Here is a 57,671-nt window from a genome sequence, read left to right as displayed (position 1 = left end):
TCGAGTGGAGCGGGCAGGTCGGCGATTCGTCCGGCCCGAAGCTCCTCGCGGAGACGAACCTGAAGGTCGGTGACGACGGCACGGTCGCCCTCGACTTCGGCGACGGTGCCCTGCCGAAGCTGAAGGAGTCCTCGGCCTACGAGGTCGTCCTCAGCCCTGCCGGGGAAGCGAAGGGCACGCAGGCCCCGCCCGTGCGCTGGCAGTCGTCGTACGAGGCGGAGGACGCCGCGCACACCGGCTCCGGCTGGTCGAAGAACGGCCCGGAGGGCTCACCGCGTGACGTGTCGAAGTTCTACACCTCGGGCGGCTACGACGTCGGCGGCCTGCGCACCGGCTCGGACGTCACGCTCGACTTCACCGTGGACGTGCCCGAGGACGGCACCTACGACCTGAGCGTCTTCGCCAACTCCCTCAACACCTTCGACAAGGTCGAGGAGCAGGGCCCCACCAACGTCTTCCTGCGCGTGGACGGCAAGGCCTCCGGCGAGCAGGAACTGCACCTGCCGCTCGGCTACAAGTGGGTCGTCTGGGACCACACCGACACCCAGGTGAAGCTCACCAAGGGCAAGCACACCCTGACGCTCGCCGCGAAGAGCGCCGACGGCAAGCGCGCCACCCAGGGCGACGCCATCGTCGACCGCCTCACCCTCTCCCTCCCCCGCGCCTCGGCGGACACACAGGTGTACGAGGGTGAACTGGCCTGGCCGGCCGGCGGGGCACGCCCCGTGTACGACCTTCCGGAACCGGCGGCCACCGGCTCGGGCGCGGTCCGCGTCGCGAAGGGCCAGAGCGCCACGTTCTGGGTCTACTCGCCGGCCGACCGCGAGGCCACCCTCAAGGTCGACACCCTCGGCGGCTCGGGGGCCCGGCTCTCCGTCAACGGCCACGACGTCCTGCGCCTGGCGAAGGGCCGGAGCAGTGCGGCGGTCTCCCTCTCCGGGGGCGTCAACAAGGTGACCGTGACCGGCGGCTCGTCCGCGACCCTCGTCGACCGCCTCACGGTCACTCCGACCGAGGGCACGCTGCCCGTGCGCACCTATGAGGCGGGGGACGCCCGGCTCGCGGGTTCGGCCACGCTCACCCCGCTCACCCTCGCCACCGGCGGCACGGCGATCACGGGCATCGGCGGAGCCCCCGGCAACGGCAACACCGCGACGTTCACCGTCTCCGCCGACCGGGCCGGCCTGTACGCGCTGCGCATCCGCTACTCCAACCCGGAGCAGTCCGAGGCCACTCACTACAACCCCGACCCGCTCGCCCGCCATGCCGACATCAGCGTCAACGGCGGCGCGGCGCGGCGCGTCGGCTTCCCGCACAGCTTCCACCGGAACAACTTCTGGGAGCTGACCGTCCCGGTCCGGCTGAAGAAGGGAACCAACACGATCGGCTTCCGCTCCGAGGAACTGCCGAACTTCGACGGCACCACCTACGCCTCGGACACCTTCCCCGGCGTGCTGCTCCGCTCCCGTTACGCGCCGCTGATCGACCGGATCTCCGTCGCCCCGTACGCGCGGGAGGTCGGCTGAGGTGAATCGGCCCGGTCCGTCACGTCGACGGGCCGGGCCGCCCTCCCTCTCCCGGACCGGCGGCGGTGCGTCTTCCGCACCCCGCCGTCACCAGACCTTCACGTCTGCCCGCCGCCGACGCGGCCTCCCTGGGAACCCGGGTGTCATCGACCGGGAGGGACTGGGCTGTGATCGCTGTCGCCGTACTGCTGCTGCCGGCTCTGGGTGTGCTGCTGTTTGTGATGGACCGCGTCGAGGACCGGTTGTCCGCCCGACCGTCGGCGGCCCGCCACGCCCGTAAACGTCACCTGCGCCTGGTCCACGACGCCGGCTCGCCCCGCTCCGGGCGCACTGCGGCCCGGCGTTCCCGGCGGCACGGCAAGGCGGCCTGACGCCGGACGGGCCGGATACCCGGGCCGTGACCCGAATTGCAGCCGCCGCGCTCGAATATCCGGGGCGAACGACCCGTTCACGGCGCCGAGTTCGGTCGCGTAGGGCAGCGATTTGGTACGGAAATGACGAGTAGAAGGTGGAGTGTAGAAGGCGAAGGCGAGGCTATTACCCACCTCAAGTCGTCACAAACTCCTTGAGCGTGACATGCAGGGCTGTTAGCGTCTGATCGACCTTCGGTAAGGCGTGAACGTCCAATTCCGGATGCTGCGGAATTCCGATCCACTGCGCAGGGCCGGTGATCCCGAGGCAAGCGGGGGATATCTTGGATACGCGACAATTACAGGCATTTCTCGGTGCAGTTGACACCGGGAGCCTCACGAGAGCGGCATCCGTCTTACATGTGTCGCAGCCGACCGTGACCAATCGGATCAAGGCACTCGAACGGACCCTGGGATCGACGCTGCTCGAACGGCTGCCGGGTGGTGTGCGACCGACCAGAGTGGGGCGCACACTCGTCTCGTACGCCCGTGAGGTCGTGCGCCTGAGCAGCGAGATCGAGCGTCTCGTCGACGCGCCGGGAGAACCGAACGGACGCGTCACCGTGGGGGCCCCGGAAAGTCTGATCAATCAGCGCCTGCTGCCATTGATCGAATACATACATCTGCGCTATCCGCACATCGATTTCTCGCTCCGGATCTCCACGCCTCAGGACGCTGCGGCGCATCTGTGCGAGGGATTGCTGGACTGCGCGTTCACGATAGGGGACGGCGCGTCCCACTGCGATCTCGAATACCGCGATCTCTGTCCCGAGCCTCTGGTGCTGGTGGCTGCGCCGCTGCGCGGCGCGCCCGGGAGGGACGCCGAGGAGGAGCAACTCGACTTCGGCTCGGTGCTCGTGTGCGCCGACGTCGACGGACGCTATTGCGAGGACCTCCTGCACAGGGCCGGGTTACCGAACCCGTCGCGCCGCATACTCAGCCTCAACTCGGTGGGCGCGGTCAAGCACATGGCGGAGAACGGTATCGGCGCCGCCTTGCTTCCCGAGATCGCCGTCGCGGAGGACATCGCGAACGGCCGCCTGCGCAAGGTGAACTGGCAGCCGGTCACCCGGACGTACACGCGGGCGCTGTGGCGGCGCAGCAACGTCTCCCGCCCGGCCCTGCAAGCGGTACTGCAAGCCGCGGCCAAAGTGGTGAGCGAAAGCTGATGCCGGCGCCGGGTGCCCCGGCCCGGGCGTCCCCGGGACGCGGCGGGTCCGCAGCCCTTACGCGTCCCGGGGACGCCGTCGCGGCTCGGTCAGACCGGATCGTGGTCCAGGGCCGCCAGCAGTTTCCTCCGGTCGACCTTGCCGTGGTGGTTGACCGGCAGGGCGTCGGTGAACCGCATCAGACTCGGAGCCATGTAGGCGGGCATCGACCGGAGGCAGAAGTTCAGGATGGCGCTCTCGTCCACCGGCGGTGCGCCGTCGGCCAGCACCACGAACGCGGCCAGCTCCGGTTCCTGCTGTGACGACTCCACGACCACGGCCGCGGCTTCCGCCACTCCGGGATGCTCCAGAAGGCGTCGTTGCACCTCCGCCAGTTCCACCCTGTTGCCCCGGATCTGCACCTGGGAGTCCACCCGCCCGCAGAACCGCAGACCGCCGTCCTCACCCCGGAAGGCGAGGTCTCCTGTGCGCAGCACCTTCTGGCCGGACCGGGGATCGAGCGGGTCGGGTACCAGCACCGCGGCCGTCGCTTCGGGATCGCCCCAGTAGCCGGACATCAGGGCGGGGCTGCGCAGGTACATCTCGCCTACGGCTCCCGCGTCCGTCACCGGCCGGCCGTCGGGGCCGACGAGCAGGATGTCGGTTCCCCGGTGGCCGCGTCCGATCGACAGGTGTGTGACGTCCTCGGGCAGGGGATCGGGCACGTCCGCGAAACTCGCGGCCATGGACTCCGTCGCCCCGTAGCAGTTGACGAGCCGGGCCTGCGGGCGCAGTCGCCTCAGGTGGCGCAGTTCGTGCAGGGGGAAGTCCTCTCCGCAGAACAGCACGCCCCGCAGGTCCGTCAGCGCGGCGAGGTGGTCGGGGAGATGGCGCAGCGCCTGCCGCCAGATGGACGGGACCCCGTTGACGTGAGTGGCACGGGTGGTGCGCAGCACCTTGAGGAACCGGGTGGGCCAGCGCAGCAAGGTGCGCGGGACCGGTACCACGGCGGCGCCGCTGCCCAGGGCCAGGCCGATGTCGAGCAACGAGAAGTCGAACTGGAGGGGGGACGTCGAGGCGACCCGGTCACCCGCCTGCACCAGGTGCTCGCCGAGCATGCCGCGGTAGAACGAGACGACGGCCCGGTGGCTCATCACCACACCCTTGGGGCGGCCCGTCGTTCCCGAGGTGAAGATGATGTAGGCCGTGTCGGTCGGCGTCACCTCGCTGCGGTGCCGGGTGCGCGGCTCCGGGGGCAGCCCGACCTCGATGCCCTCCGGCCCGAACCGGCCCCGGCCGACGGTGTTCTCGGGGTCGTGCCCGGCGGTGAGGCACAGGGCCGGTTCGGCCAGGCGCGCGATCGTCGCCCGTCGCTCGGCCGGCGTCTCCGGGCTGACCGGCACGAACGGCAGTCCCCGTGAGGAACAGGCCAGCACGAGCGCGACGGCCTGTGCGGACGTGTCGGAGACGATCATCACGCGGTCGCCGATGCCGAGACCGTACCGGTCCAGGTCCGCGGCGTAGCGTTCCGCGGCGGCGCGCAGTTCGCGGTAGGTCGTGATACGCGCGGCGCCCTCGACGTACTCCACGACCGCCGGGTCGTCGGGGTACACGGCGCCCGCCGCGAGCAGGAACTCGTCGAGGCGCTCGTCGGGCCGGTGGGGGACAGTCATCGCGGGCATGGGGCACTCCAGATCAGCACGGATCGTCGGCGGTGGTGACAGGGGGGAGGACGGGAACGACGGTGTGCGGCCGGCCGCCGACGAGCACCAGGGGCGCGGTGGCCGCCTGCCGCAGACGGCGTACGGTCCCGACCACCAGCACGTGGTCGACGGCGGTCAGGGGACGCTCCACGTCGCAGGTCATCGTCACGGCCGCGCCGTCGAGAACGGGCACGCCGTGCAGCAGTGTGTGGGCGGTGTCCCTGAACCGGTCGGCCGGGGCGCCGGTGGCGAAGCGGTGGACCAGATGCCCCTGGCCGTCCGCGAGTACGTTGACGGCGAAGCGGCCCGCCGCGAGGAGGTCCTGGAGGGTGCGTCCGCCAGCGCGGAAGGCCAGCAGGACACTGGGCGGGTCGACGGAGAGCGACATGAGGGAGGTCGTGGTGCACCCCACGGGTCCGTCGGGGCCGAGCGCGGTGGTGACGGCGGCGCATTTGGCGAGGCCCGTCATGGTCGCGCGGAACAGGCTTTCGTCTACGGCCGGCTCAAGGCCGAGCATGGCGTACCTCAGTCCTGGTCGTGATGTCGATGAGCGAGTCGAACGCCTGGGAGACCACACCGGTGCGGCGGCGGCCGCGCCGGGCGGAGTCCGCCGCGAAACGCAGTGCCTTCGGGAGCCTGGACCAGGCGTCCGCCGAGGCGGAAGCGGGGTGGGCGGCCCGGCGGTGGCTGTGGTGGCGGGCCGCCGCCCACAGATCGTCGGTGTGCTGCTCCAGGACGTCCCCGTCCGTGACGAAACGATCCCGCAGATACGTCAGCACCTCGACCGGGTCGCGCAGCCAGGTCCCGGGCCAGGCGGGCGGGGAGGGCTCCCCGGTCCACAGCCAGCGGTAGCCGTCGAGGGCGCCGGGATCGGTGGCGGTGCCCAGGGCGTGCACGTCCCTGTTGAACACCGGTGGTTCGAGCCGCTGCACGGGGGTCATCGCCCGGTGCAGCCCGTCGTCGTCGAGCCAGCCGTCGTAGGGCCGTTGCTCCCCGCCGGGCGTCAGCGCGTGGAAGGGGTCGACGACCCGCCACCCCCGCTCCCGGTGGGCCCGCAGCAGCAGCCAGTGGGGGACGGCACGCACGCCGTGGTGGGGGGACCACGGCAGGTGGAACGCGTTGCCGACCACGATCACCGAGCCCTCCCGGCCGAGCTGGTCGGCGAGTGCGTCGCGGGCTTCCCCCCAGCGGTCGCAGTGGCGGTAGACCAGTGCGCCGTCGTCGATGCGGTCGTGGTGGGAGAACGCCAAGGCCTGGTCCGGGCTGTCGGTGCGGACCCACAGGTGCACCGCGTTCGCGAGCCGCTCGGCCGCCCTGCCTCCCAGATGTTCCACGAGCGCGGTCGTGTAACAGGACAGCTCGGGTGCCATCAGTCCCCCTCCCAGGCGCATGCCACGGGTACGTCGGCGAGGCCGCGCACCTTGTGCCAGCGCAGCCCTCGCCAGCTGCCGTCCTCACGGTGCGGGGGCACGTCGATGCTCCACGGGCGTCCGCCGATACCGGAGCCGGTGGTCTTCACACAGGCCTCCTGGACCGTCCAGATCTCCGTGAAGAGGGTGCTCCGCACGGACGGTGGCAGGCGGTCGAGCCGGTCCGCGTACCGGTGGGCGCACCGCCGCAGCAGCGCGGGGTCGACTCGGTTCGGGGGAATCTGGATGTCGACTCCCACCAGACGTCCGCTCGCCACGCTCACCGCGGTACGGGTCTCGTCGTGGGAGATGCTGATGCCCAGGCCGGGGAACCGGTCGAGGGCCGGTTTGCCGTTGTCGCCGGCCGTCACGGCGGCGTCGGCGGCCTGCGGGGCGACCTGGGCGAGCAGGCTCCTCAACAGTGCCCGCCCCGCGAGTAGTTGGCGTGCCCGCCAGACCGGTGCGCCACGGGCGGCGGACCGGTCCGCGGGCGTGAGGGGCCCGGTGCAGGAGCTGCTCGCCGCCACCCACACTCCGGGGGTGATCTCGCGGGTCTTCATGGCCGGTCTCCCGCCAGGGCCTCGGGGGCCGCGTCGGCCATGATGGACAGCACCACCTCGGTCGTGCCGCCGCCGATGCCGAACAGGGCGGCCTGGGCGCGCAGGGCCTGCGGGCCGCCGGTCCGGAAGCCGTGTGCTCCCTGGAGGTGCGCGCAGACGTCCAGGACCTCCTCGACCGTGGCCGCCGCACTGGCCTTGAGCGTGGCGGCGGCCGCGGAGTCCCGCCGGGCGGCGACGGCGTGGGTGAGACTCCCGGTCAGCGCCCGGTGCTGGCGGGCCCTCAGCAGTGCGGATGCGTAGCGCTGGCGGATGCCCTCCCGTTGCCACAGGGTTCCGCCGCCCTCGCGGCGCTCGCGGAGGTACTGTGCGGTGTCCCGCAGCGTCCTCTCGCACAGGGCCACGGCCCACAGCGCGCCGGCCAGTCGCTCGGTGGCGATGTGAGCCGCGAAGGCGCTCATGCCCCGGCCCCTGCCGCCCACGACATGGTCGTGTCCGAGGCGCACCCGGTCGAAGCTCAGGTGGCCGGTGCCCGAGCCGTCGAACAGATGCGTGTCGGCGGGTTCCGCGCTGACGCCGGGGGCGTCGGCCGGTACCAGCACCCAGGTGAAGTTGGTGAAGTGGGGGCCGGGGCGGTGCCGGGCGAGGACGAGGGCGGCGTCGCAGGTGGTGGCGTTGGTGATCCACCGTTTGGTCCCGCTCAGGTACAGCCCGTCGTCGTCGACGGTGAGTTCCGTGCCCAGGGAGGCCAGGTCGCAGCCCGCGGTCTCGTCGGTGGCGGCGAGTGCCACCACGCACTGGCCGCGCAGCGCCTTCGCCAGGGCGGGGGCGGCGCGTCCGGTGCCGGAACCCAGCAGCGGCAGGCAGGTGGCCAGCGGTACGGTCACGGCGAGCGTCGAACCGAGGGAGCAGTTCCGGTCGAGTTCGGTGAGCAGGGTGCCGAGAGCCACGGGATCGATGCCGTGCCGGGGGTCCCGGTCGCGGTAGACGGGCGCCAGGAGGTCCTCGGAGCCGAGCGCGCGCCAGAGTCCGGCGCCGTCGAGGCCGGCGGGCAGGGCGTCCAGGAGCCGGCCGGCCCCGGCGCCCGGCGGCTGCCGCAGGGTGAGTGTGCTCATGCCGCCGTCCTGTCGGCCCCCTGGGCGGCGGAAGCCCGTCGCACCGCGTTCCACAGACTGCCCGCGGTGGCGAAGGTGGCGTCGTTGAGGTCCTCGTCGGGCAGCGAGACGCCGAGTTCGTCCTCGATGCCGAACAGCAGGTCGATGGCCTTCATCGAGTTCAGGCCGAGGTCGTGCAGACGGCTGTCCTCGGTGAGCGGCTTGCCGTTGAGGTAGGGCAGGAAGGGCACGAGCAGGTCGGTGAAGGTCTTGTTCACGGGAGTCTCCGTCAGGTCGGGTCGGGCGGTTCGGTCTGTTCGTCCCGGACCGCGAAGACCTCGCGGTCGGCGTGGAGCGCCGCGGCGAGGTCGGGCAGCAGGGAGTCGGGGACGGGCCGGCCGCGCTCGGCGCGGCGCAGGGCGATGAAGGCGGTGGCGGTGAGGCGGTCCCAGCGGCGCAGGTGCTCGTGGGTGTCCGGGCTTTCGCCGCGGTGCTCCCGGTAGGCCGCGTGCAGGTGACGCGCCCGGGCCATCAGCCAGGTCTCGGACGTGAGACGGCGCAGGGCGGTGAGCCGGTCGGGGTGTGCCGCGTACGCCTGGACGTAGGGGCCGGGGTCGTCGAGTGCGACCGCCGGACGGGGCGCCCGGTAGGCGGCCGGGGCGGTGAACTCCACGGCCGTGCGGGCGGTGGGGAGTTGCTCCCAGGGCAGCCGCCACCGGCCGGGGCGGGCCGGACCCCACGCCGTCTCGTTGTCGTAGGCGTCCTCCACGCATGCCTCGCCTGCTTCACCGCTGACCAGGAAGCTGTGTTCCATGCGGGCCCGGCCGGCGTAGGGCAGCCAGGGCATGTCATGGGTGTCCCCCACGGCGTAGACGACCGGTGTCCGCCGGCTGAGGGCGCGCAGGGCCTCCGGTTCCAGGTCGTGGTGGACGTGGCGCGGGACCAGGCCGATGAGGGCGCGGGCCTGACGGATGTGCGTCTGCGGAGGCGGGTCGACCGTGGGGAGGCCGTCGGGGCCGGGGCGCGGCCGGAAGCGCAGGTGCGCGCCGAGCGCGAGGTGCCGCAGGGGCTCACCCCACCGGTCGGCGAGGAGCGCCAGGTTCGCCTGGATGCAGTCCAGCATGCCGGTGCGCACGGTGACGGCCGGGGCGGTCATGTGCGGGGCTCCACCGGCGCCAGTCCGGCCACGGCCCGGGCGAGTGCCTCGTCGGGCGGCGACTGGTCCTCCACGCCGCCGTCGAGGAAGTGCTCGTACGCCGCCAGGTCCAGGTAGCCGTGCCCGCTGACGCACACCAGGACGCCCTGGGAGGCGCTCGGCGACGCCGCGATCCGTGCGGCTGCGGCGAGGGCGTGCCCGGACTCGGGGGCCGGCAGGACGCTTTCGTGCCGGGCCAGCAACCGCCCGGCGTCGAGGGCGTCGGCCTGGCTGACGGCCACCGCGTCGACGTCACCGCTGTGCCGCATGGCCGAGATGAGCTTGGCGGCACCGTGGAAGCGCAGGCCGGCGGTGTGTGCGTCGGGAATGCGGTAGTCGCTGCCGATGGTGTACATGGCTTCCAGCGGACCGCTGCCGGTGGCGTCGGTCTTGTCGTAGGCGTAGACGCCCCGGGTCAGTTTGGGCGTGCTGCCGGACTCGGCGGCGACCAGGCGGGGGCCGTCCGTGCCTTCGGCCCGGGCGGCGGCGTGGAACGGCAGGGCGATCCCGCCGAAGTTCGATCCGGCGCCGACACAGCCGACGACGGTGCCGATGCGGGCGTCCATCTCCGCGAGTTGCTCCGCCGCCTCCAGGCCGATGACCGACTGGTGCAGGATGCTGTAGGTCTCCCCGCTGCCGATGCAGAAGGCCACGTGGTCGTGGTCGGCGGCGTACTCGACTGCCTCTCCGATGGCGAGGGAGAGGCTGTTGCCGGCCGCGAGGTCCTCCTTGGCCGACACCTTGGTCATGCCGCTGGGGCTGGCATGCACCTCGGCGCCGAGCATCCGCATCAGTACGCCCCGGTAGGGCTTGCGCCGCAGGCTGGAGTCGACCATGAAGACCCGGCACCGCAGGCCGAACAGGGCGCACGCGGCCGCCATGGCGGTCCCCCACTGGCCGGCGCCGGTGCCGGTGACCAGCTCCTGGACGCCGGCCTTGCGGTAGTAGTAGGCCTGCGCGAGGGCCGTGTTGAGCTTGTGGCTCCCGGAGATGTTGACGCCCTCGTTCTTCACGTAGACGGGCACACGGGCGCCCACCGCCTCCTCGAAACCGCGGGCGCGCCACAGCGGCGTGGGGCGGTACTGGCGGTAGCGCTCGACGACGGGGGCGGGGATGTCCCAGAACTCGCGGGGGGAGACGCTGTGCCGGATGAGCTCGGCCGGAATGTTGATCTTGATTTCGCCGCCGTCACCGCCGGCCCGGGGCGGGGTGCGGTCCGGGGGCAGGGGCTCGGCCAGGTGCGGGAGGACACTGCGCCACCGGGTCGGCACGTGCGTGGTCACTGCGTCACCTCCGCCGCGGTGACGACGTCGACGAGGTCCGCCACGGTGCGGAAGCTGCGGCCCACGAACAGGTCGTCGGGAAGGGTCACGTCCAGCTCGTCCTCGATGCGCACCAGCATGCCGACGAAACCGAGGGAGTTGACCTGGAGGAGGGGTCCGACGAGGGGCTCCTCGTCGGCGATGTTCTCGGGCGGGAGGGACAGCCGGGACTCGGCGACGACCACCTTCTTGACGACGGCGGCGACGGCGGTCCTGTCCAGCGACAGTTCGGGGGGCATGGTCTGCCTTTCCGGGGTGAGGGGAAGCCGGTTCAGCCGCGCAGCGCGCCGGCGGCGTCGGTGACGTAGCTGTGGGTGACGAGCGCGGCGAGCGTCACCGGGCCGCGGACGTGGAGGCGTCCGGTGGCGATGGCGATCTCGGCGCCCAGGCCCAGGGTGGGGCCGTCGTGCAGGCGAAGTGAGCCGTTGACGACGACCATCGCCGCGTCGGCCCGGTGGCGGAAGGCGTCGGTGACCTGAGGGTCCTGGGCGATGACGCCTTCGGTGTGTCCCGAGCCGTACCGGCGGACGTGGGCGAGGGCGGCCTCCACACCGTCGACGCCCACGACGGCGACGACCGGGTCGAGGAACTCCCGGCCCAGGTCGTGCGGTTCCAGCGTCTCGACGGCCGGGCCGGGCACGGTAGGGATGTCCAGGTGTGGGTCCACGCGGAGGGTCAGCACTCCGGTACCGCCGTGCAGTTGCCGGGCCAGCGCCCGGAGATAGGCGTCGGCGACGGCGCGGTCGACCAGCACGGTCTCCACCGACGTGCAGCCGGCCGGCTCCGGCAGCTTGCTGTCCAGGGTCGCCCGGGCGGCCAGATCGAGGTCGGCGCTGCGGTGCACGTACAGGTGGTTCACTCCCCCGCCGCCGGCGATCAGCGGGATGGCGCTGGTGCGGCAGTAGTCGACGAGTGCCGGGCTGCCCCGCGGGATGAGCACGTCCACCTGGTCCGGCCGCTTCAGCAGGGCCCGCAGCAGCCGGCGGTGCGGATCGTCCAGGACGGTGACCAGGCCGGGCGGCAGTCCCGCCTCGCGGAGTGCGGCGTGCGCCGCCTGTTCGAGCGCCGCGTTGGTGGCGGTGGTTTCCTTTCCGCCGCGCAGCAGCACGGCGTTGCCGACGACGACCGGGAGCAGCGCCCCGTCGACAGTGACGGTCGGGCGGGCCTCGTAGACCATCATGACGACGCCCAGCGGCCGGGGGACGCGCTGGACCCGGCGTGCAGCGCCGGACACGGGCACGTCCGTCTCCCGCACGGCGGCCAGCTCGCGGCGGGCCTGTGCGGTCAGCTCCATCATGCGGTCGAGGTGGGCGTCGGTCAGGCGCAGCCGGTTCACCAGGGTGGGGGGCATACCCGCGTGCTCGGCCTCTTTGACGTCGGTGGCGTTGGCAGCGGTGATCTGCGGCCAGTGGTCGGTCAACTGCCCGGCCAGCGCCTCGCAGTAGCGGACGTAGGCGGCGTCACCGACCGGAGGCGCGGCGTCGAACGCCGCGCGGGCGCGGTCCAGCAGCTCATCAGGCACGGAGTGCTCCCGTCGGGGCCAGGAAGGCGGTGAGGTGGTCGAGCAGCACCGGGAGGCGTTCGCGGTCGAACGCGGTGAAGTGGTCGCCGGTGAGCGGTCGCACGGTCAGGTCCTCCGTCGCGGCGCGCCACGCGGCCAGGTGGGCGTCGTTGTCCTCGTCGGCGCAGGGCAGGAGCAGGGTGGGGCAGTCGTGGTGCTGCGTCACCCGGTAGGACAGGACCGCGTCCAGGTGTGCGTCGGTCGTGCGGGCAACGCGGTCGGGCGCGACCGCGCTCTCCTCGGCGAGGGAGTCGTGGACCCGTCGGCGCCATCGCCGCACGGCCGAGGGATCGGCGTCGATGCCCGCCGAGGGACTGTCGACCATGACGACGTGCGGCCGGTGGCCGTCGGCCCGCATCCGTGCCGCCAGCTCCCAACCGAGGACTCCTCCGAGCGACCAGCCGAACAGCAGGTCCGGTGGCTGCGGAAGCCGGCGCAGCAACGCGGAGTACCGGTCCGTCATCGCGGCCACCGTGCGGTCCGGGCGCTCGCCCTCGGCCAGGCCGTGGCCCCGGATCCCGAACACCGGGCCGGTGCGGCGCAACGCGAACCCGACGCCCGTGTACGCACCGAGGCCGCCGCCCGCGGGGTGGATGAGGACGCTGCACCTGCCGGGCCTGGGGCGGCCCATGGGCATCAGCAGCGGCCGGCTGTCCTCAGCGCCTTTCACGGGGCAAGTCCGCGACGCGGGATATCGCTCATCAACGATCTTTCCTTCCGCGTTCATTGATATCGACAGTCAGCGATTTCCACCCTCCTCGCCCTGCAAACTCAACCCCCTCACATCGCATCGGAAAGGCTTATCGCGACGGCAAGAAGCGTTATATATGCAGCTCAGAGCGGTGCGATGCGGTTACTTTATGAGGGGATAGGGATTTCTTGGCGGCTGATGGGTGTGCCGTGAATCAACCCATGCCTGCCGGGTAATCGGCGGTCGACGCCATGACCGCCGAGAGGGTGGATCTGTCGTCGCACAGGTATTTCGTCGAGCCCATTCGAAGGACCTCGTATGACTCTGATGGTCGACCAACCGGTCGCCGGCACCCGCTTTCGGGCGTTCGGCCCGCGCCAGATCGACGACATCGCCCGGCGCTACGGCCTCGACCCCGACCTGCGGGCGGGTATCGCCCTGCTGGCCCACGTCCTCCCGTTCCGGGTCAACGAGTACGTGCTGAACGAACTCATCGACTGGAGCCGCCCGGAGGAGGACCCGATGTTCCGGTTGGTCTTCCCGCAGCGAGGCATGCTGCCGGAGCGGGACGAGCGTGCCCTGGAGGCGCTCGTACGCTCCGGTGCGCCCTCGTCCGGGATCCGCGCGGAGGTCGCCCGCATCCGCGCCGGCCTCAACCCGCATCCGTCGGGCCAGCGCGAGTACAACGTGCCGGTTCACGACGGGGAGAAGGTGCCGGGCCTCCAGCACAAGTACCGGGAGACCGTCCTGTACTTCCCCACCCAGGGGCAGTCCTGCCACTCCTTCTGCACGTACTGCTTCCGCTGGGCGCAGTTCGTGGGCGACCCCTCCCTGCGCTTCGCGGCGCCCAACCCCGACCGACTCGGCCGCTACCTGCGCGACCACCCGGTGGTCAGCGACGTGCTGGTCACCGGCGGCGACCCGATGGTCATGAGCACCGAGCGGCTGCGGGGCCACCTCGAACCGCTGCTGGGCATCCCGAGCGTCAACACCCTCCGTATCGGCACCAAGTCCCTGGCGTACTGGCCGCAGCGCTTCGTCAGCGACGCCGACTCCGAGGCACTGCTCCGCCTCTTCGAGCAGGTCGCGGCGGCGGGCAAACAGGTCGCGGTCATGGCGCACTTCACCCATCCCCGGGAGCTGCGGTCCACGGTGGTGACCGAGGCGCTGCGCCGCATCCGCTCGACCGGCGCGGTGGTCTACTGCCAGGCTCCGATGGTCGCGCACGTCAACGACGACGCCGACACCTGGGCGCAGATGTGGAAGGCCGAACTGGCCGCCGGCGCCGTGCCGTACTACATGTTCGTCGAGCGGGACACCGGACCCTACGACTACTTCAAGGTGCCGCTGGCCCGGGCCGTGGAGATCTTCCACACCGCGTACCGCACGCTGCCCGGCCTCGCCCGCACGGTCCGCGGGCCGGTCATGTCCACCACTCCCGGCAAGGTGGTCGTCGACGGGGTGGAGAACCACTCCGGCGGCCGCTCCTTCCACCTGCGCATGGCGCAGGCCCGCAACCCCGCGCTGGTCGGGCGGCCCTTCCGCGCCCACTACGACACGACGGCCGCCTGGCTGAGCGATCTTCGCCTGGCCGAGGACGTGCCGCAGGACATCAGGGAGGCGCTGCGGCCATGACGTCCCCCATGTCACCGAACCTGGCGCTCAACGAGCGGGTGGCCGGGCTGCGCGCCGAGGGCCGTTCGATCGTCCACCTCGGCTTCGGCGAGTCCCGGCTGCCGGCCTTCGCCCCCCTCGTGGAGCGGCTCCGTGACGGCGCCCGTCGCAACGCCTACGGACCGGTGGCCGGCGCCCCTGAAGCGCTCGCCTCGGTCAGCGGCTACTTCGGCCGCCGCGGCCTGCCCACCGGCCCGGAGGACGTCATGCTCGGCCCGGGCAGCAAACCGCTGCTCATGGCGCTGAACCTGGTCCTGCCCGGTGACGTCCTGCTGCCCAGGCCGTGCTGGAACTCCTATGCGCCACAAGCACGTATGGCGGGCAAGCGGGTCCACGGCGTACCGATCCCGGCCTCGTGCGGAGGAATTCCGGACCCGGCCCTGCTCGGGGCGGCCATCGCCGAGGCCCGCCGGGAAGGCGGTGATCCCCGCATCGTCGTGCTCACCCTCCCGGACAATCCCACCGGCACGCTGGCCGGCCCGGACCTTGTCCGGGAAGTCTGCGCGATCGCCGAGGCCGAGGACCTGATGATCGTCTCGGACGAGATCTACCGCGACGTGATGCACCGGCCCGACGCGGCCTTCCTGAGTCCGGCAGAGGTGGTTCCGCACCGCACCGTGGTGACCACGGGTCTGTCGAAGTCGCTCGCCGTGGGCGGCTGGCGGATCGGTGCGCTGCGGGTGCCGCCGGGCGAGGTGGGGCGGCGGCTGCGCGGTTCCCTGACCGCCGTCGCCAGTGACATGTGGTCCACGCTGTCCGGACCCATGCAGGAGGTGGCGGCGTACGCCTTCGCCGATCCGCCGGAGATCAGGGCGCGCCTGGCCGCCAGTGCCCGGCTGCACGGCGCGGTCGCCCGGGCCGTGCACGCCGCCGCGGTCGCGGCCGGTGCGACGTGCCGGCCTCCCACCGGCGCCTTCTACGTCTACCCGGACTTCGAGCCGATGCGGCAGCGGCTGGCCTCGCGCGGAGTGGACGACGCCGAGTCCCTGGGCCGCTGCCTGCTCGACGAACAGGGCCTCGCCGTCCTGGCCGGGCACCTCCTCGGCGACGACCCACGGGCCCTGCGCTTCAAGGCCGCCACCAGCATGCTCTACGGCGACACGGACGACGAGCAGGAGGCCGCCCTCGCGGCGGCCGACCCGCTCGCCCTGCCGCACGTCGCCGACGCCCTCACCCGCGTCGAAGAAGGCCTCGCCAAACTCGGCGCCTGACCGTAATCGGGAGAACCCATGGACACACCCGGCATTCGCACGGTCGTCACACGGATCACCGCCGAGGTCCTCGACGTCGCCCCGGCCGATCTGCGCGCCGTCGGCGCCCTGACCGATCTGCCCACCTTCAGTTCCTTCCGGATCGTGGAGATCGTGGAACGCATCGAGGAGGAACTGGAGACGGAGGTGGACGCCGGCGAGCTCACCCCGGACAACCTGACCCGCCTGGACACGCTGGTCGCCCTCTTCGAGCGGACCGTCGCGGGAAGCGGGATGGCCGCATGACCGTCACCGAAGCCCGCCGCACCGGATGGGCACCGGCCGACCTCGACCGCGCGGTCGCCGAGGTCGAAACGGTGGCGGCACGGCACGCCGCCGACTGCGACCGCGACGCCCGCTTCCCCCACGAGACGCTGGAGGCGATGCGCCGCACCGGCCTCCTGGGACTGATGGTGCCCGCCGAGGACGGCGGACCGGGCGGCGACCTGACCGATCTGGCAGCCGTCAGCAACCGCCTCTCCCGCACCTGCATGTCCGTCGGCATGATCTTCACCATGCACTGCCAGCAGGTGGCGGCGATCGTCCGTCACGGTGGCGCCCTGCGCGCCACGCTGCTGCCCCGCATCGTCCGCGGCGATCTCTACCTGGCGTCCGTGACCACCGAGGCCACCACCGGTGGGCACCTGCTCTCCTCGGGCACGGCGCTCACGGCGGACGGTGCCACGGCACACCTCGACCGCTTCGCTCCCGTGGTCACCGGCGGGGGCTGCGCCGACGGCTTTCTGATCACCGTCCAGGCCCCCGGCGCCACCTCGCCCTCCCGGACGTCACTCGTCTACGCCGACCGGGAACAGCTCACGGTCACCGTGCGGGGCGGCTGGAACCCGATGGGCATGCGCGCGACGCACAGCGCACCCCTGCACCTGGCGGGGGACATCCCGACCGGGCAGGTGATCGGCGAGCACGGGGCGTTCCGGGACATCGCCGTGCGCACCTTCGCGCCGATGGCGCACGTGGGATGGGCGGCATGCTGGCTGGGCGCGGCGGACGGGGCGCTCCAGCGCACCGTGGCACTGCTGCGGGCCGAGCGCCGCCGCCACGACCTGGACTCCCCGCTCCTGCTGGGCCGTCTGTCCCGGGTGCGGCAGCGGCTCGACACGGTCCACGCCCTGGTCGGCCACGCCGTCTCGGTCCTGTCCTCGGCCGAGGACACCACGACCGCGCCCGTGCAACTCCTGGTCAACGCGGTGAAGTTGACCGCGTCCGAGCTGTGTCCGGCGGCGGCCGACGAACTGGTGGAGCTGCTGGGCATGCGGCACGGCTATCTGCGCGACTCCCCGACCGGCCTGGAGCGGACCCTGCGCGACCTGCGGTCCGCGCCCCTCAACTACAGCAACGACCGCCTGCACGCGGCCGACGGCGTGCTGGTGCTGATGGACCGGGAGGTCCGCCATGTCTGACACGCTGCACGCCCTGTTCGCCGAGAGTGCCCGCCGGCACGCGGACCGCGCCGCGCTGTGCACGGGCGGTGCCACCCTCACCTACCGGGAACTGTCCCTGGCCGCCGACCGGTTGGCGGCCCACCTCGGTCCCGTGCCGCACGGGGCCCGGGTCGGACTGCTCGCCTCCCGCACTCCCCTGGCGTACGCCGGTTACCTCGCCGTCCTGCGAGCCGGTGCGACCGTGGTGCCCCTGAACCCGGTCTTCCCTCCGCAGCGCAACGCCACCATCGCCGCCCGGGCCGGGCTGTGGACGGTCCTCGCGGACACCGCGCTCACGGGATCACTGGCCGAGACGTCGGTCCCGCTCACGCTCGCGGACGCGAGCGGCGCCCCGGTGGGCGGGCCGGTCGCGCCGAGCACCTCCGCAGGTGGGACGGGCCGCGGGGAGAGCCCCGCCTACATCCTGTTCACCTCCGGCTCGACGGGCGTGCCGAAGGGGCTCCCCATCGCCCACGGCAACGTGCTGCCCTACGTCGCCCACCAGGTGGCCCGCTACGACGTCGGCCCGGGCCGGCGGCTGAGCCAGACCTTCGACCTGACCTTCGACCCGTCCGTGTTCGACATGTTCGTCACCTGGGCCGGCGGCGCGACCCTCGTCGTACCGCAGCGGGAGGAGCTGGCCGATCCGGTCGCCTTCGCCCACCGGCACCGGCTGAGCCACTGGTTCTCCGTGCCGTCGGTGGTCTCCCTCGCCGCCCGCATGCGCCGGCTGCCGGCCGGCTCACTGCCCGACCTGCGGTGGGGGCTGTTCGCCGGGGAGCAGCTCACCCTCAAACAGGCGGCGGCCTGGCACCGTGCCGCGCCCGGCGCCGCCATCGAGAACCTCTACGGCCCGACCGAGCTGACGGTCACCTGCACCGCCTACCGGCTGCCCGCCGACCCCGCCGACTGGCCGCGGACCCGCAACGCCTCCGTCCCGATCGGCCGCTGCCTGCCCCATCTGGAACACATCGTCGTGGACGACGACGGCAACACCGCCCGCGAGGGCGAACTGTGCGTGCGCGGGGCCCAGCGGTTCGCCGGTTACCTGGACCCGGAGAACAACGCGGACCGCTTCCTCGCCCGGGAGCCGGGCAGTCCCGCCCGCGTGTACGACGGCGACGACGCTCCCCCGCCGTCGCTGTGGTACGGCACCGGCGACCGGGTGGTGGCAGAGGAGGACGGCTCCCTGACCCATCTGGGCCGCCTGGACGCGCAGGTCCAGGTGCACGGCTACCGCGTGGAACTGGGGGAAGTGGAAGCGGCCGTGGGCAGCCACCCGGAGGTGGAGGACGCCGCCGTGGTCTTCGACGGCACCGACCTGAAGGCCATGTACGTCGGCTCGTCCGTGCCCCCGCAGGAACTGGCCGGCTGGGTTGCGGCCAAGCTCCCGGCCTACATGGTGCCGGGGCGGTTCCTGCGCGTGGAGCGCTTCCCCCTCAACGACAACGGCAAGCTCGACCGCAAGAGGCTGGAGACGCTGGCATGCTGAGGAACGACCACGACGCCCTCTGGTACAACGCGATCACCCCGTCGGCCATCGAGGACGGCGGCATCGACCGCAGCGCCGTCACCCGCGGCAAGGGGTGCTGGGTGCAGGACCACACCGGCACCTGGTTCCTGGACGCGCGCGCCGCGCTGTGGAACACCACCCTCGGCTACAGCGCCGAGCGGATCGTGGAGGCTATGACCGGGCAGTTGCGGCGGCTGCCGGTCGCCCAGACCATCCGGTACGAGGAACCGGGGGACGCCGCGCTCGCCTACGCCCGCCGGCTGGTGGGGGCGCTGCCCGACCCGCTCAACCACGTCCGCTTCGGCAGCACCGGGTCACAGATGACGACGGCGTCGGTCCTGCTGTCGCGGTTCGTGCGGAAGGTGCGCGGGGAGTCGGGCCGCGTGAAGGTCATCGGGTTCACCAACGGCTACCACGGCACCGGAGGGGTCGCGAGCGCGCTGACCGGCGAGCGCCAGATGCACGCGCTCCAGACCCCGCTCGTCCCGGACGTCCACCACGTGAAGCCCTGGGACATGGCGGCACTCACCAAGGCCGTGGAGCGACACGGTCCGCAGAGCGTCACGGCGATCATCGTGGAACCGATCATGGGCACCGACGTGATCGCCGCCCCGGACGGGGTGTTGCGGCAGATCCGTGAGCTGTGCGACCGGCACGGCATCCACCTCATCGCCGACGAGGTCACGACCGGGTTCGGCCGCACCGGCGCTCTGTCGGTGATGGCCGACCGGGAGGTGCTGCCCGATCTGCTGATCCTCGGCAAGGGGATCACCTCCGGATACTTTCCCTTGGCGGCACTGGTCTGCTCCGACGCCGTCTTCGACGAGGCGATCTCCCGCCCCGAGTACGTCTTCCCGCACGGTTGCACCGCGGACGGGCATCCCGTCGCCATGGCCGCGGGCTCGGCCGTCCTGGACGAACTGGCCGACGGAACGCTCCTGGCCCAGGTGCGCTCGACCGGCGAGTCGATACGGCAGCGGCTGCGGGAAGCAGCGGCGAGCGTCCCCCTCGTGCACGACGTACGCGGCGAGGGGCTCATGATCGGCGTCGAGTTGCGCCAGGACGGCACACGGCTCGGGGCCGGGGAGATGGCCCGGATCAGGCAGGCCTGCAAGGCGGCCGGCCTGCTGCTGACCAGCACCAACAACACGCTGGTGCTGATGCCGCCGTTGGTGCTGAGCACCGACGAGGCGGGTGAACTCGTCGAACGTCTCACCACCGCGCTGCGGACCGTCGCCCGGGACGGCCTGTGAACCGCGCCGCCGTCGCCGTCGTCGACGGCTTCGGCTCGGCAGCCAGACTCGCCAAGGCCTTCGACGCGGCCGGGTATGACTGCGTCCGGGTGCAGAGCACCGTGGACATCCCCGGCCACTACCGCAGCGAACTCGATCTCGGTCCGTATGTCGACAACCTCGTCCACACCGGCGACGTGGGCGCCACCGCACGGGCACTCCGGGCTCACCGGCCGCTCGCCGTGATCGCCGGAGCCGAGCAGGGCGTCGAACTCGCCGACGCACTGTGCGAGGCGGCGGGCCTGCCCGGCAACGGAACCGCGCTCAGCTACGCCCGCCGCACCAAGGACGCCCAGATCGACACCGTGGCGGCGGCGGGTCTGCCGACGGCGCGTCAGCTGCGGGTGCAGGGAGCGGACCAACTGGCGGCCTGGCACGCCGGCCTCGGCGCGCGCGTCGTGGTCAAGCCGATCCGCAGTGCCCGCAATGACGGCGTGACCATCTGCGACACGCCGGGCGAGTCCGTCACCGCCTACCACCGCGTCCAGTCCGCGATCAACGACTTCGGCCACCGCAACGAGGGTGTGGTCGCCCAGGAGTACCTGCTCGGCACCGAGTTCGTCGTCAACACCGTGAGCTGGGAAGGCCGTCACCGCGTCACCGACACCTGGCGCTACAGCAAGATCGACGTCAACGGCGTCCTGGACCGTATCAACGGCGTCATCTCGCTGCCCGAGGCCGATCCCCGGGGTGCGCTCCTGCACCGCTACGCCTTCGGCGTCCTGGACGCCCTCGGCATCCGCTACGGCCCCGCCCACCTGGAGATCATGCTCACCGCGGACGGGCCACGGCTGGTGGAGGCCGGGGCGCGGCTCTGCGGTTCGGACGTCGCCCGCTACGCCGTCCTCGCGACCGGCGAGTCACAGATCGACCGTACCGTCCAGGCGTACGTGAACAGCCCCGCGTTCCTCGCCGAGGTGGACAGTCCCCACCGCCGGCACGCGCACGCGGCGATGGCCTTCCTCGCCTCCCCCGTCGAGGGCCGCCTCAAGTCCTACCCGCTCCTGGACCGGGTCGAGCGGCTGGACAGCTACCAGGGCATGACGATGCGGGTCACGCCCGGCCGGCCTCTGCGCCGCACGGTCGACGACAGCTCCGAACCCCTCACGATCGGACTGGCGCACAGCGAAGCCTCGACGGTGGAGAAGGACTTCCAGACCATCTGCTACCTCGACGGACACGGCTTCTACGAACTGGAGACAGGCGAGCATGGGTAACCGACGCACCATCGCCCTCGTCGACCCCTACGGCGCGGTCAACAAGGTGGGCAGCGCGTTCCGCGAGGCGGGCATCGACTGCGTCCGGGTGCAGTCAACGCCCGAAGTACCGCCGTCCTACGGGCCGGCCGAGCTGACCGGCTACATGGACAACCTCGTGCACGACGGCGACCTGGACCACATGGTCAAGCGGCTGGCAGCGGTGGATCCCGAAGCGGTCGTCGTGGGCAGCGAACTGGGCGTCGAGTTCACCGACCGGCTCAACGAGGCCCTGGGTCTCCCCGGCAACGGCACCGCGCTCAGTGAGGCCCGGCGCGACAAGTTCGTCCAGATCGAGACGGTGCGCGCGGCGGGCCTGCCCGCGACGCGGCAGATCCGCGTGGAGGACGCCGGCCACCTGTCGGCATGGCATGAGGAATGCGGTGGACGCATCGTCGTCAAGCCCGTGCGCAGCGCCCGCAACGACGGTGTCGCGTTCTGCGGCACACCGTCGGAGTCGGTCGCCGCCTACCACCGCATCATGTCCCGCGACAGCGTCTTCGACGTGCCCAACGAGGGCGTCGTCGCCCAGGAGTACCTGCGCGGCGCCGAGTTCGTCGTCAACACCGTCAGCTGCCGGGGCCACCACCGCATCACCGACGTCTGGCGTTACCAGAAGATCACCGTCAACGGCATGCGCGACCGGATCAACGGCATGACGTCGGTCCCGCCGGACGACGCCGACCTGCGGGTGCTCGCCGACTACTCGTACGCCGTACTCGACGCTCTCGGCATCGAGTACGGGCCCGTCCACCTGGAGGTCATGCTCACCGGTGCGGGGCCGCGCCTGGTCGAAGCGGGCGCACGCCTGTGCGGAGCCGATGTCGCGCGGTACGCGGTGCTGCTGACCGGGGAGTCACAGATCGACCGGACCGTCCAGGCGTACGTGGACCCCGAAGGGTTCCTGAACGAGTACCGGGAACCGTACGCCCTGGACCATCACGGCGCCATGGCCTTCTTCGCCTCACCGGTCGAAGGAGTGCTGCGGGGCTACCCGCGCGCGGGGCTGATCGAACAGCTGGAGAGCTGCCGGGGAGTCACCCTGCGCGTCAAGCCCGGAGAGCGAATCCAGCGGACCGTCGACGACGAGGGTGAACCGGTCGTGGTCGGCCTCATCCACCCCGATCGCTCCGTGCTGCTACAGGACTTCGCCACCGTGTGCTACCTCGACGGCTTCGGTTTCTACGACGTCGATCCGGGGCACTGAGAGTCACCCGCGGCCTCCGGCCCGACCGGGGTCGCGTGGCCCGACGTTGATGCACGTCTACGACAAGGGAGCACCGTGGCCAAGGGCTGGCGCAGGGACTTCAGGTTCGTCTGGGCGGGCGAGACCGCTTCACTGGTCGGCACGCAGGTCTATCAACTGGCCATGCCGTTGACGGCGGTACTGACACTGGACGCCACCCCGGGGCAGCTCGGCCTGCTCGGCGCGCTGACCTTCGCGCCCTACCTGGTCCTCGGACTGCCCGCCGGGGTTCTGATCGACCGCTGGCAGCGCCGGGGGGTGCTGATCCTCTCCAGCCTCGGCCAGGCGGTCTCGATCGGCGCCATCCCGGTCCTGGCCGCTCTCGACCGGCTGACCTTCGGATGGCTGCTGGCCATGGCCTGCGTCGCCGGCACCGCGCGGGTGTTCTTCACCATCGCCTACCGCTCGTACCTCCCGGCGATCGTTCCACCGGAGCATCTCACCGGCGCCAACTCCCGTCTGACGGCCAGCGAATCGGTCGCCGAGATCGGCGGTCCCGGACTCGGTGGGGCCTTGGTGCAGATCGTCGGTGCGCCGTTCGCCCTGCTGGTCGACGCGGTCTCCTACCTCGCCTCCGCGGTGGGTGTCGGCGCCGTGCGCCGGCGCGAGAAGCCGGTCGAGCCCGACCCGGCACCGCTGCGCTCCCAGGTGGGGCAGGGATTCCGGTTCACCTTCGCCAATCCGTACCTGCGGGCCACCCTCGGCGAGGCCGCGAGCTACAACATCTGCTGGCAGATCGTCCTGACCATCCTGGCCCTGTTCGCCGTCCGGGAGCTGGACATGAGCCCGGGCACCCTGGGCGTGATGCTCTCGATCGGAGCGGTGGGCGCGCTGCTGGGCGCGGCGCTCACCGACCGTCTCGCCCACCGGGTGGGGCTGGGTTCCACCTTGATCGCCGCGGCGGTCGTCGGGGACCTGGCTCCGCTGCTGCTGCCCGCCGCGTACAAGGGGATGTGGGCGGCTCCGCTGTTCGCGGTGGCGTTCTTCATCCAGGGCTTCGGCATCACCGCGTGCAACGTGCACACCATGACGATCCGTCAGATGGTCACGCCGGAGCACCTGCTGGGCCGCACCAACGCGGCCTACATGTTCGTCGCTCTGGGCGTCAAACCGGTCGGCTCACTGCTGGGGGGCTGGCTGGGCAGCCAACTGGGGCTGCGCGCCGCCCTGCTCATCGGCACCCTGGGGTTGCTGAGCACCAGCCTGTTCCTGGTGCTGTCCCCGCTGCGCACGGTGCGCGATCTGAACAGCCTGCTCCCCCACCGGCCGGGCGAGCCGGGCGAGCCCGAGGAGCGTGCTGCGGTGCGTACGCCCTGAGCGACTCAGGGCGCAGGCACCGGCGTCCCGTCCGGGGCCACCCGCACGCGCAGTGCTGTCCCCGCCTTCTCCAGCGCGGCCCGGCACGCATCGGCGTCTTCGTCCGCGGCGATCGCGTACGCGACCCGGCCGTCCATCAAGCCGCGTGGGGGCGGGGACTTGACCTCGCCCTGATGGGCCAAGGGGCCGCAGTGCACGATCTGGGCGGGCAGTCCTGCGTCCTCGAACCGCACGTCCTCGATGACGCTGTCCTCCCGCTCCGGGTAGAAGAACCGGATCGCGCAGACGCGGCGGCGCGCGGCTGTGGCGAGCCCGGGCGGTCGCCCGCAGGCCACGGCGGCAGCGGCCAGTCCCAAATCGGCGCCGCCCCCGAGCAGATGGAGGTACGGGATCATCCCGCCCCCTATCCGCGCATTGACCTCGATGAGCTTCGGACCGTCCGAGGTCAGCCTGATCTCGGTGTGCGTCACGCCGTCGGTGAAGCCCAGCGCGGTGTGCGCCCGGGTGACGGCGTCCATCAGGGCACCGTCGGACCACAGCGGGTCGGCCGGGTCGACGACATGCCCGGTCTCCTCGAAGTACGGTGCGAAGCCGAGCTCCTTGCGGGCGAGGCAGACGGGCCTCACCGCGCCGCGGTGCACCACGCAGTCGACGCTGATCTCCGGTCCGCGGGCGAACTCCTCCACCAGGATGTTGCTCGCGTACGTCGGCAGCTCCGGAGCCATGGCGCCGCTCGCGTCGGTGAACTCGATCGTCCTGCGCAACTGGGAGGGACTGTCCGCCTTCACGACACCGAAACTGCCCGCCAGCGCCCTGGGCTTGAGAACGACCGGGTAGCCGATGCCGTCCGCCGCCTCCAGCGCTTCCTCCAGGCCGGAGACCAGGTGGTGCCGGGGCTGCGGCACATCTCCGGCGTCGAGCAGGACGCGCGTGCGGTGCTTGTCCCGGCACCGCTCGATGACCTCGGGGTCACCGGGCAGCCCGAGGGCCGCCGCGATGCGGGCCGACTGCACGATGTAGGTCTCGTCCCAGCAGATCACACCGTCGAAGGGCTGCTTCCGCGCCGCGTGCACCGCCGCGCGCACCAGCTCCTCGGTGTCCGTGAGGTCGGCGACCACCGTGCAGTCGTCGATGTGGGCCCGCTCCCAGGTCGGCGGCACCGTCGTGACCAGATGAATCCGGTACTCCCGGCTGATCGACCGTAAGAGGTACTCGCGGTAAGCACGGAGTCCCGGTGTGATCACGAGCAGGTGCGCCTTGTCCATAGGCGCCGCCTACCCCTCGACCGCGGTCTGAGTCCCGTCCCGTGCCGGTGCTGTGGGCCTCGCCGACCCGTTTCGATCGCGCTCACCGGGCACACTGACTGCCGGAGGTGATCACATGTCAGAACAGGGATCGCTGAAGATGCATCAGGTGGTGCTCGACAGCACCGACATCCGAGGACTCGCGGAGTTCTACCGGTCGTTGCTCGGTCTGGTCTACGGCCCGGGGGACGAGCCGCCCGAGGCCGGTGAGCACGACGAACGAGGGCAGGACTGGCTGGTGCTGCGCACTCCCGACGGCGCGCCCCGGCTGGCCTTCCAGCACGTCGACCGGTTGACGCCGCCGACGTGGCCCGACGGCCCGGTGCCGCAGCAGCTGCACCTGGACCTGAGCGTGACGTCGATCGAGGATCTCAAGGCACAGCATGAGCGCGTGCTGAGCCTCGGCGGCCGTCTGCTGTCCGACAACAAGCAGGGGCCCGACGAACCCTTCCGGGTCTACGCCGATCCCGCGGGCCATCCGTTCTGCATCTTCGTCGCCTGAGCGCACGCCGGCGCGTTCGTCGCCTGGGCGCACGCCGGCGTGCGCCCAGTGATCGTACGGCTCAACGGCACCCGCGGCGCAGGCAGGACGACGACCGGGCTCGCCGAACCGGCCATGGAGAACACGTCACAGGTGGCCGGGCCCGTCGGCCAGGGCGATCCGGGCGGTGATGCGTTTGCCCACCGGCTCCCGCTGCACCTCGAAGTCCTCGGCCACGGCCTTCACGATCTCCAGGCCGTGCTGGCCGATCCTGCTGGGGTCGGTGGCGCGGGCCGCGGGGATCTTGGGGTCGCTGTCCCACACCGTGATCTCCACGGCGCGGACGCTGATGCGCAGTTCCAGCAGGACGGGTCCGGGCGCGTACTTGCGGGTGTTGGTGACGAGCTCGCTGACCACCAGCTGGGTGAGGTCCCTCGCCCGGGCGGAAACGGGCAGGTGCTGGTCGTCGCTCGCCCGGTCGAGGAACGCAGCGGCGTGATGGCGGGCGTCCGCGATGCAGCTGTCGTCTCCGTCCAAGGCGTACCCGACGCGCAGGAGATGCACGTCCGGTGTCGTACAGCCGTCACCGTCGGCAGCAGATTCCACTGGCCTCGCCCTCACTCCCCGTTCACGCGCGCCGGTACCCGTTCTGCGGCCCTGCATGCCACAAAGGTGTCGTTCGGCACAGCCGCCCGGGTGCATCCGGCCGGGGCGGTGGGGCAGAATCAACCGTGCACGTTCTGACCGGGCAAGCCTAAACACAATCGAGGAGCAGGTGTCCCAGCACGAGAAAGCGGACCGGCCGGGCCGGCTCCACACCGAACACCGCATGGCCGGAGACATCCGGGTCGTGACGCTGCGGGGTGAGATCGATCACGATGTCCAGGACGTGCTCAGCGAGGCCCTTCTGGTCGAGGGCGGCGCGGTGCCGCCGCGGACGGTCGCGGATCTCAGCGGCGTGACCTTCATGGACTCCAGCGGCATCAACATCTTCGTCGCCGCACACCAGCAGGCGAGCAGCGCGGACGGCTGGGTGCGTATCGCGGGCGCTCAGCGATCGGTGCTGCGTGTCCTGGAGCTGGTCGGCGTCGACACCCTCATCCCCTGCCACCCCACCACGGAGCAGGCCCTGGCCTCCTGATCAGCCTCTACAGGGAACGACCGTGCCCAGTCGGGCGCCTTTCCCCGGTCCTGTCGGCAGCTCTGGTCAGCGGCCGGTGTCGCTGCGCCAGAAGCCGAGCAGGGCCGCCGCGAGTGCCTCGGGGGCCTCTTCGGACATGTGATGCCCGGAGTCGATCGGTCCCCCTTCGATCCGGTCGCCGGCCCAGTCGCGCCAGACCCCCAGGACGTCGCCGTACAGGGTGCCCATGTCGTCATGGGCGGCCCACAGCACCTGGAGCGGGCAGTCGATACGGCGACCGGCCCGCTGGTCGGCGTCGTCGTGCTCGCGGTCGATCCCCAGTCCGGCGCGGTAGTCCTCGCACATGGCGTGCACGGTCGCCGGATCGTGGATGGCCCGCCGGAAGTCCTCGTAGGCTTCGGCGCCCATCTGCTCGCTCCCGCCCGTGTACCAGGCATCGGGGTCGGCGTTGATGACGCGTTCGGCGGGGTTCTCGGTCTGTCCGAGGAAGAACCAGTGCCACCAGCTCGCGGCGAACGTCGCGTCGCAGCGCCGCAGGGCCTCCCCGATCGGAACGACGTCCAGCGCGCTGACGGCGGACACGGCCTCCGGGTGGTCGAGGGCGAGGCGCATGGCCACGTACCCGCCCCGGTCGTGCCCGACGACGGCGAACCGTTCGTGTCCGAGGCGGCGCATGACCTCCAGGCAGTCGCCGGCCATGGCGCGCTTGGAGTACGGGCGGTGCTCCGGGTCGGAGGCAGGCTTGTCGGACTCGCCGTAGCCCCGCAGGTCCGGGCAGACCACCGTGTGGCCGGCCGCCGCCAGCAGCGGGGCCACCCGGTGCCAGGTCGCATGCGTGCGGGGATGACCGTGCAGCAGCAGCACGGCGGGGCCACGGCCGCCGTGACGCACCCTCAGCCGGGCTCCTTCCCCCTGGCATCGCATCAGCTCGAAGCCGTCGAACACGCAGCCTCCCCGGTCCCGGACGTCGCAGTCCTGGTGCCCCTGAGCGTGCCGTCCATGCCGGGGAAGGCGGCCCTGCGGTCCTCAGGGCCGCCGCACCGCCGCAGTCGTGGGTCAGGACAGGATCTCGATGTACCCGTCGGTTCCGTGCACGCGGATCCGCTGCCCGTCCCGGATCAGCCGGGTGGCCTGATCCACGCCGACCACGGCCGGCAAGCCGTACTCTCGTGCGATCACCGCTCCATGGGTCATCAGGCCGCCCACCTGCGTCACCAGGCCGGCGATGCCGACGAACAGGGGGGACCAACTGGGGTCCGTGTAGGCCGTGACCAGGATGTCGCCCGGTTCGAGTTCCGCTTCGGCCATGTCGAGGATGACGCGGGCCCGCCCCTCGACGGTCCCGCCGGACACCGGCAGGCCGATCAGGGCACCGTCCGGCACGTCGTCACGTCGGTACGCACCGTTGAGGCCCTCGCCCTCCGATGTGAGGACCCGGGGAGGCGTCAGCGCGCCGTACGTGCGGAACGCCTCCCTGCGCTGCCGGACGAGCCGGTCGTCGACCCGGTTCGAGCGTGTGACCTCCTGGAACTCCTGGAAGGTGAGGTAGAAGACGTCCTCCTGCTCGCCCAGTACGCCGGTCTGCACGAGGCGCCCGGCCTCCTCCAGCAGCGCCTGCTTGTAGACGAAGAGGCGGCTGACGATGTCGTACTTCGGGTACTCCCGGTATCCGATGAAGGTCCGGACCCGGTCGATCATCCGCTTGGTCTCCTCCGCCTTGCTCTCGCCGTCGGGCAGGGTCCGCAAGCGTGTCAGCACGTCCTGTTCCTTCTTCTCCGCCTCCCTCCGCCCTTCCTCGAAGCGCCGCTCGGCCGCGCCCGGTGCGAAGTTCCTGACGTTGTCGAGGATCGCCGGCACCAGCGTGCCGGGCTGTTCACGCCACCGGGGCCTCGTGATGTCGATCTCGCCGGCACAGCGCATGCCGTACCGGTCGAGGTAGCTCTCGATGGCGTCCCGGGCTCCGGTCCCGCCCGGGAGTTCCGCCAGGTCGTCCAGGAAACCGTCGTCCTCGGCGTTCTGCAGGAACGCCACCACCTCGGGATGGGGACGGATCGCGTCGGCGACGTCGAGCAGCGCCAGTCCCATCTGTGAGGTGATGTTGTCGGGGGCGGACAGCGTGAGCGTGTCCGCTGCGTTCTTCTCACCCAGCCATTCGTGCAGCTTGTCGTTGAGCCACCAGGTGGCCTCCATCCCCGCCACGATCACCTGGATGCTCAGCGGATCGCCCAGGACCCGTTTGTGCTCCGCGAAGGCCTCCAGCAGGAAGTCGAACAGCGCCGGTCCGGTCTTCGTGCCGATGGCGCGCCGCAGGGCGGCGATGGACGCCTCGCTGCGCTCGATCAGCCGGGTGACGATGGCCGGGTCGGTCTCGATCGGGGCGGGCCGGCCCCCGGCCGGGGGCTCGCCGGGGGCGGGGTCCGCGAGCAGCGGGACGAAATCGTCGCGTTCGAGAACGGTCTCCAGCGCGTCCCTGGTCAGGGGATCGCCCCTGCCCACGAGGTCGAGGAGGCCCGTGCGGCTCGTGGGCGTCGTCAGGGCCCGGGTGGCGTCGACCCACAGCCTCCCGCCGGCGTCGGCCATCGGCGCCATGGCCGTCAGCTTCCACACGGAGAGCCCCAGCGGCTTCATGGGGTCGGTCATCATCTGCTGATGACCGACGGAGACATAGACGTGATGGTTCTCGTCGTCGCTCTCGGGGACAGGGAACAGCGTCGTGATCGGCCGGCTCTGGACGATCTGGAAGCCGTCGTCATCGAGGCACCATTCGATGTCCTGCGGGCGGCCGAAGTGTGCCTCGATCCGCCGTCCGAGGTGGACGAGCCGCACGACCTGCGCATCCGTCAGCGCCGGCTGCTCCTGCCGCTGCGAGTCGACCGCCCTCTCCTGCGTACCGCCGTCCGGCAGGGCGTGAACAGCGCGCTGTTTCGCGGCGATCGTCCGCGTGACGATCTCGCCGTCCCGCACCGCGAAGACGTCGGGGTTCACCAGGCCGGACACCAGGGCCTCGCCGAGGCCGAAGCCGGCGTCCACGGTGGCCACCTTCCGGTTGCCGGTGACGGGGTCGGCGGTGAAGAGGACGCCGGCCGCGTGCGGGAGGACCATCCGCTGCACGACGACGGCCATGTGGACCGTGCGGTGATCGATGCCGTTGCGCCGCCGGTAGGTGACGGCCCGCTCGGTGAACAGCGAGGCCCAGCAGCGGCTGATGTGCCGGAGGACCGCCGTCGGCCCGATGACGTTCAGGTAGGTGTCCTGCTGGCCCGCGAAGGAGGCCGTCGGCAGGTCCTCCGCCGTGGCGCTGGACCGGACGGCGTAGGCCGCCTGCTCGCCGTGGCGGGCGAGCGCGCCGGTGATCGCCGCCGCGAGACCGGCCGGGACAGCGATCGCTTCGATGGCCCGGCGCATGCGCTCGCTGAGCGTGCGGATCGCCTCCCGGTCGTCCGGGTCCGAGCGGGACAGCTGGTCCAGCAGTTCCTCGACCGATGGCTCTCGCGTCACGATCCGCCGGAACGCCTCCGTGGTCACGCAGAAGCCACCCGGCACGCGGATGCCCGTGATCCGCGACAGCGCGCCCAAGTGCGCGCCCTTGCCCCCGACGACCGCGATCTGTGTCTCGTCGACCTCCTGAAGATCCAGTACGTATGGCTCGTTCATCTCCGACGCACGCACGTCGTGTCCCCGTTTCCGCAGGTTGTGGCTTCGGTCGACGATTCTGCGCCGCCACCGGGGCCTTGCCGCAAGCCCCCCTGTGCGCTATAACTTGGGAGAGGCAAGGAGAACATCTCCTTGCCTTTGTCGTTGGCCGTGCATCTGCCGGCAGTACGCGCCGGGCACGTTCCGGCCGAGGTCGAGGTGCACCGGCGGTCCGGGGTGACGGTGGGTCTGCTCGCCCAGGACACCGCGTTCGAGCGGCTCACCGCACGGTCCGAGATGTCTACGAGCTGTCGGTGGGTCCGGAGCGAGCCGAGAAGGCGCGGCGCTGATCCGGCGTTGGTCCTCGTTCCACCTGAAGGCCGCAAGTGAGGGTGCCCGGTGTCAGCCGACGGCCGCTGTCCTGCTGAGCGGCACATCCCGCGACAACTCCCGGAAGCCGGCGCTGTAGTAGGGGCCGCATGCCTGGATGGGCCTGGACGGCGGCCTCGGGTCCGGCCCGGCCGGCGGTGCGGAACCGGAAACCGTCCGGCAGTACCGGCTGTTCAAGGTCCGTGGCTCCGCTCGTTGAGCCGGGTCCACGTCCCCGTGTCGCCGCGTCCGGCCGGGTCGGTCACGTAGCCGTGCGCCGCCCACCGTCGCGGGGCGTACTCGTCGGCGGCACCCGGCGGCACCGTCCGCTCGGTGCCCGCCGCCGCACGCGTCCCCGGCCGTCACCTGCTCGGCACACGTGATGGTGCGTCACCGTGCCGGGATCCCGCAGGACCGTCGAACCGTTCTGTGGCCTGAGCAGGGGCTCGGGCGGGCCGTGGGCCTACAGGCCCAGATCGAGCGCGAGACACGAGTAGTACTTCCACGAGCCCTCGGGGGTGTAGGTGTTCACCCCGCCCCCCGGTGCGGCCTCCGTCGCCTCGGCCATGTCCTCGAAGCGGATGCGATCGGGGAGCTTGCCGAACCGCGCGTGCCGTGCCGCTGCCGCGGTGTCCGTCGACAGTTCCTTGCCCATGACCGGTCTCCCCTTCACGTCACGCTGGTTCCTCGGACGAGCATCAGCATGCCCCTCCGCCCGTCACCTGTCAAACCGGTGACGACGCCTCGTGGGCATCAAACGGTGACGGTCTTGCACTCGGTGTAGGCCCCCAGGCCGACCGCGCCGTACTCGCGGCCGATGCCACTGGCCTTGAAACCTCCGAACGGGCCGTCGAAGGCGACCGGGGCGCCGTTGACCGTGACGGTGCCGGTGCCGACCCGGCGGGCGACCGCCAGGGCACGGTCCTCGTCGGCGGACCAGACGCCGCCGGAGAGGCCGTACTCGGAGTCGTTGGCCATGCGGACGGCGTCGTCCTCGTCGTCGTAGGCGATGACGACCAGGACCGGGCCGAAGATCTCCTCCTGAGCGATGCGCATCGAGTTGTCGGCGTCGGCGAAGCCCGTGGGGGTGACGTAGTTGCCCTTCTCCAGGCCCTCGGGGATCTGCGGGCCGCCGGTGACCGGGCGGGCGCCTTCCTCGATGCCGAGCCGGATGTAGCCACGCACCCGCTCCTGCTGGTCGGGGCGGATCATCGGGCCGATGAAGGTGTCGGGGTCGCCCGGGTCACCCACCTTCAGCGACTCGACCAGGTCCTTCACCGCGGTCACGACCTCTTCGTACCGGCCGCGCGGGGCGAGGATGCGAGTCCGGGCGATGCATGACTCGCCATTGTTGAGCAGAGCGCCGAACTTCATGCCCGCGACCGCCTGTTCGACATCGGCGTCCGGCAGGACGATGGCGGCGGACTTGCCGCCCAGCTCCGGACTGACGCGCTTGAGCTGCTCCCCCGCGATCAAGGCTATGCGGCGGCCGGCCCGCGTCGAGCCGGTGAAGGCGATCTTGTCGACGTCCCGGTGCGACACGAGGTACTCACTGGTCTGCCGGTCCGCGGGCAGAACGCTGATCACACCCTCGGGCAGACCCGTCCGCTCCAGCAGCCCGGCGAGGAAGCCCATGCTCAGCGAGTTCTCCGGGGACACCTTGAGAACGACGGAGTTGCCCGCGAGCAGGGCCGGGATGATCTTCGCGGTGGCCGACGAGAAGGGCGAGTTCCACGGGATCACCGCGGCCACGACACCGATCGCCTCGCGGCGCACCACGCTGCGCACCGGGGACGCCGGGTCGGAGGGCACCAGCGTCTCCTCCCAGCAGAACTCCTCCGGCGCCTTCACATCAGGCGTCGGCCTGGCGGGTCAGACCCGACTGGCCGGCCCGGGTGAACATCCCGCCGAGCCGTTCTCCAGCGAGATCAGGTGTGCGATCTTCTCCGCCTCGTGCTCGCGCAGCGCATTGAACCGCCGCAGGACCGCGATCCGGTCCGCGGGCGGGGCGGTGCGCCACGCACCCGCCTCGAAGGAGGCCCGCGCCGCCGCGACCGCCCGGTCCATGTCGGCAGGCCGGGCCTGGGCCGCGCGCCCGATCACCGACCGGTCGTGCGGCGAGGTGATGTCCAGGAGCGCCGGATCGCCGGGCTCCACTCAGGAGCCTCCGATGAACAGCCGGTCATAGGTGATCATGCGCCGTCTCTCCTCAGGGAGCAGTTCAAACACGGTCGATGTATGTCACTCGACTGAAGCGCTTGCCTGAGTTTCCGTCGCAGATGAGCGCCATTTACCGCGTCGCACGACAGGGGAAACGACGCGTGGCCAGGGAGGGCGGAACCCTCCCCGGCCACGTCGGCGGTCTGGATCAGCCGCGCCTGGGCAGCCTCCAGTTCGGGCGCGGGAAGTGACAGGTGTAGCCGTCCGGGTAGCGCTGGAGGTAGTCCTGGTGCTCGGGTTCGGCCTCCCAGAACGCGCCGGCCGGCACCACCTCGGTCACCACCGGGCCCGGCCACAGCCCGGACGCCTCTACGTCGGCGATGGTGTCCTGCGCGACACGCCGCTGCTCTTCGTCGAAGTAGAAGATGGCGGAGCGGTAGCTCAGGCCGATGTCGTTGCCCTGCCGGTCCCTCGTGGTCGGGTCGTGGATCTGGAAGAAGTACTCCAGGATCGCGCGGTAGTCGGTGGCGGTCGGATCGAACACGATCTCGATCGATTCCGCATGCCGTCCATGGTCACGGTAGGTGGCATGGGGCTTGTCGTCGTCACCGCTGTAGCCGACCCGGGTACGGATCACACCGGGGAGCGACCGGATCAGCTCCTGCATCCCCCAGAAGCAGCCACCCGCAAGCAGCGCCCTCTCCTCGACATCACTCATGACGCATCACCTTTCTCGCCGCATCCGTCCGCACGAGACCAGCCTCGCACACACACCCTTCGCGTGTAGTCACCATTCTGACTGGTGACGATTCGATCTGTCCCGGCGGTTCCGCCCCCGCGTAACCGATACACCGGCGTAGCAATTCCCCGGCCTCCCTTCACGGAGGTGAGGCGACAGCCGCCTCAGGTTCCACAGGCCACGACTAAACTCGAGGCGGTGAGAGCCGACGCTGCGCGCAACCTGGAAGCCGTCCTGACCACCGGAGCGCGCATGCTCGCCGCCGACCCGGGCGCGAGCATCGCGAACATCGCCGCCGAGGCCGGCGTGGACCGCCGCACGGTCTACCGGCGCTTCGCCTCCCGCGAGGACCTCCTGGCCGCGATCTACGCAGCCCGTGTCGCGGCCATCGAGCACGCCATCGAGGACGCCCGGCTGCGCGAAGCCCCCGTCGCCGTCGCCATGCACCGCTACGTCGAGAACATCATCGCCGTGAACCGCACATGGCCCGTCGACCTCGCCCACATGCTCGCCGACGACGGCGTCCGCGCCCGCCGGGACGTCTCCGTCCGCGAGGTCGACACCTTCCTCCGCCGCGCCACGGAAGAGGGGCTCCTGCGGTCAGGGCTCCCGCAGGGGTGGGCGGGCGCGCTGCTGCCCCAGCTCATGCACCTCGCATCCCGGCAGATGCCCGAACTGAGCCCAGCACAGGCGGCGGACGTCGTGGTCGACACCTTGCTGCGCGGAGTCGGAGAGTCCTGACCGAGTTCCCGAGAGGGCCTGAATCCTGCGGACGGCCGAGAAGCGCAGGGTGATCACGGGCGACGGAGCTCCCGGCCTGAGCCGATACGCGCCAATGTCACGCCCACGCGTCGTGGCGGCGGCCGGCGGCGCCCACCCCGCTTGGCCGGCCCGGTGCGCACCGACTGCCTGGACGAACGCGGCTCCTGTCGGCCCGTCACACTTTCGACACGCACCATCCGCACCATGAACACTTCCAGCCGCGTGACGTACAGCGCCCGCCTCTCGGTGCAGACGCTGCGCTCGGCCGCTGCCTACCCTCCGTGGCCATGCGATCACCCCTGATGAGACGTTTCGGTCTCACCGCCGTCCTCGCTCTCGCCCTCGCCGTGTTCGGCCCGGCCCCCGGCGCGAGCGCGGCCGCCCCGGCGCCGGCGGAGCTGACCTTCACCACCGACAGCGCCACGACCACGCCCGGCGGCTCGGTCAAGCTGTCGATGACCCTCACCAACAACAACACGTATGACGTCTGGTTCGTGTACCAGACGATCGAACCGACCTGGCTCACCACACAGCGCCCCGACCTCAAGTACAACTTCAGCGGGTGCAGCCTGACCACCGCGAACGGCCCCGCCCCCTGCTCCGGAACCGGCCCGGCCAACCTCGGCGCGAACTACGGCTCCACCATCCCGCCCGGCCAGAGCCGTACGGTCACCCTGACGCTGGACGTCGCCGCCGACTCCGGCTGCAACGGCAACATCGGCTTCTACTCCTACTTCTACGCGGAGTTCAGCGACTCGACGAACGTCAGCGGCGGTCCGGTCTACACGCCGGTGACGCGAGTGCTCTGCGCCTGACGCCCGGTCCGCGACCGGCGAGCGTGATCCGAAAACCGCCACACCCCGGCATCCGCTCCGGTCTGGACCACTGGCACGACGACCGGCGGGCCCCACCGGCCCGCCGGTGCTCCGCACAGGGCCCGGACCAGCACGCCGGGCCCTGGCGCCCACCGGGCCCGGCCTCGTCCGGCAACCGGGAACGACTCACTTCGCTTTCGAATGCCGTCCATTCGACACCTGCACTTTTCCGTCATGTTCCGCAACATGACCGCGAAATCTCCACACAGGCATCACTATGTGACGCGAACGGATGCGTGACGAACCGGCTTCTGAGGGGGACGCCGGCGGCACGCAAGGGGGTGCGTCCGCTCCACGGGAGCCGTACTCGCCCCTGCCCGGGGAGGGGACCTCACCGCATGAAGCGGACCTTACGCACCACCGTTCTCACGGTGGGCGTGCTCATCGCCGCACTGGGCCTGCCGGCCGGCGCGGCTCACGCCGACACCACGCCCCGCGTCGATCTGCGGGTGCTGGTGGTGAGCGACGGCGGCCCGTCCACCGACGCGATAGCCGCCGAACTGGCCGCGGCCGGAACGCCGTACACGCGCATCGACCTCACGCAGTCCGGCCGGACCGTGATCGACGCCGACTTCCTCGCGGACACCGTCGACGGCCGGCCGCGCGCGAAGTTCCAGGCCGTCGTGCTGCCCAATGACAACCCGTTCCCGGCCGGCTCCGCCGAGATGGCGGCGCTCACGGCGTACGAACGCACCTACGACATCCCCCAGGTCGACGCCTACACCTACGCGCGTCCCGAAGCCGGTTTGCAGTATCCGATCCACGGGGGCTACTCCGGCAGCATCGACGGGAAGCGGGCGGAGGTGACCGCCGCCGGCAAGTCGGGCCCGTTCGGCTATCTCGACGGAGCGGTGCCCTTCGAGGACAACGACCCTGCTGTCGGCGAGAGTTACGCCTACCTGTCGAAGCCCGTGGCGGGGGCCGACTTCACCCCGTACGTGGAGGCGGCGATCCCCGGACAGTCGGCCAAGGGCACGCTGGTGGGCGAGTACCGGCACGACGGGCGGCGCGAGCTGGTCGTCACCTTCGTCTACAACCGCTACCAGCAGCAGTTCCGGCTCCTGGCCCGCGGCATCGTGGAGTGGATGACCGGCGGTGTGCATCTGGGCGCCTCACGGAACTACTTCTCCGTCCACGTGGACGACGTGTTCGCCGCCGACGACCGGTGGAACAGCACGCTCAACTGCACGCCCGGTGATGTCGACTGCACGGACCCGAACGCGACACCCGACCCGATCCGGATGACGGCCGCCGACGTCGACCACGCCGTCGACTGGCAGAACGGCAAGAAGTTCACCCTCGACTTCGCCTACAACGGCGCCGGCAGCGTCGACCACCGCGAGGACAACAACGGCGCCGACGCGCTCGCCGACCGGCTGATCGCGCGGCGGGGCGAGTTCCGGTGGATCAACCACACCTACTCGCACCCCTTCCTCGGCTGCGTGCAGGACACGACCGTGGTGCCCTGGAAGTGCGCGACCGACGCCGACGGCAGCACCCGGTGGATGAGCCGCAACGACATCTCCGACGAGATCGCCACCAACCGGGTCTGGGGCGAGCGCGCCGGACTCCCGCTGGTGAACGACGAGTTGGTCACCGGCGAGCACTCCGGCATGAAGGTGCTGCCGCAACAGCCCGAGGACAACCCCAACCTGGCGCTCGCCCTCGGCGACAACGACATCACCTGGCTCGGCTCCGACAACTCCCGCGAGCCCGACCAGCGTCAGGTCGGTCCGGCCACGACCGTGCCCCGCTATCCGATGAACGTCTTCTACAACGCCGGCCGTGCCGCGGAGCAGGTGGACGAGTACAACTGGATCTACACCGGCCGCGCCCAGGGCGGCAGCGGCATCTGCGAGGACAACCCGGCCACCACCACCTGCCTGGCTGCTCCGCTGGACGCCGCCACCGGCTACCGGGACCACATCGTGCCGCTGGAGACGCGGATCGCCCTCGGGCACGTCCTGGCCAACGACCCCAAGCCGCACTTCATCCACCAGTCGAACCTGGCCGAGGACCGCATCGCCTACCCCGTGCTCAACGGCGTCCTGGACGGCTATGAGGCCCTCTTCACGGAGGACACCCCCGTCGTGAACCCGCGGATGCGGGACATCGGCACCGAACTCCGGCGCCGGGCCAACTGGCAGGCCGCCCTACGGGCCGGCGAGGTCACCGCCCACCGCATCGGCGGCACCGTGACCGTCGACGCGCCGGACGGGCTCGCGGTGCCGGCGACCCTGCCCACCGGCACCACGCTGGCCGGTGCCGCGTTCGGTGAGGCGTACGCGGGGGCGGTGTCCGGCTGGACGCCCTCCGCAGGTGAGCCGCTCACCCTCACCCTGCCGGCGTCCGCCCCGGCTCCGGTCGGCGGTGCCGCCGAACCCGCACCGGCCACCGGCCCCGCGCCGAAGACCCGGACCCCCGCCGGCGTCACCGATCCGGTGGGCCACACCACAGACGGCTGAACGGCGCACCCGCCCAAGACCGACCGAAGGTGACGGCCGCCCCGGCGGGCGGCCGTCACCGGCCCGAACCACCCCACTCCTCGGCCGTGGAGCACATCGATGCCCGTTCCCCAGGGCGCGCGAGGTACCGGAGCGACGCGCGTCACCCTGCTCACCGAAGGCACCTATCCGCACAGCCACGGCGGCGTCAGCGTCTGGTGCGACCAGCTCGTCCAGGGCATGCCCGACCTCGCCTTCGACGTCATCGCCGTCACCGGAACCGGACGTGAGCCGGTCGTGTGGGACCTGCCCGCGCACGTCTCGGGTGTGCTGTCCGTCCCCCTGTGGGGCGCCCCGCCCGAAGGCCGCCCGCCCCGTGGCCGGGCCCGCAACCGGCTCTCCGCCGCCTACGAGCGGTTCCTGGCCGCGCTGCTCGACCCGCGCGCCGAGGACGGGTTCGCGCCCGCCCTCCACGCGCTGGCACACGCCGCGTCGGACGGAACGCTGAGCCCCTTCCTGCGCGGAGACCGGGCCATCACGATCCTCACCGCGCTGTGGAACCGCCCCGGGCTCGCCGTCCGAGAGGCGCAGCCGACGCTGCACGACGCGCTCACCGCGACCGCCCTGCTGGAACACGCCCTGCGTCCGCTGGCCGCCCCGGCGCCCGAAGGCGGGGTCGCGCACGCCGTCAGCGGCGGGGTCGCCGTCCTGCCGGGGCTCGCCGCCCTCGAACGCCACGGCGTGCCGCTGCTGTTGACCGAGCACGGGGTGTACCTGCGCGAGCGCTACCTCGGCTATCGCACCGCGCCCTACCGCTGGCCGGTGAAGGCCGTGATCCTCGGGTTCTTCCGGCTGCTCGCGCAGGAGAGCTACCGCCGGGCCGCCCTGATCACACCGGGCAACCGCTACAACCGGCTGTGGGAGGAGGAGGGTGGCGCCGACCCGGCGTCGATCCGCACGGTGTACAACGGCGTCGACCCCGCCGCGTTCCCGGCGGCCGGCCCCGAACCGGACGTGCCGACCCTCAGCTGGGCGGGCCGCGTCGACCCCATCAAGGATCTGGAGACCCTCATCCGGGCCTTCGCCCTGGTCCGCGCCCGGCTCCCGCACACACGGCTGCGGTTGTTCGGCGGGACGCCCCGGGGCGGAGAGGCCTACCGGGAACGCTGCGAGACCCTGGCCGCCGAGCTCGGGCACGCCGACGCCGTGACCTTCGAAGGGCGCGTCGACGACATCAAGGACGCCTACGCCGCCGGGAACGTCGTGATGCTCTCCAGCATCAGCGAGGGCTTCCCCTTCACCCTGATCGAGGCCATGTCCTGCGGCCGGGCGACCGTCTCCACCGACGTGGGCGGGGTACGCGAGGCCGTCGGTGACACCGGGCTGGTGGTGCCTCCGCGCGATCCGGAGACGATGGCCGCGGCCGCGCTGGAGCTGCTGGGCGATCCCGGACGGCGCAGGGCGATGGGCGAGGCGGCCCGGTTGCGGGTCATCGAGCAGTTCACCCTCCGGCAGACCATTGACACGTTTCGATCCGTCTATCTGGAACTGGCCCATCCGAGACGGGGGTTGGTGGACATGCCCATGGTCGGGGCGTCCGCGCCGGCCGGCCACGGCACCGGAAGCCTCGCCCGGTGAGCGGGCCGATGTCCCTCGAACCCGGCGGTGCCGAGCAGGACACGCTGGCCATCCGGCTGGCCGGCCCCCCTCCGCCGCGCCGCCGGCCACGCTGCGCCCTCGACGACGCCACCCTCGCCATCCGGCTGCCCCGGCGCGGACCCGACGACGAGGCGGTCAGTGAACTCGCCGCCGAACTCGCCGACCGCATCGGTCCCGCCGTCCACCCCTACGAGGTGGCCGCCCTGCTGGAGGCGGAGGGCCTGTCCGCTTCCCTGATCAACGAACGGTACGGCCACCCGAACCTCTTCTCCCTCGCCTCCGCGCTGTACGACCGGGTGCCGCGCACGTTCCCCGAACCCGCCCCGGCGGCCGACCCGTGGCGCCCCGACACCGTCCGCTGTCTGCTGCGGGGCGTGCTGTTCGCGCTGCCCGGTCTCGCCTACCTGCTGACCGCGCCGCTGTGGGACGCCGGCGGGTACGCCCCCGCCCTCATCGTCGCCGGACTCGTCTCCTGGGCGTGGGGGCAGGCACTCGGCCACCGTGCCCACCTGCGGCTGGCGACGGGACGCCGGGAGGCGGGCCGTACCCTCCTGGCCGGCGCGCCCGCCGGAGCCGTCGTGGCCACGACGGTCGCCGCGCTGCCCGCGGGCGGCGGGCCGGTGACCCTGGCGGCGGCGGCACAGTCCGCGTACCTGGCAGCGGCCGGAGTCCTGCTGGTGCTGGGCCGTGAGCGGCTGCTGGCGGCCGCGTTGAGCCCGCTGGTCGCGGGTGCCGCCGTCCTGCCGTGGTGGGAGCCGGGTCCCGCACTCCGGGCCGGGCTGCCCCTGCTGGCGCTGCTCGCCACGCTCGCCGTCACCGGCCTGGTCCTCCGGGGTGCCCTCGCCGCCCCGGCGGTCGCCGGCGCGCCCCGGCCGCGTCTGCTGTGGTCCCTGCCGTACGGCCTGTTCGGGCTGGCCGCGGGGGTGCTGGTGCTGCTGGAGGGACGGGAGGAGCCGTACGCGGTGATCGTGCTGACGCTGAGCATGGGACCGGCGGAATGGCTGCTGTACCGCTACCGCGGACTGTCGGTCGCCGCCCTGCGCACCACCGCCACGCCCGCCGGGTTCCTGCTGCGCTCGGCCGGCATCCTCGGCCTCTGTCTGCTGGCCTACCTCGCCCCGCTGCTGCCCGCGGCCCTGCTCGCCGGCGCCGACCCCGTCGCCCTGCTGCTGCTCGCGGCGGTGCTGTGGACCGCGCTGCTGCTCCAGGCGTTCGGGGCGGCCTGGTCGTCGGCCGGGATCTGTCTGACGGCAGCGGGCGGGGCCGGTGCGGTCGTCCTCTGCCGGCTGCCACCGGGCGCCGGCCCGGCCCTGTCACTCGCCTGCGGCGCCGCGGCCCTGTGTCTGTCGGCGTGCGCGCTGTGGCTGCTCGGCCGGCCCGCCCCGCACGCCTGAGTCCCCACTCCCACTCCCCTCCCACCCATCCGAAGGGACACCGCAGTTGACCTCCGCACCGCTCGCCGCCGTCACCGGAGCCGAGGGTTTCATCGGCTCGCACCTCACCGAGGCGCTGGTCGCCTCCGGACACCGGGTCAGGGCCATGGCCCAGTACAACTCCTTCTCCTCCTACGGCTGGCTGGAGACCCTGCACCCGGACGTCCTGGACCAGGTGGAGATCGTCCTCGGCGACGTACGGGACCCCGGTTCCGTCCGCGGCCTCCTCGACGGCGCCGACACCGCCTACCACCTGGCCGCACTGATCGCGATCCCGTACTCCTACCAGGCCCCGCACAGCTACGTGGACACCAACGTCACCGGCACCCTCAACGTGCTGGAAGCCGTGCGCGCCCTCGGCACGCCCCGGCTGGTGCACACCTCCACCAGCGAGACGTACGGCACCGCGCAGACCGTGCCCATCACCGAGGACCACCCCATCAACACCCAGTCCCCCTACGCCGCTTCGAAGGCGGGCGGGGACCGGCTGGCCGACAGCTACCACGCCAGTTTCGACACCCCGGTCGTCACGCTGCGGCCCTTCAACACCTACGGGCCGCGCCAGTCGATGCGGGCGGTCATCCCCACCGTCATCGGGCAGGTCGCGGCCGGGGAACGCTCCATCACCCTCGGCGACCTGCGTCCCACCCGGGACTTCACCTTCGTCAAGGACACCGCGCAGGCCTTCCTCGCCGTCGGTACCGCGCCCGCCGAGCGCGTCGTCGGCCGGACCTTCAACGCCGGTACCGGCGGGGAGATCTCGGTCGGCGACCTGGTCGCGCTGATCGGGAAGGTGATGGACACCGCCCTCGACGTGCGCGAGGACACCGCCCGCATCCGCCCCGCCAACTCCGAGGTGATGCGCCTCGTGGCCGACGCGAGCCGACTCGCCTCCGCGACCGGCTGGCAGCCCGCGCACACCCTGGAGGAGGGCCTCGCCCACACCGTGACGTTCTTCCGCGACCCGGCCAACCTGGCCCGCTACAAGACCGGCATCTACAACATCTGACCCCGTCCGGCACGTCAGCGCACGTTCACGAAGGAGGAGTCCCATGCACGCAGTGATCCTGGCGGGAGGCAAGGGCGTCCGGCTGCGGCCGTACACCACCGCGCTGCCCAAGCCGCTCGTGCCCATCGGCGACCAGCACGCCATCCTGGAGATCGTGCTGCGCCAGCTGTCCACGGCCGGTTTCACCAGCTGCACCATCGCCATCGGCCACCTCGGCGAGATCATCCGCGCCTATGTCGGCGACGGTTCCCAGTGGGGACTGGCCGTCGACTACGCCACCGAGGACAGCCCCCTGGGCACCATGGGCCCGCTGCTCAACCTGCGCCACCGGCTGCCCGAGACCTTCCTGGTGATGAACGGCGACGTCCTCACCGACCTCGACTACGCCGACGTCCTGCGCCGGCACCGCGCGTCCGGGGCTCCGCTGACCATCGCGACGTACGTCCGCAAGGTGCACATCGACTTCGGGGTGCTGACCACCGATTCCAGCAAGGTCGTGGCGTTCACCGAGAAGCCGAGCATGGACTACCGCGTCTCCATGGGCGTCTACGGCCTGTCCCGCGCCACGCTGGAGGGCTACACGCCCGGACTTCCCCTCGGCTTCGACGAGTTGGTCCTCGATCTGCTGAAGACGCAGAACCAGCCGCACGCCTACGACTTCGACGGGTACTGGCTGGACATCGGCCGCCCCGACGACTACGACCGGGCCAACGCCGAGTTCACCAGCCGCAAGTCGCTGCTGCTCAAGGGAGCCTGAGCACCTCATGCGCATTCTCGTCCTGGGCTTCACCGGCTATCTCGGCACGCACGTCGCCGACCGGCTGCGCGCCCTGCCCGGCGCGCAGGTGCTCGGCGGCGGCCGGTCTCCGGCCGCCGACCTCGACGTCGATCTCGCCCGCGTCCGCCCGGAGCGGCTGGCGAAGGCCCTCGCGTCGGCCGCTCCCGACACCGTGATCAACTGCGCGGGCGCGACCGGCGGCGACGCCGTCCCCCTCGCCGAGGTCAACGCCCGGGGCCCCGCGGTGCTGTGCGCCGCACTGCGTGCAGCGGCCCCGGCCGCTCGCCTGGTGCACCTGGGCTCGGCCGCCGAGTACGGGCCCGGCGCACCGGGCATCCCGGTGACGGAGGCGGCGGCCACCTGCCCCGTCGGGCCCTACGGCGCGACCAAGCTCGCGGGCACGGTCGCGGTGACCGCCTCCGGTCTGGATGCGGTGGTGCTGCGGGTGGGCAATCCGGTGGGGCCCGGGGCGCCGCCCTCCGGACTGCCCGGCCGGATCGCCGCACTGCTGCGCGAGGCCGGCGCCGGGCCGGAGGCGGTGCTGCGGCTCGGCGACCTGTCCGCCCACCGCGACTTCGTCGACGTGCGCGACGTGGCACGGGCGGCGGTGCTCGCGGCCACGGCCCCGGGCCCGCTGCCGCCCGTCCTCAACATCGGCGGAGGCCGGGCCGTGCCGGTGCGTGATCTGGTGCACGGCCTGGCCGGCCTGGCCGGCTTCCGGGGCAGGATCGAGGAGGGCACAGTGGGCTCGGCCCGTTCCGCGCAGGTGTCGTGGCAGTGTTCCGACATCGCCGCCGCCGAGCGTGCCCTGGGCTGGCGTCCGGCCCACACCCTCGGCGACGCGCTGGCCGCGTTGTGGGAAGGCGGCCGCACCCCGTGAACCTGCTGATCCCGCTGTACGTCCATCCGGCCGAGGACCCGGGCGCCTGGCACCGGCTGATCACCGCCGCGAACCGCACCTACGGGGTCGTCCTCAACCCGGCGAGCGGTCCGGGTGAGGTCCCCGACCCGGCGTTCACGGCCGCGGCCGGTGCGCTGCGGGCCGCGGGGGCGCGTCTGCTGGGCTACGTCGACACCGACTACGGGGTGCGCGACCCCGCGGCCATCGCCGAGGACGTGCGCCGGCACCGGGAGTGGTACGCGGCGGACGGCTGCTTCCTGGACCGGGTGACGGCGACTGCGGACGGTCTGCCGGCCTGCCGCCGCCTGGTACGGGCGGTACGCCGGCTGGGGGCGGGGACGGTCGTGCTCAACCCCGGGGTCCATCCGGCCCCTGGCTACGCCCGCCTCGCCGACCTGACCGTCACCTTCGAGGGCCACTGGTCCACGTACGTCTCCGCCTTCAGCCGGCCGGCATGGACATCACGACACCCCCCCGAGCGGCTGTGCCACCTCGTCTACGGCGTGCCCGGGGCGCTCGTCCCTCTCGCTGTGCGCACCGCGCACGAGCGCGGTGCGGCGGTCAGCGGACCGGTGACGGGCGAACCACCCAATCCGTGGGCGCAGTTGACGCCCGCGCTCACCGGGGCGGAGCGATGAGGGGGCGGGCTGCCGTCCGCGTGGCCCTGCTGACCGCCCTGACGACCGCGGCGCTGACGGGCTGCTCCGGCAGCGCCGAGCGATCGGCCGGCCCGCCCGCTACGACGTCGCCTTCCCGGGCTGTGTGGAAACCCCGTCCCGGTCTCGCCTGGCAGTGGCAACTGGACGGCAGGGTCGATGCCTCGGCCGATGTTCCCGTCTACGACATCGACGGGTTCGAGAACTCCGCGGCGGACGTGGCCCGGCTGCACCGCGCGGGGAAGAAGGTCATCTGTTACGTCAACGTGGGTGCGTGGGAGGACTTCCGGCCGGACCGGGACGCCTTCCCCCACTCGGTGCTGGGCGAGCCCAACGGGTGGGCGGGCGAACGGTGGCTGGACATCCGGCGGCTGACCGTCCTGCGACCGATCATGGAACGCCGCTTCGACATGTGCCGCGCCAAGGGCTTCGACGCGGTGGAACCCGATCTGGTGGAGGGCTACGGCAACGACACCGGGTTCCCGCTCACGGCACGCGACCAGCTCAGGTACAACCGCATGATCGCGGCCATCGCCCACGAGCGTGGGCTGTCGGTGGGGCTGAAGAACGACCTGCCGCAGATCCCCCAGCTCGTGGACCATTTCGACTTCGCGGTCAACGAGGAATGCGCCCAGTACGACGAGTGCGGCAAGCTCTCCCCGTTCATCGCGGCGGGCAAGGCGGTGTTCCACGTGGAGTACACCGAGCCCCGGAGCGGTTTCTGCGCCGAGTCCCGCCGGCTGAAGCTGTCGTCGATGCTGAAGGAACCGGAACTCGGGGCGTGGCGCCGCCCTTGCTGAGGGTGCTCCGGACGCACCTGGACGGCTCCCTCCCCTGTACGAGGGGAGGGAGCCGTCCAGGTGCGTCCGGAGTGTCCGCCTTCAACGGGTCAGGCGTGGCGGTGTGTGCGCCGGTTGCCGGTGACGACGCGGTAGAGGGCGAGCAGGATCAGGGAGCCGATGATCGCGGCGATCCAGGTGGAGAGTTCGAAGAACCCGTCGACGGAGTCGACGCCGAAGATGACCTTGCCCAGCCAGCCACCGAGCAGACCGCCGGCGATGCCGATGAGCATGGTGATGATGATGCCGCCGGGGTCCTTGCCCGGCATCAGCGCCTTGGCGATCGCGCCGGCGAGCAGCCCGATGATGATCCAAGCAATGATGCCCATGGTCCGTCTCCGCTTCGTCGTATAAGGATTCTGTTAAGTCATCGGGTGCGCCGATCCGGCCCGGCCAAACGTCTCGGCCTGATATCGGCTCAGGCACGGTGGAGGGCGGCGGCCTCACGCCGGGCTCCGGCGACAGCCGTGCAGTCCCTTTGCGGGGTGTCCTTTCGTACCCTGACTGCATGCGGATGCGCCCCACCTTGAACTGGACCCCTGCCGAGGACCTGCCGCCCGCCACCTCGGACCCGGGGCCGGTCGCCGATGCGCTGAGAGCCGGCGGAGTGCTGGTGCTCAGCGGGGCGGGCATCTCGACGGAGTCCGGCATCCCCGACTACCGGGGTGAGGGCGGGAGTCTCAGCCGGCACACTCCGATGACCTACCAGGACTTCACCGCGAGCGCCCTGGCCCGGCGCCGGTACTGGGCGCGCAGCCACCTCGGCCGGCGCACCTTCGTCCGGGCCCGTCCCAACACCGGGCACCTGGCCGTCGCGGCCTTCGGCCGGCACGGCCTGCTCTCGGGCGTCATCACCCAGAACGTGGACGGCCTGCACCAGGCCGCCGGCAGCGACGACGTCGTGGAACTCCACGGCACCCTGTCCCGGGTCGTCTGCCTGTCCTGCGGCGCCTTCAGCTCGCGCCGCGAACTCGCCCGGCGGCTGGAGGAGGCCAACCCGGGGTTCGAGCCCGTGGCCGCCGGAATCAACCCGGACGGCGACGCCGACCTCACGGACGCCCAGGTCGCGGACTTCCGCGTGGTTGCCTGCTCGCTCTGCGGCGGCACCCTCAAACCGGACGTCGTGTTCTTCGGCGAACCGGTTCCGCCGCGGCGTGTCGAACACTGCCGCGAGCTCGTCCGTGGGGCGGCCTCACTGCTGGTCCTGGGCTCCTCGTTGACGGTGATGTCCGGCCTCCGCTTCGTCCGCCAGGCGGCCCAGGCCGGGAAGCCGGTGCTGATCGTCAACCGGGATCAGACCCGGGGCGATCGGCATGCCCGCACGAGGGTGTCGCTCCCGCTGGGCACAGCCCTCGGCGCCGTCGCGCACCGGCTGGGCATTCCCGTCACGCGAGTCGCCGACGGAGAGCCGCGACCAGCCTGACCGGCGCCACCCGCAGCACCATCGGTCGCTCCGGGCTGCCGGCGAGCGGCTTGGCGTAGTAGGGGCGGCCGAGCCGGGCGGCGCGATACCAGCGCGTGCCGGACAGTCCCTTCGGGGTCGGGACGGGAACGGGGCTCCTCGGGTCGTCCGTGCGCAGGGTCAGTGTCCAGCGCCCGGGCCGCAGGTCCCTGACCGGCATGCGGGCAGTGAAGGTGCGGCTGCCGTGGGGTGCGTAGAGCAGGGGCACCTCTCGGACCGAGCCCGCGTCCTCTTCGGCGCGCAGGGCCACGGGGTGGGGGTGGTGTGCGGCTTCGCCGGTCAGACGTCCGCCGACGAGGAGCGTGGCGGGGGCGAAGGTGTCCCAGGCGATTCCGGTCACGACGCAGGCCGGCTGGGCCTCGGTCTGCCGGACGTCGAGGGAGAAGGTGCCCTGGGGCGAGAAGAAGGGGCGTGCCGTGGTGGGCCCGCGCCGGGAGCCGGTGGTCACCTCTCGCTCCGGCGGAGCGGTTCGTCGGCCGTCCGCGTCCGTCCGGGTCTGCCGGAGCCTGACGGTCCGGCTGACGTCCTGGGCGCGGACATCCAGGTAGAGGTCCCACCGGCCGCCGCTGAGCGGGGCGCCCGCGTCCACGGTGCTCAGGTCGACGTCGACGGTGAATCCGGCCGCCGCGTCGTCACCCTGGCGGGGAGCGGTGCCGACGGTCGCGGGCACACGGATGTCCGGGTGGCGGAATCCGCTCGGGCGCAGGATCAGTTGGGTGGTGGGCTGGAGGGGGCCCAGGGTGTCGATACGGGCGTGGCCGCGGAGTCGGAGGACAGGGCCGTCGCCCGTCCAGGCCGCGGTGGCCAGTTCGTGGTGGACCCGGAGGCGGTCCGTGGTGTCGAAGCAGACGTCCGGGACCGCCTTCGCGGGATCGCGGAAGAAGGGGTGGGCCCAGTAGACGCGGCCCTTGTCGACGACGTGGCCGCGCTCCGCGTCCGCCGTGGCGTGCCGAGCCACGGTCATGAGGTCCTCGAAGCGGTCCGCGCGCAGGAGGTGGACGATCAGCCGGTCCGGCGGGGCGATCATCTGGAAGACGCCGTCGGTCACGTAGGTCAGGGCCCAGTGGCGGAACTGCGGATAGAAGTGCTCCCGTGCCTGCTGTTCGCTCTCCCGGGGCAGCAGGGCGCGCAACGGCCCGCACAGCTCCCACTCCACGTGGCGGCGCATGATCCGGTCCTGGCGCGGGCCGGGGTCCAGGTAGCGGGCGACCGTCTCGAAGCACAGGCGGGTGCCGTCCATGCGGTGGACGAGGTCGGCGGCGGTGAGGGTGAGGTTGTTGCCGTTCTGGCGGTTGCGGGAGTAATAGCAGTCGTAGTCGGCCACCACGGAGATGCCGTCGGCGTTGAGATAGGCGGCGGCGGTGAACGGCTTGTCCTCGCAGTTGCGGTACGGCGGGAACCTCAGCTCCAGCCGTTCGATCAGCGAGCGGCGGAACAGCTTCCAGCAGCCCAGGGTGCGGTAGGCGTGGGAGGAGAAGATGTCCGTCCGGGGCTGGTTGTGCGAGAAGACGGCTGTCGGCACGGCACGTCCGCCGACCGACACCATCTTGCCGAGGACCACGTCGGTACGGTTCTCGTCCGCCATGGCGACCATGCGGCGCAGGGCGTCCGGGCCGAGGTAGTCGTCGGAGTCGAGGAAGAAGACATAGTCACCGCCGGCCAGGTCCAGGCCGGTGTTGCGGGGGACTCCGGCTCCTCCGCTGTTGGGCCGGTGGACGACGCGGAGGCTGGAGCAGGTCCGTGCGAGGCGGTCCAGTTCGCTTCCGGTGCCGTCGGTGGAGCCGTCGTCGACCGCGATGATCTCGATCTCGTCCGGTCCGAGCGTCTGCTCCATGACGGAGGTGACGCACTTCGTCAGTTCCGGCATCGCGTTGTACGCGGGGATGATCACGCTCACGCGGGGAGGGTTCCTACGGGACATGATGGGCTCCCGGGCCGTGGAGAAGTGCGGGGGTGGGGGAGGCAGTCCGGATGCGGCCGAGCGGCTCCATGGAGCTTCCGGCGCGGCCGCTGCCGCCGCCCCGCGTGAGGCGTCGTCCTACGCCGTCGGAGTGGGCGAACCACCCGTTCGGGTGCGTGTCGGCTCCCCTCGCGACGTCCTCTCCTGATGTGCCTGTCGCAGAGCGTCCTCGGCGGCGGCGCCCCGCGACCAGGCCGCCGTGTACTGCGCGGCGTCCAGGGACGACCGCACCCGTCTCTCGGCGGTGAGGTGGGCTTCATGGAACGGGCGCAGGCCGATCAGCGCCACCCCCGTGTCCTGGCGCATACGGTGAGCGGCGCCCAGGAGCCAGGCGGCCCGGGTGCAGTCACCGGTGGCCGCCACCGCCCAGGCCAGGGTCTCCAGGCCCCACACCGGTCCCCAGCGGTCCCCGATCGCCTGTTGTCGCGCCAGGGCCTGCCGCAGCGGAGCCAGGGCTCTGCCGGCTTCGCCGTGTCGCAACTCCACGAGGCCGGTGCACCACTGGGCCCAGGTGCGGGCCCATTCGGCTCCGCTCGCCTCGGCCTCGGCGGCGTAGACGTCGCGAGCCGCCGAGGCCGAGGTGCGGGTACCGAAGAACGCCTCTGCCATCGCCCACAGCATCGTCGCCATGTGCGCGTCGCCGGCCTGCCCGGACGCGCGGAACCGCTCGCGTGCCTCGGCCAGCAGCGAACTGCTGGCCGGGTCACCTCTGACGAGCATGGCGTGCGCCCCCTCGATGTACGTCACCGACGCCGCCGACGGGCCGTCCGGCAGCTCCCGGGCCACGGCACGGCATTCGGCCAGGAATGTCCCGGCCGCGGGGTTGTCCCCCTGGCAGAGCGCGATCCACGCCTTCATCGCCAGCGCGCCGGCGATCAGTGCCGGTGTGCCCGAGGCGGCCCCGGCCGGTGCGTCCCGCACCCCCGGTTCGGTGGCGAGGAGCCGTTCGAGCCAGTGCCGGCCCTCCCCCAGCGTGCTGCTGAAGAACCAGCACCGCGTGCGGGCCAGGTTGACGGCGATCTCCACACCGGCCACCGCGAGGTCGTCCCTGCTCGCGCAGTGGTCGAGGGCGGTACGGAGGTTGGGCAGTTCGGTGCGCAGCCGGATCAGCCAGTCCACTTCGCGCGGCCCGCACCATGTCTGACCGGCCCGTACGGCGGTCAGCCGGTAGAACTCGCTGTGCCGCACCCGCAGCCGAGCCGTGCCGGCTTCCTCCCGGAGCCGTTGCTGCCCGTACTGGCGGATGGTCTCCAGCAGGCCGTATCTGGCCCGGTCGCCGGAACTGTTGACCGTGACGATCGACTTGTCGACGAGCCCGGCCAGCAGGTCGAGCACGTCCTCCCGGGCCACGCCCTCGCCTGCGCAGACCGCTTCGGCCGCCTCCAGGTCGAAGCCGCCGGAGAACACGGACAGCCGGTTCCAGAGCCGCCGTTCGCCTTCGGTGCACAGGTCGTAGCTCCAGTCGACGACGCCGCGCAGGGTGTGGTGGTAGCGGGCCGAGGTGCGGGGTTGCGGCATGGACAGCAGCCGGAACCGGTCGTCGAGGCGCTCCACGATCTGCTCGGCCGTCATCGCTCTCAGGCGTACCGCCGCGAGTTCGATGGCCAGCGGAATGCCGTCGAGCCGCAGGCACAGCTGGGCGACCGCCTCGCGATTGCGGGCGGTGAGCCGGAACGCGGGGGCGGATCCGGCGGCCCGGTCCAGCAGGAGCCGCACGGCTTCCGAGTGCAGCAGCGGGTCATCGGCGGCGGCGGTGCGGTCACGGTGTCCGTGCGCGGTGGGCAGGGTGAGCGACGGCACCGTCAGTACGTGCTCACCGGGTGTCCCCAGGCGCTGGCGGCTCGTGGCCAGGACGCGCAGTCCTGGTGCCGCGCGTGCCAGCCTCAGGACGAGCGCGGCGACGTGCTCCACCACGTGCTCGCAGTTGTCCAGGACCAGCAGCAGGCGGCGGTCCCGCAGGTGGCTGACGATGGCGTCCGCTACGGGGCGCGCGGACTGGTCGCGCAGGCCGAGCGCCTCCGACACGGCCCGGTCGAGGAGGTCCGCGTCGCTCAGGGGAGCGAGGTCGGCGAGCCGGACCCCGTCGGCGAAGGACGGCGCGGCCTCGGCGGCGACCCGCAGGGCGAGCCGGGTCTTGCCGACACCGCCGACCCCGGTGAGGGTGACGAGCCGGGCTTCCCCCAACAGGCGCCGCACCTCGGCCAGTTGTGGTCCACGGCCGACGAACGTCGTCATCTCCACCGGCAGATCACCGTCCCGTTGCGGCGGGGTCGCGCCCACGTCCCGTACGTCGTCCAGGACCGGGGCGGACGCCAGCAGCCGGTGGTGGATCTGCCGGAGCCCGGCCCCCGGTGGGACGCCCAGCTCGTCGGCGAGCAACGCCGTGACCTCGCGGTAGCTCTCCAGTGCCTCACCCTGCCGCCCACAGCGGAACAGGGCCAGCATCCGCTGAGCCCAGAAGTGCTCGCGCAGCGGGTACTCCTCGATGAGGCCCCGCAGTTCGGGCAGGACATCGGCCGCCCTGCCGAGGGCCAGGTCCGCGTCGATCCTCGATTCCAGTGCGTCCAGGCGCCGTTCGTTCAGCGCCGCCACCACGCCCTGGAGGAGGTGCGTGGGCAGGTCGGACAGCGGATCCCCTCGCCACAGACTCAGGGCTTCGCGCAGCAGCGGCGCCGCGCGCGCTGCGGCACCTTCTTCGAGAGCCGTACGGCCCTGGCGGACCAGGGCGGTGAAACGGTGCAGGTCCAGAGCGCCCGGCTCGGTTTCGATCAGGTAGCCGTGAGGGCGGGTGCGTACGGGCGCTCCCCCCGCCGGGCAACCGAGGGCGCGCCGCAGGCGCAGGACGTAGTTCTGGAGCGTGTTGCGGGCGCGGCCGGGCGGCTCCTCCCCCCACAGCCGGGTCACCAGCGTCTCCACGGTGACCACCTGGTTGGCGTCGGCGAGCAGGACCGCCAGCAGCAACCGGACCTTCGCCGCGTCGATGCGCACCGGTCGTCCGTCGCGCAGGACTTCGAGTGGCCCCAGGACCCTGAACTCGTACCGCGTGCTCACCGCTCCCCCGTCACTCGCCTGCGGACGGCCACCGCGATACACCAGGTGACCGACCGCGTACGTATTGTAGCCACGGAGTGACCGGGAGGTGACCGGCGTGAGGACCGCGGCGGAGACCGTGGGCGCGGCGTTCACGGCACACGGTCCTGGAGTCAGCACATGGCTTTGAGCAACCCCCGCCACCCGGACTCCCTTTCCAGGGGGACGACATCAGCGGAGGATCCCACCCCGGTGACCCTGGGCGAGCAGGTGCGGGGGCAGTTGCGCCGCATGTGCGGTGCGGCGGGGTTCACCGGCGACGGTTCCGGCCTCCCCTTGTCCGACCTGCTCGACCTGCTCGGTCCCGCGGCCGGCCGTCCCCTCGGGGCCGGGCCGCCCTCCCCTTCGTTCGTCTGCGACGACCATTCCCCGGTGGAGTTCTCACTGGCCTTCACGGCCGGGAGTCCGACGACCCTGCGTCTCCTGGTCGAGCCCGGTTGCACCGCGGACACACTGGAGGAGAACGCCCGACTGGGGCGGCAGGCCGTCGAGGCCCTGGCCGCACGAAGGGACTTCTCGACCGAACCGCTGCGCAGGGTGGAGGACGTGTTCTTCCCCCCGGTGATGCGGGGCTCGTTCGCGCTGTGGTGCGCGATGGACCTGCGCCATGACCTGACCACGGGCGTCAAGGTGTACGTCGATCCGCAGGCCCACGGGCGGGAAGAGTCCTTACAGGTCACGGAGGAGGCGCTCGGCCGGTTCGGATTCGGCCGGGCCTGGCCCGCACTCCGGCGCAGCGTCCTGCGACGCGGCCCGGACAGGGACGAGATCCGGTTCCTCGCGCTCGACCTGGGCAGCTGGCGCACACCGCGGGTCAAGGTCTACGTCGCTCACCACGACAGCACCGCCACGCTCATGCGCACCGTGTCGCGGCTGGTGCCCGGAGCGCAGGCGGAGCAGGCGGTCGAGTTCTGCCGTGCGGTGGCGGGCGGCACCGGGCGCTTCGCTCACCGGCCCCTGGTGTCCTGTCTTGCCTACACGGGGCGGGACGCCGTGCACCCGAGCGGCTGCACCGTACACGTACCGGTGCGCGACCACGTGCCGCACGACGGGATCGCCCTGGCCCGCGCCCATGGCGTTCTGCGGCACCACGGAATGGACTCCGGCGTCATCGATGCCGCGTGGGGCGCCATGACGTCCCGTCAGCCGCGGGACGGGGTGGGTCTGATCGCCTATCTGTCGCTCGTGCAGAGCACCTGGCAACCGCCGCGCGTGAACGTCTACTTCTCGCCGGAGGCCTACGCGGTCCGCCCTCCGCGCGCCGCAGACCCCACAGAGGAAGGATGAGGCAGTGGAGCCTTACAGGATCAAGGTCGTCGAACCGATCCCGGTCACGACGCGCGCCCAGCGGGAGCAGGCCCTGCGGCGGGTGCACTACAACCTGTTCGGACTGCGCGCCGACGAGGTCACGATCGACCTCCTCACCGACTCGGGCACGGGCGCCCTGTCGGCGGCCCAGTGGTCCGCGGCCATGGCCGGTGACGAGTCGTACGCCGGATCGAGGTCGTTCTACCAATTCCAGGAGGTGGTGCACGGCCTGACTTCCTATCCGTACGTCCTGCCCGTGCACCAGGGCCGGGCAGCGGAACGCATCCTCTTCTCCGCGCTGCTCCCGCCGGGAAGCATCACGCTCAGCAACACGCACTTCGACACCACGCGCGCCAACGTGGAACTGGCCGGCTGCCGGGCGGTGGATCTGCCCTGCCCGCAAGCAGGTGACCTGGACAGCGACGAGCCGTTCAAGGGCAACATCGATCTGCACCGGCTGGCGGAGGCCCTGCGGGGTCCGGACGCTTCCAGGATCGCCCTGGTCGTCATGACGCTGACCAACAACGGCGAGGCGGGCCAGCCGGTCTCCATGGACAACCTCGCCCGAACCGCCTCCCTGTGCCGGGAACACTCGGTTCCGCTCTTCCTCGACGCCGCCCGCTTCGCCGAGAACGCCTGGCTGGTCACCCAGCACGAGGCCGCCTGGCGCGACATGAGCCCGCGTCAGGTCGCCGAGCAGGCGTTCCGACTGGCCGACGGCTGCCTGATGAGCGCCAAGAAGGACGGCATCGTCCACATCGGCGGCTTCCTCGGCCTGCGGGACCGCGCCCTGGCCGAGCGGTGCGAACTGCTGCTCATCGCCACAGAGGGCTTCCCCACGTACGGCGGCCTGGCCGGCCGGGACCTGGACATGATCGCCCTCGGGCTGACCGAGGTCACCGAGCCCTGCTACCTCCAGGCCCGCGCCGACGCCGCCCGGCACCTCGCCCGGCTCACCCGCGAGGCGGGCATCGCCATCGTCGAACCACCGGGTCTGCACGCCCTCTACCTCAACGCCGGCCGCCTGCTTCCGCACATCCCCGCACACCGCTTCCCCGGCCACGCGCTCGCCTGTCAGCTCTACCTCGAAGGCGGCATCCGCTCGGTGGAGCTGGGCTCCCTCTACCTCGGCAGCGAGGACGAGAACGGCGCCCCCGTCACCGCAGCGCCCTACGAGCTGGTCCGGCTCGCACTCCCCCGCCGTACGTACGGCCTGAGCCACCTGAACCGTGTCGGCGAGGTCCTGACCGCCACGGTCAAGGGCAAGGAACGGATCCCGGGCTACCGCCTGGTCGAACAGCCCCCGCTGCTCCGCCACTTCCGCAGCAAGCTGGAACCGGTTCAGGGGTGAGCCGTGTCACATCGACCAAAGCGCGCCTAAGTTGTCTACATCACAGCGGAAATGTCCCTTTGGCCGCCATGCTCGAAACGGACACCGGCCCCGAAAGGGCGTTCACCGGCATCCTCTTGGGCGCTAAGTTCCAAAGTGACCCATGACACAGCACTCGTGACATTCCCCCTGTCCCCCTCTGGAAGGTGCCCCATCATGGCCGCTTACCTCTGCCCGCCTGCCGTGATCCACGGCGAGCACGCCGTGAAGACCAGTGAGATCGTGGCGGAGGTGAGGGACCGCCACCCCCACGCGACGTGGGAGCCGCGGATCGACGGCATCGCGGCGAGCACCGGCATCCAGACCCGTGGCTGGATGCTGCCGCTGGAGACCGCCGTCGCGCCCGGCGAGGGCAGCGGCCTGCGGGCTGTCGGCCGGGAACCCACCCAACAGGCCCTGATGCACGAGGGGTTCTCCCAGCAGGACGTGGACCGCGTGATCGCCGCCCTCGAATCCATACCCGCACCGCAGACCGTCCAGGAGCGCACCGCACCGGCCTGGGAGGCCGTGCAGTCCTACGGGGAGCGGGCGGCGCGCGGAGCCCTGCAGACAGCGGGGCTGGACGCGTCGGACGTCGACTGCCTGATCACCAGTCACTCCACCACTCCGGCGCTGCCGGGTCTGGACATGACCCTGGCCAACCGGCTGCGGCTGCGCAGCGACGTGATGCTGCTGCCGGCCACGCAGTGGGCCTGCATCGCGGGCACCCGCTCACTGTCCCTGGCAGCGGACCTCGTGGCCGCCGACCCCGACCGGGTGGTCCTGGTCGTCATATCGGAGGCGCTGAGCACCACTTACCAGCCCGCGGACGAAACCCTGGAGTCCCTGATCGTCCGGCTGCTGTTCGCCGACACCGCCGTGGCCGCGGTGGTCACGGGCCGTCCGAGGCCCGAGGCGGTGCTGCGGCTGGACGCCGCCTGGCATCACACCCTGCCCGGCACCCAGGACCTGCACCGCCTGGAGACGCGGGCGGACGGCACCCACTTCGTGATGGACCGGCGCGGTCCGCGCGCCGTGCAGGAGACGGTCACCGCGATGTGGGAGTGGCTGCACGCCCGCTACCGGGACGACCCCGACGCCTGGCATCCCGATGTGCTGCTCGCGCACCCCGGCGGCACCCGGGTGCTGGAGTACATGGAGCAGACGATGCCCGACACGTGGCCGCCGGGGCTCCTCGACTACAGCCGGGACAGCTACACCAGCGGCAACCGCGGAGGCGCCGCCGTCTTCGACATCCTGCGGCGGGCGCACGACGCGGGGTTGCAGAAGCCCGGAAACCGAGCCGTTCTGTACGCGGCGGCACCGGGGCTCACCGCGACGGCCCTCGAGGGGCAGTGGCTGTAGAGCGCCGAAGGGCCGGTGCGTGCCGCGTCACCTGGCCACTTCCGCCCAGACGACCTTGCCCGTGTCGGTCCACCGCACCCCCCACCGGGTGGTGAGCCGGTGCACGATGCCCAGGCCCCGGCCCCCGTCGTCGAGCAGATCGGCACGCCGCAGCCGTGGCCTGCCGTTGCCGCTGTCTCCCACCTCGCACAGCAGGCCGTGTCCGGCCCTGATCAGCCGCACCGTGATGGGGCCGGTGGCATAACGCACCGCGTTCGTGACCAGCTCGCTGACCAGCAGCGTCGCATTGTGCCGGGTGTCGTCCCTGGTCCGCCACTGCCTCAGCAGCGCGGACACCTGCTCGCGGGCCCGGGCCGGGGCGTCGTCGCGGGCGGCCAGCCGCCAGGTCGCCGTGTCCCCCTTGCGGTAGCCGATCATGCGCGCGAGCAGCAGCGTCACGTCGTCCCGCTGAGGCGCGGGCGCCAGTGTGGAGACGACGTGCCGGGCGGCGCGCTCCAGGGTGTCCCAGGGATGCACCGCGGCCACCGCGTCCGCGAGCCTGTCCAAGCCCTCGTCGATCGACAGGGCCGGGTCCTCCACCAGGCCGTCGGTGTAGAGCGCGAGCACGGAGCCGGGCGGCACACCGACGGTGTACACGTCGAACGGCTCCCGCAGCGCGAACTCGGCTCCCAGGCCGGGGTGAGGGCGGATCGCCAGGGGGCCCGCCCGCCCGTCCGGTGAGACCAGGATCGGGGGGAGGTGACCGGCGCTGGACAGCGTCACCTGGTGGCCGACCGGGTCGTAGAGGGCGATGCAGCAGGTCGAACCGAGGGCGCTGTAGCCGGCCGCCAGCCCGGACTCGGCGTCGTCCAGTACCGTCACCGTCTCGTCCAGGTGCTCCAGCACCTGGTCGGGCGCGAGCCCCGCGGAGAGCAGCGCGCGGGCCTCCATGCTCAGCTGGCCCATGGTCGCGGCGGCTCCCAGGCCGTGCCCCACGACGTCACCCACCACCAGCGCGGTACGCCCGTCGGGCAGCGGGAAGCTGTTCACCCAGTCGCCGCCGACGCCCGCACTGTCGGGGGTGGCGGGCTGGTAGACGCTGGCGATCTCGATGGTGTCGCCACCGGCCCGGGGCAGGAGCCGGCGCTGCAAGGCCAGCACCTGCGTGTGCTCACGCTGGTGCCGGCGGGCGAGGTCGACGTGGTGGGCGGTCCTCGCCACCAGTTCCTGCAGGTCGAACAGCTCGCTGTCGCGGAAGGGACAGTCCGCCCGCCGCCATACCTCCGCCACGCCCAGCACGACGGGCGGCGTACTGTCGAGCACGAGTGGTATGCACACCACACCTGCCGAGAGGTCCGCGGGCACCAGGGCACGCGCCACGCGGGGGCTGCCGAAGACCCGCTCGACCGCCTCACTGTCGGGGATGACGATGGTCTGCGGGGCGTCGTCGCGCAGCACCGCCTGGGCGAGCAGGCGGCTCGCGTCGCCGGGGAGATCGTCGCCCGGGGTCGTGTAGCCCTCGGGCCACACCCGGTCCGGTACCAGGGCCGCCCGCCGCAGCCGGATGCGCCCGTGCGCCCTGCTGGAGACTCCCTCCCCCGTCCACACGGCGAAGTCGAGGTCCACGGCGGCCACGTCTCCCCACGCCAGTAGGGACTCCGCCAGCGACTGTGCGGTCTCGCCGATGTCCAGCGAAGTGCCGATCGCGGTCTCGGCGGCGTAGAGGTGCAGTCTCCTGGCCATGGCGATGAGGGAGACCGTCAGGCCGCCCTCCGGCGCCGCGGAAGGCAGGATGCTCATCGAGACCACCAGCTCGGACCCGTCGCCGCGCCGCAGGCGCTGGATGCGGGCGACATGCGCCTCACCGCTCTCCATGACCTGCCGCAACCGCCGTGTCACGGTCGGTACGTCCCCGCGGGGCAGGAGATCAACGAACGGCCGCCCCGCCGCCACCTCCAAACCCGCGAACACGGGGGCTTCCAGATTGCAGCGGGTGATGACCAGGTGCTGGTCCAGGTTGACCGCGCCGAGGATCTGCTCCTGACCGCCGGCCGCCGGGGGGTCGGGCACCTGCCGGCGCGCGGCGCGGTCACCCCGCGGTTCGGCCGCTGCCGCTCCGCCCTGCGGGATGTAACGCCCGAGGGCGCGGCTGACCAGGTCGAACGCCGAGGAGGACGAGGGCGAGGGTGTGGAGTCCATGCGGCTCTCTCAGCAATCCCCGGCGCGGTGCCGGGGCCGTGTCCGGACCCGTGCGGTCGGGGCCCCGAGCTCCCTGACCACACACCTCATTGAATAACACCGCGGGCGGCTTCGCACAGACCGGCGAAGCGCGGGAACTCCGGCCGCCCG

49 protein-coding genes and 1 pseudogene (1 of these 50 only partly in view) are annotated in these 57,671 nt (G+C 71.8%); 28 read left to right on the top strand and 22 right to left on the bottom strand.

Features of this window, described 5'->3' with window-relative positions; genetic code table 11:
* The 3 genes from GTY56_RS06960 to GTY56_RS06950 form a co-directional block, all read left to right on the top strand.
* Window positions 1–1,526, top strand: partial view of a LamG-like jellyroll fold domain-containing protein gene (locus GTY56_RS06960; RefSeq protein ID WP_161363535.1) — the 3' portion only. 2,128 nt of this gene lie to the left of the window's left edge; the window shows 1,526 of its 3,654 coding nt (coding positions 2,129–3,654); its start codon lies beyond the left edge, outside the window; it ends in the stop codon at window positions 1,524–1,526.
* A 167-nt stretch (window positions 1,527–1,693) separates the two neighbouring features.
* A complete protein-coding gene (locus GTY56_RS06955; RefSeq protein ID WP_161363533.1) occupies window positions 1,694–1,897 on the top strand; it encodes a hypothetical protein in 204 nt (67 codons plus the stop codon).
* A gap of 296 nt (window positions 1,898–2,193) precedes the next feature.
* Window positions 2,194–3,105 carry a LysR family transcriptional regulator gene (locus tag GTY56_RS06950; protein WP_346345432.1) on the top strand — a complete coding sequence of 304 codons (912 nt, stop codon included), beginning with the start codon at window positions 2,194–2,196 and terminating at the stop codon, window positions 3,103–3,105.
* 89 nt (window positions 3,106–3,194) lie between these two features.
* Here GTY56_RS06950 and GTY56_RS06945 read toward each other — a convergent pair whose 3' ends face one another.
* The 11 genes from GTY56_RS06945 to GTY56_RS06895 are packed head-to-tail and all read right to left on the bottom strand — an operon-like array spanning window position 3,195 to window position 12,595.
* Window positions 3,195–4,766, bottom strand: coding sequence for an amino acid adenylation domain-containing protein (locus tag GTY56_RS06945; RefSeq protein ID WP_161363529.1), 1,572 nt, complete (start codon window positions 4,764–4,766; stop codon window positions 3,195–3,197).
* Window positions 4,767–4,779: 13 nt separating this feature from the next.
* A complete protein-coding gene (locus GTY56_RS06940; protein WP_161363527.1) occupies window positions 4,780–5,304 on the bottom strand; it encodes a flavin reductase family protein in 525 nt (174 codons plus the stop codon).
* Window positions 5,291–6,157: a hypothetical protein gene (locus GTY56_RS06935; RefSeq protein WP_161363526.1), complete on the bottom strand. Its 867-nt coding sequence runs from the start codon at window positions 6,155–6,157 to the stop codon at window positions 5,291–5,293. The genes GTY56_RS06940 and GTY56_RS06935 overlap by 14 nt, the downstream gene beginning before the upstream one ends.
* Window positions 6,157–6,756, bottom strand: a complete 600-nt coding sequence (locus GTY56_RS06930) for a 4'-phosphopantetheinyl transferase family protein (RefSeq protein ID WP_161363524.1) — start codon at window positions 6,754–6,756, stop codon at window positions 6,157–6,159. Before GTY56_RS06930 ends, GTY56_RS06935 begins: the two co-directional genes overlap by 1 nt.
* A complete protein-coding gene (locus GTY56_RS06925; RefSeq protein ID WP_161363522.1) occupies window positions 6,753–7,868 on the bottom strand; it encodes an acyl-CoA dehydrogenase family protein in 1,116 nt (371 codons plus the stop codon). The genes GTY56_RS06930 and GTY56_RS06925 overlap by 4 nt, the downstream gene beginning before the upstream one ends.
* Window positions 7,865–8,125: a phosphopantetheine-binding protein gene (locus GTY56_RS40400; protein ID WP_161363520.1), complete on the bottom strand. Its 261-nt coding sequence runs from the start codon at window positions 8,123–8,125 to the stop codon at window positions 7,865–7,867. The genes GTY56_RS06925 and GTY56_RS40400 overlap by 4 nt, the downstream gene beginning before the upstream one ends.
* 11 nt (window positions 8,126–8,136) lie before the next feature.
* The gene (locus tag GTY56_RS40395) at window positions 8,137–9,003 is read right to left on the bottom strand and encodes a hypothetical protein (protein ID WP_161363518.1); all 867 of its coding nucleotides are present in this window, start codon (window positions 9,001–9,003) and stop codon (window positions 8,137–8,139) included.
* Window positions 9,000–10,325 (bottom strand): TrpB-like pyridoxal phosphate-dependent enzyme, encoded by a 1,326-nt coding sequence (locus tag GTY56_RS06910; RefSeq protein ID WP_161363515.1) that lies wholly within the window; start codon window positions 10,323–10,325, stop codon window positions 9,000–9,002. The genes GTY56_RS40395 and GTY56_RS06910 overlap by 4 nt, the downstream gene beginning before the upstream one ends.
* Window positions 10,322–10,603 carry an acyl carrier protein gene (locus GTY56_RS06905; protein ID WP_161363514.1) on the bottom strand — a complete coding sequence of 94 codons (282 nt, stop codon included), beginning with the start codon at window positions 10,601–10,603 and terminating at the stop codon, window positions 10,322–10,324. The genes GTY56_RS06910 and GTY56_RS06905 overlap by 4 nt, the downstream gene beginning before the upstream one ends.
* A 32-nt stretch (window positions 10,604–10,635) precedes the next feature.
* Window positions 10,636–11,886 (bottom strand): glutamate-5-semialdehyde dehydrogenase, encoded by a 1,251-nt coding sequence (locus tag GTY56_RS06900; RefSeq protein WP_161363512.1) that lies wholly within the window; start codon window positions 11,884–11,886, stop codon window positions 10,636–10,638.
* Entirely contained in the window at window positions 11,879–12,595 is a 717-nt protein-coding gene (locus GTY56_RS06895; RefSeq protein ID WP_161363510.1) for a thioesterase domain-containing protein, read from the bottom strand. The genes GTY56_RS06900 and GTY56_RS06895 overlap by 8 nt, the downstream gene beginning before the upstream one ends.
* A gap of 339 nt (window positions 12,596–12,934) precedes the next feature.
* On the opposite strand from GTY56_RS06895, the gene GTY56_RS06890 reads away from it, so the two are divergent.
* From GTY56_RS06890 to GTY56_RS06850, 9 genes are all read left to right on the top strand, one after another.
* The gene (locus GTY56_RS06890; protein ID WP_161363508.1) at window positions 12,935–14,251 is read left to right on the top strand and encodes a KamA family radical SAM protein; all 1,317 of its coding nucleotides are present in this window, start codon (window positions 12,935–12,937) and stop codon (window positions 14,249–14,251) included.
* Window positions 14,248–15,501: a pyridoxal phosphate-dependent aminotransferase gene (locus GTY56_RS06885; protein ID WP_202509814.1), complete on the top strand. Its 1,254-nt coding sequence runs from the start codon at window positions 14,248–14,250 to the stop codon at window positions 15,499–15,501. Before GTY56_RS06890 ends, GTY56_RS06885 begins: the two co-directional genes overlap by 4 nt.
* Before the next feature lie 18 nt (window positions 15,502–15,519).
* Window positions 15,520–15,786 (top strand): hypothetical protein, encoded by a 267-nt coding sequence (locus GTY56_RS06880; protein ID WP_161363506.1) that lies wholly within the window; start codon window positions 15,520–15,522, stop codon window positions 15,784–15,786.
* Complete coding sequence (locus GTY56_RS06875) at window positions 15,783–16,961, top strand: acyl-CoA dehydrogenase family protein (protein WP_161363504.1); 1,179 nt, start codon at window positions 15,783–15,785, stop codon at window positions 16,959–16,961. The genes GTY56_RS06880 and GTY56_RS06875 overlap by 4 nt, the downstream gene beginning before the upstream one ends.
* Complete coding sequence (locus GTY56_RS06870) at window positions 16,954–18,474, top strand: amino acid adenylation domain-containing protein (RefSeq protein ID WP_161363502.1); 1,521 nt, start codon at window positions 16,954–16,956, stop codon at window positions 18,472–18,474. Before GTY56_RS06875 ends, GTY56_RS06870 begins: the two co-directional genes overlap by 8 nt.
* On the top strand, window positions 18,468–19,748 hold the full coding sequence (locus GTY56_RS06865; RefSeq protein WP_161363500.1) for an aminotransferase family protein: 1,281 nt from the start codon (window positions 18,468–18,470) through the stop codon (window positions 19,746–19,748). The genes GTY56_RS06870 and GTY56_RS06865 overlap by 7 nt, the downstream gene beginning before the upstream one ends.
* On the top strand, window positions 19,745–21,004 hold the full coding sequence (locus GTY56_RS06860) for an ATP-grasp domain-containing protein (RefSeq protein ID WP_161363498.1): 1,260 nt from the start codon (window positions 19,745–19,747) through the stop codon (window positions 21,002–21,004). The genes GTY56_RS06865 and GTY56_RS06860 overlap by 4 nt, the downstream gene beginning before the upstream one ends.
* Window positions 20,997–22,250, top strand: a complete 1,254-nt coding sequence (locus tag GTY56_RS06855) for an ATP-grasp domain-containing protein (protein ID WP_161363496.1) — start codon at window positions 20,997–20,999, stop codon at window positions 22,248–22,250. The genes GTY56_RS06860 and GTY56_RS06855 overlap by 8 nt, the downstream gene beginning before the upstream one ends.
* Before the next feature lie 75 nt (window positions 22,251–22,325).
* Entirely contained in the window at window positions 22,326–23,606 is a 1,281-nt protein-coding gene (locus GTY56_RS06850; RefSeq protein WP_161363494.1) for an MFS transporter, read from the top strand.
* Between the two features lie 5 nt (window positions 23,607–23,611).
* Here the strand turns inward: GTY56_RS06850 and GTY56_RS06845 are convergent, their stop codons facing one another.
* Window positions 23,612–24,871: an ATP-grasp domain-containing protein gene (locus tag GTY56_RS06845; protein ID WP_161363492.1), complete on the bottom strand. Its 1,260-nt coding sequence runs from the start codon at window positions 24,869–24,871 to the stop codon at window positions 23,612–23,614.
* A gap of 115 nt (window positions 24,872–24,986) precedes the next feature.
* Here GTY56_RS06845 and GTY56_RS06840 point away from each other — a divergent pair, with 115 nt between their 5' ends.
* A complete protein-coding gene (locus tag GTY56_RS06840; protein ID WP_161363490.1) occupies window positions 24,987–25,412 on the top strand; it encodes a VOC family protein in 426 nt (141 codons plus the stop codon).
* Between the two features lie 126 nt (window positions 25,413–25,538).
* Here the strand turns inward: GTY56_RS06840 and GTY56_RS06835 are convergent, their stop codons facing one another.
* Window positions 25,539–25,997: an ATP-binding protein gene (locus GTY56_RS06835; protein WP_161363488.1), complete on the bottom strand. Its 459-nt coding sequence runs from the start codon at window positions 25,995–25,997 to the stop codon at window positions 25,539–25,541.
* 169 nt (window positions 25,998–26,166) lie between these two features.
* Here GTY56_RS06835 and GTY56_RS06830 point away from each other — a divergent pair, with 169 nt between their 5' ends.
* Window positions 26,167–26,532, top strand: coding sequence for an STAS domain-containing protein (locus GTY56_RS06830; RefSeq protein ID WP_346345431.1), 366 nt, complete (start codon window positions 26,167–26,169; stop codon window positions 26,530–26,532).
* 66 nt (window positions 26,533–26,598) lie between these two features.
* On the opposite strand, the gene GTY56_RS06825 is transcribed toward GTY56_RS06830, so the two are convergent.
* The 5 genes and pseudogenes from GTY56_RS06825 to msrA form a co-directional block, all read right to left on the bottom strand.
* Window positions 26,599–27,477, bottom strand: a complete 879-nt coding sequence (locus GTY56_RS06825) for an alpha/beta fold hydrolase (RefSeq protein ID WP_161363486.1) — start codon at window positions 27,475–27,477, stop codon at window positions 26,599–26,601.
* 111 nt (window positions 27,478–27,588) lie between these two features.
* Window positions 27,589–30,186 carry a rifamycin-inactivating phosphotransferase gene (rph, locus tag GTY56_RS06820; protein ID WP_161363484.1) on the bottom strand — a complete coding sequence of 866 codons (2,598 nt, stop codon included), beginning with the start codon at window positions 30,184–30,186 and terminating at the stop codon, window positions 27,589–27,591.
* An 811-nt stretch (window positions 30,187–30,997) separates the two neighbouring features.
* Entirely contained in the window at window positions 30,998–31,189 is a 192-nt protein-coding gene (locus tag GTY56_RS06815) for a hypothetical protein (protein ID WP_161363482.1), read from the bottom strand.
* A gap of 98 nt (window positions 31,190–31,287) precedes the next feature.
* Window positions 31,288–32,691 (bottom strand): annotated as a pseudogene (locus tag GTY56_RS06810) (aldehyde dehydrogenase).
* A 211-nt stretch (window positions 32,692–32,902) separates the two neighbouring features.
* Window positions 32,903–33,412 (bottom strand): peptide-methionine (S)-S-oxide reductase MsrA, encoded by a 510-nt coding sequence (gene msrA / locus GTY56_RS06805; RefSeq protein ID WP_161363480.1) that lies wholly within the window; start codon window positions 33,410–33,412, stop codon window positions 32,903–32,905.
* Between the two features lie 273 nt (window positions 33,413–33,685).
* On the opposite strand from msrA, the gene GTY56_RS06800 reads away from it, so the two are divergent.
* The 10 genes from GTY56_RS06800 (at window position 33,686) to GTY56_RS06755 (ending at window position 44,750) form a co-directional block, all read left to right on the top strand.
* Window positions 33,686–34,174 (top strand): TetR/AcrR family transcriptional regulator, encoded by a 489-nt coding sequence (locus GTY56_RS06800; protein WP_161363577.1) that lies wholly within the window; start codon window positions 33,686–33,688, stop codon window positions 34,172–34,174.
* 308 nt (window positions 34,175–34,482) lie between these two features.
* Window positions 34,483–35,010: a hypothetical protein gene (locus GTY56_RS06795; protein ID WP_161363478.1), complete on the top strand. Its 528-nt coding sequence runs from the start codon at window positions 34,483–34,485 to the stop codon at window positions 35,008–35,010.
* 398 nt (window positions 35,011–35,408) lie between these two features.
* Window positions 35,409–37,535: a hypothetical protein gene (locus GTY56_RS06790; protein WP_161363476.1), complete on the top strand. Its 2,127-nt coding sequence runs from the start codon at window positions 35,409–35,411 to the stop codon at window positions 37,533–37,535.
* Window positions 37,536–37,634: 99 nt separating this feature from the next.
* On the top strand, window positions 37,635–39,152 hold the full coding sequence (gene pelF / locus GTY56_RS06785) for a GT4 family glycosyltransferase PelF (RefSeq protein ID WP_161363474.1): 1,518 nt from the start codon (window positions 37,635–37,637) through the stop codon (window positions 39,150–39,152).
* Entirely contained in the window at window positions 39,149–40,567 is a 1,419-nt protein-coding gene (locus GTY56_RS06780) for a hypothetical protein (protein ID WP_161363473.1), read from the top strand. The genes pelF and GTY56_RS06780 overlap by 4 nt, the downstream gene beginning before the upstream one ends.
* Window positions 40,568–40,613: 46 nt before the next feature.
* A complete protein-coding gene (locus GTY56_RS06775) occupies window positions 40,614–41,615 on the top strand; it encodes a GDP-mannose 4,6-dehydratase (RefSeq protein ID WP_161363470.1) in 1,002 nt (333 codons plus the stop codon).
* Between the two features lie 43 nt (window positions 41,616–41,658).
* On the top strand, window positions 41,659–42,372 hold the full coding sequence (locus tag GTY56_RS06770; protein WP_161363468.1) for a nucleotidyltransferase family protein: 714 nt from the start codon (window positions 41,659–41,661) through the stop codon (window positions 42,370–42,372).
* Window positions 42,373–42,379: 7 nt separating this feature from the next.
* Window positions 42,380–43,273, top strand: coding sequence for an NAD-dependent epimerase/dehydratase family protein (locus tag GTY56_RS06765; protein ID WP_161363466.1), 894 nt, complete (start codon window positions 42,380–42,382; stop codon window positions 43,271–43,273).
* Window positions 43,270–43,932 (top strand): spherulation-specific family 4 protein, encoded by a 663-nt coding sequence (locus GTY56_RS06760; RefSeq protein WP_161363464.1) that lies wholly within the window; start codon window positions 43,270–43,272, stop codon window positions 43,930–43,932. Before GTY56_RS06765 ends, GTY56_RS06760 begins: the two co-directional genes overlap by 4 nt.
* A complete protein-coding gene (locus GTY56_RS06755; RefSeq protein ID WP_161363463.1) occupies window positions 43,929–44,750 on the top strand; it encodes an endo alpha-1,4 polygalactosaminidase in 822 nt (273 codons plus the stop codon). The genes GTY56_RS06760 and GTY56_RS06755 overlap by 4 nt, the downstream gene beginning before the upstream one ends.
* An 89-nt stretch (window positions 44,751–44,839) precedes the next feature.
* Here the strand turns inward: GTY56_RS06755 and GTY56_RS06750 are convergent, their stop codons facing one another.
* Entirely contained in the window at window positions 44,840–45,118 is a 279-nt protein-coding gene (locus tag GTY56_RS06750; RefSeq protein ID WP_161363460.1) for a GlsB/YeaQ/YmgE family stress response membrane protein, read from the bottom strand.
* 179 nt (window positions 45,119–45,297) lie between these two features.
* On the opposite strand from GTY56_RS06750, the gene GTY56_RS06745 reads away from it, so the two are divergent.
* Window positions 45,298–46,212 carry an NAD-dependent protein deacetylase gene (locus GTY56_RS06745; protein WP_161363458.1) on the top strand — a complete coding sequence of 305 codons (915 nt, stop codon included), beginning with the start codon at window positions 45,298–45,300 and terminating at the stop codon, window positions 46,210–46,212.
* Here GTY56_RS06745 and GTY56_RS06740 read toward each other — a convergent pair.
* Together GTY56_RS06740 and GTY56_RS06735 are read right to left on the bottom strand one after the other, a co-directional pair.
* Window positions 46,175–48,148, bottom strand: a complete 1,974-nt coding sequence (locus GTY56_RS06740; protein WP_346345430.1) for a glycosyltransferase family 2 protein — start codon at window positions 48,146–48,148, stop codon at window positions 46,175–46,177. The two genes, GTY56_RS06745 and GTY56_RS06740, sit on opposite strands and share 38 nt — an antisense overlap.
* A gap of 141 nt (window positions 48,149–48,289) precedes the next feature.
* Complete coding sequence (locus GTY56_RS06735; RefSeq protein ID WP_161363454.1) at window positions 48,290–51,262, bottom strand: BTAD domain-containing putative transcriptional regulator; 2,973 nt, start codon at window positions 51,260–51,262, stop codon at window positions 48,290–48,292.
* 231 nt (window positions 51,263–51,493) lie between these two features.
* On the opposite strand from GTY56_RS06735, the gene GTY56_RS40390 reads away from it, so the two are divergent.
* From GTY56_RS40390 to GTY56_RS06720, 3 genes are all read left to right on the top strand, one after another.
* Entirely contained in the window at window positions 51,494–52,588 is a 1,095-nt protein-coding gene (locus GTY56_RS40390) for a tryptophan dimethylallyltransferase family protein (RefSeq protein ID WP_161363451.1), read from the top strand.
* A gap of 4 nt (window positions 52,589–52,592) precedes the next feature.
* On the top strand, window positions 52,593–53,960 hold the full coding sequence (locus GTY56_RS40385) for a tryptophanase (RefSeq protein ID WP_161363449.1): 1,368 nt from the start codon (window positions 52,593–52,595) through the stop codon (window positions 53,958–53,960).
* A 195-nt stretch (window positions 53,961–54,155) separates the two neighbouring features.
* A complete protein-coding gene (locus GTY56_RS06720; protein ID WP_161363447.1) occupies window positions 54,156–55,343 on the top strand; it encodes a type III polyketide synthase in 1,188 nt (395 codons plus the stop codon).
* 27 nt (window positions 55,344–55,370) lie between these two features.
* On the opposite strand, the gene GTY56_RS06715 is transcribed toward GTY56_RS06720, so the two are convergent.
* On the bottom strand, window positions 55,371–57,521 hold the full coding sequence (locus GTY56_RS06715) for an ATP-binding SpoIIE family protein phosphatase (protein ID WP_161363445.1): 2,151 nt from the start codon (window positions 57,519–57,521) through the stop codon (window positions 55,371–55,373).
* Window positions 57,522–57,671: the final 150 nt, after the last annotated feature.

Origin of the sequence: Streptomyces sp. SID5643, from assembly GCF_009872555.1 — a bacterium.
Taxonomy (GTDB): Bacteria; Actinomycetota; Actinomycetes; order Streptomycetales; family Streptomycetaceae; genus Streptomyces; species Streptomyces iakyrus.
This window is presented reverse-complemented; position numbering and strand designations above follow the sequence as displayed.

Coding starts and splice junctions, on each gene's coding strand:
- GTY56_RS06945 (WP_161363529.1), bottom strand. CDS start 4,766: ATGCCCGCGATGACTGTCCCCCACCGGCCCGACGAGCGCCTCGACGAG.
- GTY56_RS06940 (WP_161363527.1), bottom strand. CDS start 5,304: ATGCTCGGCCTTGAGCCGGCCGTAGACGAAAGCCTGTTCCGCGCGACC.
- GTY56_RS06935 (WP_161363526.1), bottom strand. CDS start 6,157: ATGGCACCCGAGCTGTCCTGTTACACGACCGCGCTCGTGGAACATCTG.
- GTY56_RS06930 (WP_161363524.1), bottom strand. CDS start 6,756: ATGAAGACCCGCGAGATCACCCCCGGAGTGTGGGTGGCGGCGAGCAGC.
- GTY56_RS06925 (WP_161363522.1), bottom strand. CDS start 7,868: ATGAGCACACTCACCCTGCGGCAGCCGCCGGGCGCCGGGGCCGGCCGG.
- GTY56_RS40395 (WP_161363518.1), bottom strand. CDS start 9,003: ATGACCGCCCCGGCCGTCACCGTGCGCACCGGCATGCTGGACTGCATC.
- GTY56_RS06905 (WP_161363514.1), bottom strand. CDS start 10,603: ATGCCCCCCGAACTGTCGCTGGACAGGACCGCCGTCGCCGCCGTCGTC.
- GTY56_RS06890 (WP_161363508.1), top strand. CDS start 12,935: ATGACTCTGATGGTCGACCAACCGGTCGCCGGCACCCGCTTTCGGGCG.
- GTY56_RS06885 (WP_202509814.1), top strand. CDS start 14,248: ATGACGTCCCCCATGTCACCGAACCTGGCGCTCAACGAGCGGGTGGCC.
- GTY56_RS06880 (WP_161363506.1), top strand. CDS start 15,520: ATGGACACACCCGGCATTCGCACGGTCGTCACACGGATCACCGCCGAG.
- GTY56_RS06875 (WP_161363504.1), top strand. CDS start 15,783: ATGACCGTCACCGAAGCCCGCCGCACCGGATGGGCACCGGCCGACCTC.
- GTY56_RS06870 (WP_161363502.1), top strand. CDS start 16,954: ATGTCTGACACGCTGCACGCCCTGTTCGCCGAGAGTGCCCGCCGGCAC.
- GTY56_RS06865 (WP_161363500.1), top strand. CDS start 18,468: ATGCTGAGGAACGACCACGACGCCCTCTGGTACAACGCGATCACCCCG.
- GTY56_RS06855 (WP_161363496.1), top strand. CDS start 20,997: ATGGGTAACCGACGCACCATCGCCCTCGTCGACCCCTACGGCGCGGTC.
- GTY56_RS06845 (WP_161363492.1), bottom strand. CDS start 24,871: ATGGACAAGGCGCACCTGCTCGTGATCACACCGGGACTCCGTGCTTAC.
- GTY56_RS06840 (WP_161363490.1), top strand. CDS start 24,987: ATGTCAGAACAGGGATCGCTGAAGATGCATCAGGTGGTGCTCGACAGC.
- rph (WP_161363484.1), bottom strand. CDS start 30,186: ATGAACGAGCCATACGTACTGGATCTTCAGGAGGTCGACGAGACACAG.
- GTY56_RS06815 (WP_161363482.1), bottom strand. CDS start 31,189: ATGGGCAAGGAACTGTCGACGGACACCGCGGCAGCGGCACGGCACGCG.
- msrA (WP_161363480.1), bottom strand. CDS start 33,412: ATGAGTGATGTCGAGGAGAGGGCGCTGCTTGCGGGTGGCTGCTTCTGG.
- GTY56_RS06800 (WP_161363577.1), top strand. CDS start 33,686: ATGCTCGCCGCCGACCCGGGCGCGAGCATCGCGAACATCGCCGCCGAG.
- GTY56_RS06795 (WP_161363478.1), top strand. CDS start 34,483: ATGCGATCACCCCTGATGAGACGTTTCGGTCTCACCGCCGTCCTCGCT.
- GTY56_RS06790 (WP_161363476.1), top strand. CDS start 35,409: ATGAAGCGGACCTTACGCACCACCGTTCTCACGGTGGGCGTGCTCATC.
- pelF (WP_161363474.1), top strand. CDS start 37,635: ATGCCCGTTCCCCAGGGCGCGCGAGGTACCGGAGCGACGCGCGTCACC.
- GTY56_RS06770 (WP_161363468.1), top strand. CDS start 41,659: ATGCACGCAGTGATCCTGGCGGGAGGCAAGGGCGTCCGGCTGCGGCCG.
- GTY56_RS06765 (WP_161363466.1), top strand. CDS start 42,380: ATGCGCATTCTCGTCCTGGGCTTCACCGGCTATCTCGGCACGCACGTC.
- GTY56_RS06755 (WP_161363463.1), top strand. CDS start 43,929: ATGAGGGGGCGGGCTGCCGTCCGCGTGGCCCTGCTGACCGCCCTGACG.
- GTY56_RS06750 (WP_161363460.1), bottom strand. CDS start 45,118: ATGGGCATCATTGCTTGGATCATCATCGGGCTGCTCGCCGGCGCGATC.
- GTY56_RS06745 (WP_161363458.1), top strand. CDS start 45,298: ATGCGGATGCGCCCCACCTTGAACTGGACCCCTGCCGAGGACCTGCCG.
- GTY56_RS06720 (WP_161363447.1), top strand. CDS start 54,156: ATGGCCGCTTACCTCTGCCCGCCTGCCGTGATCCACGGCGAGCACGCC.
- GTY56_RS06715 (WP_161363445.1), bottom strand. CDS start 57,521: ATGGACTCCACACCCTCGCCCTCGTCCTCCTCGGCGTTCGACCTGGTC.